This window comes from Achromobacter sp. NPDC008082, from assembly GCF_042957345.1.
Taxonomy (GTDB): Bacteria; Pseudomonadota; Gammaproteobacteria; order Burkholderiales; family Burkholderiaceae_B; genus Achromobacter; species Achromobacter kerstersii_A.
Map to the genome: position 1 here is coordinate 453854 of NZ_JBIBIB010000006.1, position 56547 is coordinate 510400.

Consider the following 56547-nt stretch of genomic DNA (forward strand, 5'->3'; position numbering starts at 1 on the left):
ACACCGCGGTTGATTGCGCCCTGCGTGCCGAATGACAAGCTGTTGCCCACATCCAGCAGGCGGCCCGCGCGCACGGTGAACGCGCCCTCGCCCACGTCGGGCGCGTCGGCGAACAGCACGCGCGGGCGCAGCAGGCCCGTGGTCGCCGCGTACTTGCCCAAGCCGGACAAGCTCACATACGACGAGGCGAGTTCGACGCGAGTTTGCGCATCGGCCTCGGGCGCCAGCGAGAATGCGCCCGCATACAGGCGCAGGCTTTGCGGCGTTGCGACACGGACGTCGCCATCGAAAGACATCAGTCCGTTGGACAGCAGCCCCAGGTGATCAAAGCCGCCGCCGGCCAGCAGGCGCGCCGTGTCCAACCGGGTTTGGCCGTAGCGCAGGCCATCGTCCGCCTCGCCCGGTTTCAAGTCGGCGTTCAGGCCCGCGTTCAGATCCTTGCTGCCGCCGCCCGCCAGCACCAGTTCGCGCGGCACCTGCACATCCACGCTTGCGACGCCATCGCCCGCGATGCGGTAGAGCGGCGTTTCCAGCGCAACATCCAAGGTGCCGCCAGACGCGTTCGCGCCGCCCGCCCGCGCAATGAACGTGCCGTCCAGATGCAGGCCGTTGTACGAGCTCAGCGAAATGCGGCCGCCATCGCGGTTCAATTGCACCGGCCCCACGCCATTCACATCCACGACCGCGCTGGCGCCCGACGCATCCAGCACCGCGCCCGGCCGGACAATCACATACGCATCGGCCGACGTTGCCGTGGCGCGGTCGTGATTGATCTCGCCGCCGATCACGATGACGCCGCCCGCATCCGCCACGCCATAGCGTCGGCCTTGCGAGTCGACGCCCGTCTCCGCGCGGCCCGCCACATCCAGCACGGCGGCTTCGCCGATCCAGATTGACCGGTTGTGCACGTCGCCGGCGGCCGTGTCGAACGACTCGGCCACATCCAGGCTGCCGGTGCGCAGTTGGCGGATATCAATCTTGCCGCCTGCCGCCGTCAGCGCGCCCGACACGGTGATTTGCCCCGCGCCCAGCAATTGAATGGTCTGGCCCGGGTCCACGTTCACCTGCGCGCCCCGGCCGATGTTCAACTCGGCATCGGTGTCAGCGCCCGCCGCCGCCAGCGTGCGGCCGCTTTGCAGCAGCAGGCTGGCGCCGCGCCGCCGCGTGGCCGTGCCCGCCACGGCGTCGTGCTGATACAGCGGCGGCAACCAGGTGTCCATCACCGCCGATGGGTCGGCGCCGGTGGGCAAGCCCGCCGCGCCCGACACCAGGCGCGAGACCGGCATCAGCACGTCGATGCGCGCATCCTCGGCCACGCTTAAGCCCTTGCGCCCGGTCACCTCGTAGCGCGCATAGCCTTGCTGGAAGAACGGCGCGGCAAGCGTCAGCAATTCCTTGTCCGCCACGGCGGCTTCGGCGCCGGGGCTGACAACGGCATTGCTGCCGGTATTACCGACCACGGCCACCTTGCCCGCCACCACCGTCAGCGTGCCGCCGCCGTCCACCCCGTAGCCGCGCAGTTCCGCGCCCAGGTTCACCATGCCACCCGAGCCGTCGTTTCCGGCCACCGCATCAATCGTGGTGTTGCCGCCCTTGCCGCCCGTCACCTTGTTCTTCTTGCCCAGCACCGCGCCCGAGCTGACGTCAATCACGCTACCGGCCTCCAGCTGGATATCGCCGCTGCTGCGCACCGACACCGAGCCGCCGTTCAGGTACGGCATGCCGGCGGTCTGCTCAGGCGACATCGCCAGGTTCGTCCACATGCCACGGGTGTCCAGCCGGCTGCGGCCGCTCAGCGTCACGTTCGGGTGCTCCGCTGCACCGGCCGCGGCATCCACCGCGCCCGACGGCGAGATCTGGTTCAGCACGTTTCCTAAGCGGATGCTGCCGGCGCGCGCGGTCAGCGTGGCGTCCACCGTCACCTGGTTCGCGAACAAGGTGATGTCACCCGCCGGCCCCACCGTCAGGTCCGACTTCACCGTAATGTCCTGAGCCGCAATCTTGATGGCGCCCAGCTTCGCGCGGTTCAGCTGCGCCGTGTCCAGGTGCAGAATGCCCGTGCGGTCCTCGGGCAACGCCGTATCCAGGTCCAGCCCGGCCGCAATGGCGACCACCTGATCAGACAGCTGAACATGCTGGATCGTCGCATCCGACATGCCCAACGCGTATTGCAACGCCCCCGTGCTCTTGATGTAGTACGGCGTGTACGTGCCGGCAATCAGTTGCGCACCGCGCGCCGCCGCCCGCTGCGATTGCTGATAGCCGTCCAGCCCGGCCTGCGCGGCGGCGGTCTGGCGTTCACCCTGATAGGTCTCGCCCACCAGCTCGCCTTCCAGCACGGCGCTCTGGGTGCCGATCACCAGCCGGCCCGCATCGCGCCCCACGGTGTAGCCGGCCTCGAATCGTTCCTTCGGCGCAATCAGCGGGTTGTAGAAATAATGCGTCTGGCCCCAGCGTTCGTGCGTCGCCTCGTAGCCCTTGTACAAGCCTGTGTACGCCAGATCGCCCGGCGCGCTCGACACTTCGTACAGCCGGCCATCCACACCCCGCAACCACGTCTGCCGGATCTTGCCGTCCTGCACATCCAGCGTGCCGCCCGACATGTTGATCTGCGACCCCGCACGCGTGACGACGTCGCCGCCCGTGAATTCAACGTTGCCGCCCTGCGCCATCCATTCGTTGACGGCATGGCCCTGCGTGCCCAGATACCCGCTCACTTCCAGCAAGCCGCCGGCCGTGTACCAGCGGTCGGTGGCGTAGCCGTTGGTGCCGGCCGGCACCAGGACCAGGTCGCGCGCATCGACCCAGACGTCATTGCTATTGAGCTTGCCGCTGTCGCGGTTGATCGGCGCATCGCGCTGCTCATTGCCCTGCACGTTGATCTTGACGCTGTTGTTCTCCATCGCCACCGGCACGCCCACGGCGCCCGCCACGTCCAGAATCGCGCCTTCACGCAGCAGACTGCGCTTGGCGGCCTGCACGGCGATCTGGCCGCCCGTGGCCAAGGTGATGGAACCGGATGCGAAATCCACCGTGCCAGCGCTTGAGATTTCCACGCGCGACAGTTCGCGGCGGTCGGCGCCCGCCGCCACGATCGGGGTGTTGGCGGCGTTGGCGGTCGTGGGCGCACGCAAGCCGTCGCGCTGGCTGTCCAACGCCAGCGCGCCGCTGCGGTCCAACAGAATGGCCGTTGTGCTGCCCTCGGCCAAGCTGATCTTGCCGCCGTCGCCCAAGGCGTTCAGGTGCACCGTGCCGCGCGTATCGACCGACGTGCTGGACAGCACCACGCCACCTTGCACAACGTCGCCGCCTGTCAGCGTCACGTCGCCCATCGCGGCCTGCATCAGGCCCGTGTTCACCACGCGGCCCGGCGCGCCGCCCGGGGTGACTTCGTTGCCCTTGGTGGTGGAAACGAGATTGCCCGATGTGCCTTGGCCACGCTTGATCACAAAGCTATCGCCCGCGGCCATCAGCGCCTGGCCGGACGGCGTGTTGATGGCGCCCGCGTTGACGGCTTCCTTGCCCAGCAGCAGCACATAGCCGCCGCCCGCGGTCGACGAGGCCGGGGCCGCCGTCTGGATCAACGCGCCCGCTTGCACGTCGATGTTGCCGCGCGCGTCCAGGAAGGTCGGCTGCGTGCCGTTGTCGGCATACAGGCCCTTGTCGCGGAACTGCGCGTCGGTGATCGTGGCGGCGGCGGCCACCAGGTTGCGCGCGTTCACCTGGCTGGTGCCGGTGAAGATCACGCCGTTCTGGTTCACCACCATCACGGTGCCATCGGCCTTGATCGCGCCCTGAATCTGGCTCGGTTTGGCCGCTGCGCCCACCACCCGGTTCAGCACCGCATCGTCCGTGCCCTGCTTGAATTGCAGCGTCGTATTGCGGCCGACGTTGAAGGTGTCCCAGTTCAGAATCGCGCGCGACTGCGTCTGTTCGATGGTGACGACCTGGCGTCCGTTCTCTACGCTGGAGGCCGCGGCCTTCGCGCCTTCCCATTTGGCCAGCTCGCCCTTGGCCACCGACAAGCCGCCTTCGACCAGACCGTCCGGCGCGTCGCCGCCATTATTGGCGGCGGCTGCACGCGCCGCCGCCTGCGCGGCCTGCTGCGCCGCGACGGCCGCCGCCGTGCGGTTCAGGTTATCCAGCGAACGCTGCAATTGTTGACGCGACTGCGCCTGCTGGCGCGCGCTGTTGCCAATGCCGGCCAGGCTGCCATCAGGCATGCGGCCCGTGCGCTGCGCGGTGGATTGCACCGCATTCTTGTCAGAGAACCAGCCCGGGCTGAAGGCGCGCTGCTGGGCCTGCGCGGCCCCGCTGGCGCTGCCCGCAATCAGCAGCGCCGTCATAGCCTGGGATAGCGGCGTCGGACGCCAGTTCGGGCGCACCCGCCCCGCCGCATTGCCCGTGTTTCGCTTGCTGCCCATTCCCGACATCCGTGCCTGCATGATCGCCATCCCTTGTTCCAATCGCGCGTGTTCGTCACCTAGAACAAGACAGACGGATGGAAAAATGCCGACCGGCACCCTGTCACAAATAATTCATCAAGGGGCCGTCTATATGGCGCACTTATGACAGCAACACGACGCCCGCGGGCAGATGTGTCACATGCGCGCCATAGGCGTCGCGAATCAGGCGTTCGGCGTCGGCCACCTGCGCCAACGAAAAGCGCGCCTGCACCAGACGCTTGCCCAGCTGTTCGTTCATCAGCACCAACCGCCCGCGGCGGTAGCGGTTCAGCTCGTCTACCACTTGCGCCAACGGCTGCTGGTTGAACACCAGCCAGCCTTGCCGCCACGCGGTGACGACGTCGGGGTCCACCTGCACGGGCGGCATCACGCGCGCATCGTCGTAGCGCAGTTCGCGGTTGGCCACGACGTCGAACACGCCTTGCGCATGCACCAGCCGCAAGGCGCCCGACAGGCAGCACAGCCGCGCTTGGCCATCGATATAGCGCAAGTTAAAGGTCGCGTCGCGCGCGGTGATGCGGCCCTTGCCGGCCACTACGACGGCGGGCGTGGAACCGCTGCGGATTTCCGCTTCGCCATCGGCCAGCTCAATGACCGCGCCATTCGCATCGCTGCCGACATTGATGCGCGTCAGCGTGTTCATGTCCACGTCCAGCGCATTGCCCAGCGACACGCGCCGCTGTTCGCCGGCGGCCGTGCGATAGTCCGCGCCCAAGGTGTCCACGCCGGGCCACAGGCCCAATGGCGGCTTGAATGCCAGGTAGGCGGCAGCCGCCGCCAACGCGCCGCCCAGAAAGGCGCGCCGGCCCGTCACGACAGGTTTGCGCTTGCGCTCCGCCACCACGTTTTGAATCGCCGGCCCCAGGCCCTGCCACAGCTGTTTCTGCTGGGCAAAGGCGGCGTGATGGCGGGCGTCCGCGCGCAGCCAATCACGAAACGCCTGCGCGTCGTCTTCCGTGGCGCGGCCCGACGTCAACGCCAGCAGCCACGCCCGCGCCTCGCGCGTCGCCGCGTCTTCGTGCTTGTTTCTTCCGGGCATGCTCATCGTCAATGCCATGGTTCTTCGTCCTGATGCAACTCCCGCGCGCAATGTTCCAGCGCGCGCTTGAGTTCTTTGGAGACGATGCGTTCCGACACGCCATAGCGGCGCGCAATCTCCGCGTGCGGCAAGTCGTGCACCCGCGCGGCCAGCACCATCTGCTGCGTGCGTTCGGGCAATTTGCGCAGCGCGCGCCCGAAGGCGTCGATCTGATTGCGGCCCTGCGCAATACGCGCGGGGTCGGCGGTCTCGTCCGTGATGTGGATCAGTTCACTGATCTCTACTCCCGTCAGCAGGCGGGAATCCCGCCGCCGCTGGTCTTCCGCGATGTTCAACGCCACCCGAAACAGGTAGGCCGCGGGCTGCTGGATCGACGAGCTGGCAGGCAGATCATTGACCTTCAAGAACGCCTCCTGCATCGCATCATGCGCCAGGTCTTCCGACCCCAGCCGGCGCTTGAGCTGATTACGAAAATCGTTGTAGCGCTCTAGAAACAACGAACGCAACGACGTGTCGGCCGGCTTATCCCGCATGGACGGCTCCTGGCGCATCGGCGCATTCCGCCGCACTGCGCGGCGTCAGCAACACCGTCAACGGTTGCGGCAAGGTGGCAGGCAACGGGCCGATCACCACACCGCGCAGGGCCGCTTCCAGCCGATTATCCAAACCTGCCTGGCCGGTGGACGCCACCCAGCCCACGCGCGTGACGCGCCATGCCTTGTCAAACCACAGCTGCACCAGCGCCCGGTAACTGCCCGGCTGCGTCGCCGCCGCGGCGCACAAGGCGCGCTTTAACGCGCCCTGCACGACGGCGGCGTAAGGCGTATCGCGCAGGCGCTTGCCCGAACGCGCGGTGGCCGCAGCCGACGCATCAGGCTTTTCCACCAGCGTGAACGAGCGCTCGCTGGCGTAGCGGATGGCCAAGGGCGAATCGGCCAGCAGCTTGCGCAGCGCGTCGCCCGGCGTATAGCGGCCGACCACCGCTGGCGCCTGCCGCCCCGCCGTCAAGGTGCTGTCGACCAGCACGGTCAAGCCGCTGGCCAGGCTGTATTCCACCAGCGCCTGCGCCAGCGGCTGCGCGGCAATCGCAAACTCAATGGGCTTGGCGGGCGGCGCGGCCCAGGCTGACGGCGCCAGCGCCAGCAAGCCCAAGGCCAGACACGCGCGCAGCGCCACGCCGCGCCCCTTGAAGGCGCCGCTCATGAACGTGACCGCAAGGGGGAAGTGCCTGACATGGCCGCAACACAGGACGCCTGGGCGCCCGCCCTAACAAAAGCCGCCATGCTAGAGGCGCTGAATGACGCATTCGTGACACTGTGCGCACACGGCACGCGCGGCCGCCACGCAACGGTCACCTGCGCGCACGTGGCCGTCTCTATACTTTGCAGATTGCGCCGGCTGCGACAGGCCGGGTTGGTTCAAGGAGCGCGCATGCGCACGGTGTTACGGGCGATTGGCTTTGTTTTGTTGGCGCTTGCCGGGCCGCCGTCGTTCGCGGCCGACGCGCAACCCGCCGGCGCATCCGCCGCATCCGGCGCATCCGGCGCACGCAGTGCCCCCGCGCCCGCCGCAGCAGGCGGCGCGTGCATCGACACGGAAGTCAACGGCTACCGCGCGCTGTCCTATGACTGTCTGAACCAGAAGATGGCGCCATCTGCGCCGGTGCGGCCCGCTCCGAGTCTGGAGTCTGAAGCCATCACGCAACGCCCGCCCAATCAGATGGGCCTCCCCACGCCGGCCACCATTGGCAACCGCATGGGCAATACGTTCGGCACGTCGGCGTATCCGCAACGGCCGCAGCCGTAACGAGCCGGCGCGCGGCCGTGCGTCAGGCCAGGCGCGTGATGAAGTAGATCTTCTTCACGAATTGGTCCACTTCCCAGCGGCCCGTATAGCCCTCGGGCATGACGAAGGCCTCGCCCACGGTCAGTTCGTGCACGGTGCCGTCCGGGTCGACCAGCCGCGCCGAACCTTCGATGATGGTGCCAAATTCGATATAGCCCGTGGTGTTTGCCTGGAAGACGCCCGCCGTACTTTCCCACACGCCGGCTTCCGCCTTGCCGGCATGGCCTTCAAAGGCCGTCACCGTCAAAAATGCCGCATCGCCTGAAATCGGGCGGCGGGGCTTGCCCGGCACCGGATTCTTCAGCGGGCCGGTATCGATGCGGACCAGCCGCGATTGATCATGCTTCATGGGGTACCTGTATGTCGTTATCGGTAGGGGTATGGCCGGCAACCCGGCGCATCAATGCGCCGCGACCACCAGCACCTCGGCCATGGCGCGGCTGACGGTGCGCATGCGATGCGGCAGTTCGGAATCGAAGTAAACGGAATCGCCGGTGTCCAGGCGGAACTGTCGCTCGCCCACTTGCACTTCAATCGACCCTTTGATCACCAGCAGGAATTCTTCGCCCGGATGCGGAAACACAGCGGCGGCGTCTGGAAAGTCGCGCGGCGGATGCACCACAAAGGGTTCCATCGCCTTGACCTTGCGGCGCCCGGCCAGCGATTCGTAGCGGTATTCCGCGCCCAACCCGCCCCGTTGCAGGGCTTCGCGATCGGCCACGCGCACCACGCTGACCACTTCGTCCTGCGCCGCGTCGTCCGCCCCCACCAGTTGCGACACGCCCACGCCATAGGCTTCGGCCAGCCGCAACACGGTGGAGATCGACGGCTCGCTCAAGCCCCGCTCAAGTTTCGAGAGGTAGCTCTTGGTCAAGCCCGTACGTTGCGCCAGCTGTTCCAAAGACAGGGATTGCTGGCGGCGCAGGGTGCGTAGGCGGTGCGGCAGGTCGATCATTGGGGCAAGGGTCGAAAAGACGACCGGTAAGCATGCCCGAAACCGGCCCCGCCGTCGAGCCGCCTTATGCCAGCACGTCCGGATGCGCCCGCAGCGCCCGGCGCGCGTAGTACGAAAACCCGACCTGCGAGCGCTTGGGCGTCAAAATCCAGTCGTGCGCCTCGCGGCCCAGCGCCGGCGGAATCGGCTGAATCTTGCCCGCCGACATCGCCAACAGCTGCATGCGCGCCGCGCGTTCGAATTGCAGCGCCAGCACGCAGGCCTCTTCCACTGAGCCAGCCGCAATCAGCATGCCGTGGTGCGACAACAAGATGGCGCGCTTGCTGCCCAGCGCCGCCGAGATGATCTCGCCTTCTTCGTTGCCCACGGGCACGCCCGGCCAATCCTTCAAGAAGGCCACGTCGTCGTACAGCGTGCAATTGTCCATGTGCGAGACCTCAAGCGGCACCTCCAGCATCGACAGCGACGCCACATGCAGCGGATGCGTATGAATGATGCAGTTCACGTCCGGTCGCGCGCGGTAAATCCACGAATGAAAACGGTTGGCCGGGTTGGGCATGCCGCCGCCTTCCTGCACGCGCAGGTCTTCGTCCACCACCAGCAGATTGCTGGCCGTGATCTCGTCAAAGCCCAGCCCCAGCCGCTGCGTGTAATAGCGGCCCGGCTCCGTCGTGCGCGCGGTGATCTGCCCGGCCAGACCCGAGTCGTGACCGCCATCGAACAAGATCCGGCACGTCAGCGCCAGCCGCTCGCGCAGGCTCCATTGCGGCGTCTCGAACTGACGCTGCATTTCGGCTTGCGCCCGCGCGATCAGCTCATCTTTTCCCAGGTGCATCGTATCGTTCATCGTGTCTCCGTCATGCCGTATCCATCAACGGCGTAAATCCCGGCAAGGCGCGCATGCGCGCCAGCCAGGCAGTGATATGTCTTCGCGTCAGTCCATCTTGATATTGGCGCGCTTCACGATCTGGGCCCACTTGGATTTTTCGCCCGACATGAAACGCTGGTATTCGTCGGGCGAACCCGTGTAAAGCTGCGTGCCTTGCGCGGCCAGACGGTCTTTCAGGTCCTGAGACGCCAACGTCTTTTGCAACGCCGCATTCAACGCGGCCAGCACTTCGGGCGGCGTGCCGGCCGGCGCAAAGAACGCGTTCCACGAACTGATCTGCAAACCCGCGTCGCCCACTTCGGGGCTGGCCGGCACCGCCGGCGCGGACGGCAAACGCGTATCCGCCGCCACCGTCAAAGCGCGCAGCTTGCCGGAGGCCACGTGCGGCATGATGATGGGGCTGGCGTCCATCACCACATCCACCTGCTCGCCAATCGCGGCGTTGACCGCTTCGCTGCCGCTCTTGAACGGCACATGCACAATGTCCAGCCCCGCCGTCAGCTTCAGCAACTCAAGCCCCAGATGCGGCGAACTGGCGTTGCCCGCCGAGCCGAAATTCAGCTTGGCCGGATTCTTCTTGGCATAGGCCACAAAGTCGCCAAACGACGCCGCCGGCAAGCCCGCGCGCACGGCCAGCACGAACGGCGACCCCGACACCATGCCCACCGGCGCGAACTTGTCCGCGTCATAGCTCAGCTTGCTGTAGATCAGCGGATTCACGACTTGCGTGCCGACGGTGCCCATGAAGATCGTGTAGCCATCGGGCGCCGCCGACGCCGCCACCTGCGCAGCAATGACACCGCCCGCACCGGGGCGGTTTTCAATCACGACGCCCTGCCCCAGCACATCACCCATGCCCTTGCCCACCTGGCGGGCCACGATATCGGTAATCCCGCCCGCGCCAAACGGCACAACCAAACGGATCGTCCGTTCGGGATATGCCGCGTGCGCGCTGCCTGCCATGCCCACGCCCACTATCCCCGCTGACAACGCCAGCGCAGCTACCTTGCTCAAAACCTTCATGCCATTCCCCTTGATCGCGCCGTGTCGGCTCTGATGACACAAAGTGTCCTATAGAGCATTGATTTTCCGCAAGAGGAATGTGATTGGGGATATCCCTGGTTCCGTTCACTTTTGAAATGCGCGGCGGCGCGAGAAGGCTGCGGCTTGAACGAATTGCGGTCTCGGGCTTTGGCGCGAGACAGGCAATTTCCAGCCAGCCGAGGCTTAGGGTTTTCACATATATGTACATTTACAGTATTCATTAATACTGTATTTGCACATTAATGTGTGACCAGAAGATGAGCGGAACAAGCTCTCGCCACCAGACGAAATGCCTTCACAGAGGGGGAGGAAATGGAAATAACCGCATCCGCACCACGTTCGGCGACCATGTCAAAGAAGGACAGGCGCGTCATCATCGCCGCGTCCTTGGGCACGGTATTCGAGTTTTACGACTTCTTCCTGATCGGTCTGCTTGCAGCCGAGATCGCGCGCGTGTTTTTCTCCGGCGTCAATCCTACGGCCGGCTTCATATTTACGCTGCTTGGCTTCGCCGCGGGCTTCATGCTGCGGCCGTTCGGGGCCATCGTCTTTGGCCGCCTGGGAGACCTGGTCGGACGCAAATACACGTTCCTGGTCACGATCGTCCTGATGGGCGGGTCGACGTTCTTGATCGGTGTCTTGCCTTCCTATGCAACGGCCGGAATGTTTGCCCCAATCGCCTTTGTGCTGATGCGCATGATCCAGGGATTGGCGCTGGGCGGTGAATTCGGCGGCGCCATGATCTATGTGGCCGAGCACGCGCCTGCCCACAAGCGGGCGACGTGGACGGCGTGGGTGATCCTGACTGCGGCCGTCGGGTTTTTGCTGGCGGTGGCCATCATCATCCCTTTGCGCTTGCTCATGGGGCCGGAAGCTTTCATGGCATGGGGCTGGCGCGTTCCCTTTATCGTGTCTGTTTTGTTGTTGGGCATCTCGCTGTGGATACGCCTGAAGCTGGACGAGTCGCCCGAATTCAAGAAGATGAAGGCGGAAGGCCGCGCGTCGAAGTCGCCGCTGACGGAGACTTTTGGCGCCTGGAAGAATGTCCGCCTGATCCTGATTGGCGCGCTGTGCATTCTGCCGGCGCAAGCCGTGCTGTGGTACACCGGCCAGTTCTATTCGCTGTTCTTCCTGATCAAGGTCTTGAAGGTCGAGACGCTGACAGCGAATTTCATGCTGATCATCGCGACATTGCTGACGGCGCCGCTGTATATCGTCTTTGCGAACCTGTCTGACCGGATAGGACGGCGTCCCGTCTACATCGGCGGCTATGTCCTGGCGGCGGTGCTGACCATTCCCATCTTCCAGGGCCTCACGCACTTTGCCAACCCGGCGCTGCAACATGCCCAGGAACAATCCCCGATCGTCGTGGCAACAAATCCGGCGGACTGCTCGGTACAGTTCAATCTGCTTGGCACCAGCAAATTTACGTCGCCGTGCGACGTCGCCACCAATGCCATGACGACGCTTGGGCTGAACCACACCAGCATCGCCAGCCCCGGCATCCGGGTGGCCGAGGTCCGCGTTGGCGACAAGGTGATCGTCTCCTACCAGGGCGACGCGCCCAATGCCGCCGAAGAGAAGAAGCGGTTCGATGCGGAATTGCGTGCGGCGCTCATAGAGAAGCAATATCCGCTCGGCACGGCGAACCCGGCCGACGTCAATGCGCCGGCCATCGTTTTGCTGTTGATGCTCTTGCTCAGCTTCGGCACGATCACCTTCGCCCCCTCCACGACGTCCTTGCTGGAAATGTTTCCCTCGCGCATCCGCTACACCGCGATGTCCTTTCCGTACCACCTGAGCGCGGCTTGGTTCGGCGGCTTTCTCCCGGCGACGGCATTCGCGATTGTTGCCGCCACGGGCAACATCTATGCCGGCCTTTATTACCCGGTCGGCATTGCCATCGCCTGCACCGTGCTCAGCCTGATTTTCGCCCGCGAAACCAAGGGAACGGATATTTCGCGCGGTTAGCCCAAGCCGGCCGATAGAGCCGGCAACCCTGCAAGCATCAATAGAGATAGAGGAAAGGAGCACAACATGAAGGCAGCCGAGTACAGCGCGCGCGTACAGGATCGCCTCGCCGAACTCATCGACGCCTACGGCGCGGCGGATGCAACGGCAAGCGATTTGTTCTGCGACCGGCACGATCCTGGCGCCACCGCCTACCGCATCGTCGGCGCAGATGGCGAGGCCAACGTCATCACCTACGGACGATTGCGCGAGCGATCCGAAAGGCTTGCCAGCGGATTAAGCAAGCGAGGCTACGGCGCGGGCGATCGCATCGCGACGCTGATGGCCAAAGGCGAGGATTACCTTGCGACACTGCTGGCGATATGGCGGCTTGGCGCCGTCTATGTGCCGCTGTTTACGGCCTTCGCCAAGCCTGCCATTGAGATGCGGCTTGCGTGCAGCGGCGCCAAGCTCGTGATATGCGACGACACCCAGCGCGCCAAACTCGAAGGCCTTGCGGGGCAGGCCCTGCCCGCCCTGCGAGTCGCGGTCGCCGGCGCCGCCCCCGCAGGCGAAATGACCCTGGCCGAGATCGAAGCAGGCGGTGATCAATGCTTCGCGGCGCACGTCACGTCGGGCCAAGGCGCGGTCATCGAGGTGTATACGTCGGGCACCACCGGCAAGCCCAAAGGCGTTGTCGTGCCATTGAAAGCGGTGGCGGGGTTTCAAGCCTATGGCGAATTTGGACTGGGTCTGCGTGCCGAAGACACGTTCTGGAACGCGGCAGATCCTGGCTGGGCTTACGGACTTTATTTTGGCGTGATGGTGTCGCTGTCTACGGGCGTGCCGTCAATCATGCACACCGAAAAGTTCTCGCCCGAAGGCACGCTGGCGGTCCTCAAACGCGAAGGCGTCACGAACTTCACGGCGGCCCCAACGGTCTACCGCAGCCTGAAGGCCCATGGCGTGCCTGAAGGATTTGTCTCTCTGCGATGCGCGTCAAGCGCTGGCGAGCCCCTGACGCCGGACGTCAATCAGTGGGCGCCTGCCGGACTGGGAGCGCTGGTTCACGACCACTTCGGGCAAACAGAGGCGGGCATGCTGCTCAACAACCATCATCACCCAGACCTTCAGCAGCCGATCAAGCCCGGCTCCATGGGCCGCGCCTTGCCGGGTTGGCATATGACTGTGATTGATCCCACGACGCATGAAGAGCTGGGGCCGAATCATGCCGGACTGCTGGCCGCACGCCTGTCGCACAGCCCCTTGGCGTGGTTCAGCGGATACGCCAGCTCTCCGGAAAAAGACGGCGACAGGCTGACACCCTGCGGGCGGTGGTATCTGACCGGGGACCTGGCTTTGTACGACGACGACGGCTATTTCCGCTTTTCATCGCGCGACGACGACGTGATCATCATGGCCGGCTACCGGATTGGTCCGTTCGATGTGGAATCGGTGATCGCCGGGCATCCCGCCGTGCGGGACGTTGCCGTCGTGGCCGTTCCTGACGAGATCCGGGGTGAAGTGCTTGAGGCGGTTGTCGTGCTGAACCCGGGATACGATGCCAACCAAGCGCTATCAGAAGAACTCCAGCAAAAGGTACGCACGGAGTACGCCGCGCACGCATACCCGCGGCGGGTTCACTACCGGGACGAGCTGCCGAAGACGCCATCCGGAAAAACCCAACGGTTCGTGTTGCGCCAAGAACTGCGCGACGCCTTGCGGAGCCCCGTATGAACCTGGCGAATTCAACAGGAATTGTGACGGGCGCGGCTTCAGGGCTAGGCCGTGCGACGGCTCAAATGTTGGCGTCCCAGGGAGCGAAGCTGGTCTTGATCGACCTGAACCCGGAAAGACTGGAGGCGGTCAGAGCGGGTCTGCCTGGTGAGCACGTGGCCGCGAAGGCTGATGTTTGCAACCCCGTGGAAGTTGGCGCCGCCATCGAGCAAGGGGTGAGCGCTTTCGGCGAGCTTCGATTCGTGATCAATTGCGCGGGGATTCCCTCCGCGGCAAAGACCGTCTCGCGCGGCGTCGCCCATGATCTGGCGTTGTGGAACAAGATCATCGGCATCAACCTGACCGGTTCATTCAACGTGCTGCGGCTGGCGGTTGAGAGGATGGTCGACAACCGCGCCGACGATCACGGCCAACGCGGAGTCATCGTGAACACAAGTTCCATCGCGGCGTTCGACGGTTTGAAGGGGCAAGCCGCCTACAGCGCAAGCAAGGCGGCGATCGTCGGCATGACTCTCCCGATTGCCCGCGACCTGGCCGAGCATGGCATCCGCTGCATGGCAATCGCGCCAGGCGTGTTTGAAACCGAGCTCACCGCGAACGTACCGCAAAAGGGCATGGCGGCCATGGAGAAAAGCTTTCTATTTCCGAAGCGCACCGGATACCCAGACGAGTTCGCGCGGATGGTGCAATCCATCCTGACCAATCCCTACGTGAACGGCGCCTGCTACCGCCTGGACGGCGGGGCGCGATTTGCGCCGTGACCCAAGAACACAGCCATACCGATAGAAAACAAGGTGAAGTAATGGAACAAGTTGGATCGAAGCACGAAGGACGACCGCTCACCCGCCTGTGCACGGTGGACGCCGGCATCGCCTGGATCACGCTCAACCGGCCAGAGAAAGCCAATGCCGTCAGCTCCGAACTACTCGGCGATGTAATCGCTGCATTGGATGCGGCGGAAGCCTCGGCGGACGTGCGGGCGGTCATCTTCTGCGGGTCGGGCCGACATTTCTGCGCCGGTGCCGACCTTGTGGAACTGCTCGAAGGCGGCAAGACCGCCGTGCGGCGCCTGCTGGATAAATTCCGTGAGGTGTGCCGGCGATTCGAATCGTCACCCCTGCCCGTGATCGGCATGGCGCACGGCGCCGTGCGCGCCGGCGGACTGGAACTGCTGTTGTGCTGCGATGCGGTGATCGCTGCGGATGACGCCACCATCGGCGACGCCCACGTCCTGCGCGAGCTTTTACCCGGCGGAGGCAGCAGCGTCAGGTTGCCCCGTGTCATCGGCCATCAGCGGGCCAAATGGATGATCCTGTCGGGCGGGACCATCAGCGCCAAACAGGCTATGGATTGGGGTATCTTGCACGCCGTTGCGCCGGCGCATGCGTTGCGGCAAAGCGCCATTCATCTGGCCGACGAAATGACGGTTGCGCATCGACAGACGATTCAGCGGGCCAAATCCCTGTTGGTCGCCGCTCACACGCTACCCATGGCGCAGGCGCTGGAAAACGAGATCACGACGCTAGAGGCGCACTCCGCCACGCAGGCCATGCAAGGCGGCCTGGCTCAGTTTGTCGGCCGCCGGTAGCTTGTTGTTGGCGATTGCTCAGCGCCGCTCAACGGCTCTTACGCAAAAGTCCGCGATCTCTCTGACGCGCGCCAGCCGCTGACGCTCGGTAGCATCGTTGTTGCGCGCCAGCGGGCCGACCAGCGCTTCGAACAATGACCCGACGATGCAGGCGGAGGATACCTCCGGGTTCTGCGTGACGAAGTCGCCGTTGCGCATACCGCGTTCGATGATCGTTTCAAAGACGCGCATCAGCTTGCTGCGGTATTTCAGCCGTTCGACCTCGATGGCCGAATCCACCGGCTCGGCGACCAGTGCATAGCCCAACTGCTTGGCGCGGATGGCCCGGCTGCCGAAAGCGTAGGCGCATTCCCGCAACAGCGTTGCCGGCCCGTCGTTTCCCATGGCGATCCCGGCGACGACATTGACCTCGTGCTGCGACACGTGAGACACCACTTCCACCAGCAGGCTTTCCCGCGAGCTGAAATACCGGTATAGCGTGGCGGGGGACATGCCGGCGTGCTCTGCGATCGCATTGACCTGCGTGTCACGGAACCCCACTTGGGCCACCAGATCGATCGCCGCCGCCAGAAAGCGCGCCCGTTTGTCATGCAACGGCAAACTGTAATGTGACCGGCCGGCGCGAGTCACACTGCGTGCGGCGTCGCCATCGCCGGCATTCGCATCCATGCCATCCGTTTTGGACAAATACCAGTTCTCGGCAAAGTGCCGCGCCTTGCCGAGATCTTCCGTCTTGGAGCTGACGCGCTCGCTCTTGCCGTCGAACGTGCCTTGGCATTGCCAGAATCTGCTGTTCGGCCTGCGATAAATGCTGACTCGCCCGCCCACTGCAGAATGCTTCTCTTCCGCCATGACTGCGTTATCCGATTGTGTGAAAAAAAAGGAGGTGATGAATATAGTTTTTACACAACGCAATCGTACTTGAGTTCACCGCATCTGTTTCCCTTGGGTTCCCGAGCCGAACTCCCCGTGGCGGACCAGGGGTCTGCCCCGCGCGATAGGCAAGCAGGCTCAACATACGCCCTGATCGCGGTACTCGCCCGGTGCGCCCAGCACGGCGCAGAACTTGTGGTCTTCGCCGGAATAGGCGTGCTTGGCGTGGAGGGTCAGCGTGGCGCCGGCCAACCCGGCCCGCTTCGGATTGCAAGACCAGAAGCCGCTGGAGATTTCGTTGTACAACGCCCTGGCGACAAGGCGCGGCGGTTGCCCGGGCGGCTTCTGTCCGGATGCCGGAGTGGCCAGCCACTCGATCCAGACACGGCAGCTCACATGCTCGAAGCCCACGTTCTCGAAGATCACCCGGTAGGAGCCCTGCCCCTCGCGGGAATGCCAACTTCCGCCAGTCAGCGTCCCCAGGAGCTCCGCTTGATCCGCGTCGGTCTCCGCGACGCAGGGAGCCGCCACCAGAAACGAGAGGCTTAGCAACGCGGCTGCAAGAATTTTCATGGTTCGGATGGTCTGTCCAGAAGGGGCGTGCAAGGAGTGATGAACGGCGCGGCGGCGGTGTATTCGCCCCGGCATTTGATATCCATCCGAACGCCGGTAAGGCCAAGCATGTCTTGAACAGGGATGATATCCAACATGGGTCAGCACAGGCCGTTAGAATATTCAGACCCACGGTTTGCGGGCCAACGATGGCTCTACAGTTCTACGCGAACATAGGTCCGAAAAATGGCACGACATACGCTCCATCCACCGGCGGCTGAGGCCCACCAGCCTGCACCGGCTCATCTGGCGGAAATGCTTGACAGTCTTAGCGACGGATTCATGTCGATAGACAAGTCTTGGCGCTTCACGTATCTCAACAATACCGCCGAGCGATATTTGCAGCAGGAGCGGCAAAACCTCCTCGGACGCGAAATCTGGCAGTGTTACCCGGACTTGGTGAACTCCGGCTATTACCGAATCTACCGGCACACAGCAGCGACAGGACGTCCCGGCTGCCACACTGGCTACTACGCCCCGCTTCGGACGTGGTTTGAAGCCCGCTCATTTCGCCATGACGAGGGTATTACGGTGCTTTTTCGCGACGTCACGCGCGAACACGAGCACGCCGCCCAACTGGAGTATGAAGCGAGCCACGATTATCTGACGGGCTTGGCGAATCGGCGCAGTTGCATGGAAGCGCTGTCTCGCGCAGTCGCGGGCGCCGCATTGCCCAGCCCGCCGAATGACGTCTCTGTCGCGGTGCTGTTTATCGACCTGGATCATCTGAAGGAAGTCAACGACGCGTTCGGCCATGCCGCCGGTGACGACCTGCTGCGCAATTTTTCGGCAAGGCTGAAGGCAAGTCTTGGGCCTGCCTTTTTTGCCGCCCGCGTTGGCGGCGACGAGTTTGTTCTGCTATTGCGCAACACCACAAAAAGCGCTGCGCAAGCGTGCGCATCTGCGGTGCTCAATGCGCTTGCGATGCCGTTTGAAATTGGCGGCCGCGCAATCTCGCTGTCCGCCAGCATTGGTATCGCGCTAATGGGAAAAGACCCTGAAACCGCCGAAACGTTGCTGAGTCAGGCCGATACGGCCATGTACGCAGCCAAGTCGGCGGGCGGGCTTCAAGTGCGCACGTATGACGTGATACTGGACCGGGGCGTGCGCAACCGGGTCGCGTTGCGCTCCGATCTGCGTGCAGCATTTGCGCAGAACCAGTTTGAGCTTCATTTCCAGCCGCAGATATCACTTGCGGACGCCTCGCTGATCGGCGCCGAGGCGCTTCTTCGCTGGCGTCATCCCGACCGCGGCTTGCTGACACCTGACGCGTTCTTGGCTTTGCTGCTTGACTCCCCCTATGAAGGCGCGCTGGTCGAATGGCTGCTCAATGCGGTTTGCCTGCACATCGCCGCATGGCAACGGATGGGCGTCGCCGTACCGCGAATCAGCCTGAATCTATCGGCCCGGCAGCTTCTGGATAGGGGGCTCGCAGATCGAGTTCACTCTGCCGTCAGCAAACACGGCATCTCCGCCGCCATGCTCGATGTGGAAATCACGGAAGACTGCCTGGTCAGCGATATCGAAATGGCGACGTCAGTGCTCGCCTCGCTGAAGCAAGCCGGACTTTCCACGTCGCTTGACGACTTCGGCGCGGGCTACTCAAGTTTGAGCTATCTGGTCCGGCTGCCCGTAGACACGCTCAAGATCGACAAGTCCTTTGTCCGCGGGCTGGCGTCGTCAGAAAAGGCCTCGGCGGTTATTCGAGGCATTGTTGGTCTTGCTCGTTCACTGGGCATGAAAACGATCGCCGAAGGGGTCGAGCACCAATATCAGGCCGACGAACTCAAGGACGCTGGCTGCGACGCCATCCAGGGTTATCTGGTCAGCCGTCCGTTGAGCTCAGCGGCTTTCGAAGCGTTTGTGCAACGCGAGTTTTTTCCATGACGCTGACGGCCAGGAAGATCGCCGACGGCGTTTCAAGCAAATGAATATCAGGCGTGACTGGAACCGAACGGCCGCGAAGGGCCGCGAAGGGCCGGCAGCGGCCGGCTTATTCGCCTAAGCGCGTTCATTGCTTTTCGTGGCTTGGGGTGGTTTATCGCGGCATGCGCGCAGTGCTTCTGCTGCGCGCTTAGCCGTTCAACAGACGCCCGCCGTCAAGGACGATTTCAGAGCCGACCGTCCAGCGCGATTCGTCGGATGCCAGATACAGCACCGCTTTGGCCACCTCGTCAGAGGTACCGAAGCGACCCAGTGGGATGGTTGCCGCGATCTCTTTGTTGAGCTGCTCGCGATACGCTTCCGGAATACCGAGCTTGTCGTAAAGCGGAGTCTCGACGGGGCCAGGGCTCACTGCGTTGACCCGGATGCCACGGCCCAGCAACTCGGTTGAGAGCGTCTTCGACATGTTCAGCAATGCGGCCTTCGTTGCCGCATACACGGACGAGCGATCGGCGCCTGCGTGCGCGCTTACGGACGTCGTCAACACGACGGAAGCGGGATTGGCGAAGACGGGCAGCAGCGCCTGCATCAGGAAGTACGGCCCTTTGACGTTGATGTCGAAAGAACGGTCGAACATCTCTTCCGTCCATTCCTCAATGGGCCGCCAGACGGATACGCCGGCATTGAGGAAGGCCACGTCGAGTTGGCCGTAGCGTTCCTTGATGACTTGCGCCAGCTCCTTTTGGGCCGCAACGCTGGCCGAGTCGGCACGCAGCACCGGCACTTCCGGGCCCAATTCGGCCTGGGCCCTTGCAATCGAATCCGCGTTGACACCCGTGACGATCACGCGAGCGCCCTCCGCCAGGAACTGCTTCGCCGTTTCCAGCCCGATGCCACTGGTGCCGCCAGTGATGAGAGTACGTTTACCTTGCAAGCGCGACATTTGAATTCTCCGGTCAATGACGACCACTTCGGCCGACAGGGAGAAATATGCACTCATGCTCCACAATAGATAAGACTGCCTATCTGCATATAATTCATGCAAATCAGGCATGAATTGAGTTGGAGAGGTGGAGAGGTGGACCGATTTCTTTTGATGACATGCTTTGCGCGTGCGGTAGAAACGGGGAGCTTTTCGGCGGCGGGGCGGGATCTAGGGCTGGGGCAACCCAATGTGAGCCGCTACGTCGCGGCTCTGGAAGATCATTTGCAGACGCGATTGCTCCACCGGTCTACGCGGAAGCTGTCCTTGACGCCCGAGGGCGAACGCTACTATGCCGACATCCGGCGCATCCTGGATGCGGTGGATGAATCCGAATCGTCCTTCAAGAATAACGTCGACCCATCGGGTCTCTTGCGCGTAGCCTGTCCCACAGCTCTTGCGCACGCGTTTGTGCTGCCGCATGTGCCGGCCTTTTTAGCGCGCTATCCGCAATTGAACTTGGATCTCCAGCTCAACGATCGATACGTAGACCTGGTCAATGAAGGCACCGAACTCGCCATTCGCATAGGACAGCTGGAGGACAGCACCCTGCGCGCCCGGCCGCTTGGATGGTACGACCGGGTCTTCGTCGCCAGCAAAGACTACCTGGCTAAACGCGGCGTTCCGCAAACCCCGGAAGATCTGCGCGACCACGATTGCATCGTCTACACCTTGCTGTCGTCCGGGGCGACCTGGCGATTCCGGGACGCGGACATCCCGATTGCCGGCAGGCTCAAGATCAACTCCCCCGACGCTGTAAGTGCGGCAGCCGCGGCAGGCCTGGGTGTGGCGCAAGGACCTGCGTGGCTATTTGAGGGCGGGCTGAACAGCGGAAGATTGCAGCTCATTCTCACGAACCATGCGGCTCCCCCTGTCCCCGTGCAGATGGTGTATGTCGCCAATAGGCTGCTTCCCACGCGGGCGATCGCGTTCATGGATTTTATGGCTGACGTGTTTTCAAAGATTCCAGCCTTGAACGGCGGCACCCCGGTGCCGGCGCGATAACAGGAGACGACGACGCGTAACCTATCACGGCTGTGCTCAAACCCGTGTGCGCCAAGCCACGACGTCACCAGGTAAGACATCGCATCCGGTGCCCCCCCCACATTCAGGGCCGGCCCCGCATAGTCGCGCTTGAAGGTGCGATTGCTGCGCCCAGTGAAGCAGTGTCTTTCGCGAAAGCCGGTTGCTCGCGCCTGCCCGCCGACGCAACATGGAAGCTCATTTCCAATCAAGGAGACGTCATGGCGGCTTCCTATACCGCAGCAACAATCCGAATGGCCGCTCCTGGCGGCCCCGAAATGCTCAAGACCGGGCAGGTTCAGTTCGATGGACTCGCACCCAACGAGGCGTGGGTCGTGCACGAGGCCATAGGTGTCAACTTCCTCGACGTGATGCAGCGCTCTGGCTCGGTGGTCATTCCAACGCCTTCCGGCCTTGGTCTGGAAGCGGCTGGCCGCGTGGCGGCCGTGGGTAGTGCGGTGTCGGAAGGATCGGTCGGCGATCGCGTCGCGTACGCGCTAGGCCCTATTGGCGCATACGCGACGGCACGGCCCTACCCGGCAGAGCGGCTGGTCCGCTTACCCGATTCAATATCCTGTGAATCGGCAGCGGCCATTACCTTCAAAGGCATCACGGCGCAGTACTTGCTAAAGAGTACTTTTCCCGTAGGGCCCGGGACGACCGTGTTGCTGTATGGCGTTGCCGGCGCCCTAGGGCAATTGATGGTTCCTTGGGCGAAGCATCTAGGCGCAACCGTCATAGGTGTGGTGTCCAAGAGAACCAGCATCATCGTCGCCCAATCCCGCGGCTGCGATGAGGTGCTTGTGTGGGGCGAATGTGATGTACCGGCCGAGGTACACCGGATCACAAATGGACGTAAGGCGGATGTCGTATACGACGGCGTCGGCAAGGCGACTTTTTCGGCCTCCCTCGACAGTCTTCGCGCGCGGGGCATGATGGTGTCGATTGGCGCATCTAGTGGCGCTCCTGACCCGGTGGCGGTGGGTACGCTCAATGCAAAGGGGTCGCTGTTCCTGACCCGGCCGTCCCTTGCGGCCCACGCGACCGATGTCCAGGAGTATCGCGCGCGGGTTCAAGACGTGTATGCCGCTTTCAATGACGGCATTATCTCCGCCGACATTTGGAAGGCGTTTGCACTGGAAGAGGCCGTTCAAGCTCACGCAGCGCTAGAGAACGGCAGTTCAAAGGGACCGGTGATACTGAAGCCTTGATGGAATGCCGCGGCACCTTGAACCGGCATCGGGCGGCGGCGTTCCCTCTTGATGTGCCGGGCATGGCCATCCTTCTGTCTTCAGGGCCCAGGCTCGCCAAAACAGCGGTTCCAGCGCTAACCGGCGCGCTCGATGGCATCGGTCTTCGGACATCGCTTGGTGCCTTGTAATAGGCAGGGCTCCCCCTTAAGTGGGGTTCTTGAACGCCCGCAGCCAGGGCGCCCCATTGGAAAAATGTTGCGTCAGCCAGAGGGCGAACGCCTGAACGCGCGCCGGGGCGTAGCGCACCGAAGGCCTGACAAGGAACACTCCTCCGTCAGCATCGAAAGACCAATCGGGCAAGACCGGCACCAGCGCCCCCTCGGCAAAGTCTCGCGCCATAAGCCATTCACCGCCTCCAAGAATCCCTACGCCCTGCCGGGCCGCCTCCAGAAGGGCAAGGCTGTCATTAGCAAGAAGTGAACCTTGTGCAAGGACCGTCTCTTCGACGTTTCCACGCTTCAGCTTCCAGCTTGGGAACGACGCAAACGCGGGCAAGCAGATGCAGTTGTGATTCGTAAGATCTCGGGGCTCCCGAGGCTCCCCGCAACGCTTCAGGTAGTCAGGTGAGGCGCCAAGCACCCGGCGATGTCCGCATAGTTTCTTCGCAACAAGCCGGCTGTCACGCAGAGCGCCGACGCGCACCGCCGCATCAAAGCCTTCGGCCACTAAGTCGATATACCGCTCGCCGTAGTCGACCTCAATCTGGAGAGCGGGATGGAGCCGCATGAATTCGGGAAGAAGGGGGGCCAGCCATTGGCGTCCCAGCGCTGACGGAAACGCAAGCTTAAGGCGTCCCCGCAACTCCACCGCATCCGCACTGGCCTCGATCTCGGCCTCGACGAGGGCATCACTCGCCAGGCGCACCTGCTCGGCCAGCCGCTCCCCCGCCGGGGTCAGTTTCACCTGACGTGTGGTTCGTTCGACTAATCGGACCCCCAGCCGGGCCTCTAGGGCGGTAATCCGGCGGGAAACTATGGTCGGATGGCGTAGCAGGCTTCGGCCTGCTGCGACAAATGAGCCGCCGCGTGCGACGGCAAGCAACGCCGCCAGCTCGTCCATCCTGGTGCTGTCCAAATCCGAACCCAGTGGTGTCACACTCAAGATTTCGCTCCTTGCATGATCTACACGCCATTTGTGAGACATGCTCGCCGCGCCGGTAAAGGCGTCAAGATTTGTATCACGCCGAGCGACAGTGAAGGTCCATCAGTGGAGGCTCCCTCGTGCGAGAGCTAGGCCATTCGCATTCGGCTCGCTAAGATTACAGGCCACCGCTACTTCATGAATTGAACTCTCGTGTATGAACAAGCTTGACGACCTGGGTTCGCGCATCTGCATTCTAGGGCCCAGCAATAGTGGGAAATCCACGCTTGCCCAGGCCATTGCGCGCAAGCGCGGACTGCTGGCCGTCCACCTCGATCAACTTTTCCATCTGCCAAACACCGACTGGAAGCCTCGTTCAAACGACGCGTTCCTTCACCTGCACGAACAGGCGATACAGCGGGAAAATTGGGTCATGGAGGGGAACTACACAAGCTGCATCCGCCAACGGCTCGATCGCGCCACGGGCGTGATTCTGCTCGACGTATCGACAGCCACCAGCCTGTTCCGATACTTTCGCCGGACCTTATTCGAACGCGACCGGCGCGGCGCGCTGGAAGGAAGCCTGGACTCCTTGAAATGGCAAATGATCCACCACATAACAGTGGTCACCCCGGCCAACCGACGGCGTTATGCGGAGATGTACGAGAGAATTGCGCTGCCCAAATTGAAACTGGCCACGAGGGCCGAACTCAGAAATTTTTATCGAGCAGAGCAACTCGGCGTCTAGCTGGACCCAGCGGGCGCCCTCATCCTGGATCGGTTTCGCGAGTTCCGCGGGATGGTTGGTTACGCGAGCCTTAGCCGCGTAGCCGCGCCGGCAGATGGCCCATGAGCCAGTCGATGAAGACGCGCAAGCGCTGCGTCACATGGCGATTGTGCGGATACACCACATGGAAAGGATACGGTTGCGGCCGCCACGGTGTCAGGATTTCAACGAGCGCGCCGGTCTTGAGTGCGGGGCCGGCTGCGTAGGTAAAGGTCTGGACAATACCCAGGCCGGCAAGGGCCGCGGCCAAATGCGCGTTGCTTTCGTTGACGCCGACGCGATGCTCCACTTTGATTTCCAGCTTTTCGCCGTCACGTTCGAAGCGAAAGGGAAACGCGCGTCCGGTTTGGGACGATAGGTAGCTCACCAACTTGTGACCGTTCTTGAGCTCATCAGGATAGGCCGGCGTGCCAAATTGTTTGAGGTATCGCGGCGTGGCGCACGTGACGAGATCGGCGGTGCCGATGTGCCGCGCCACCAACGACGAGTCGTCAAGGGGGCCTCCACGGATCACGCAATCCACGTTGTTGCTGATCAGGTCGACGGCGCGATCGGACACGCCCAAGTCGATGCGAATGTCGGGATAGCGCGCCAGAAAATCCGGCAATGCGGGGACTAAGACATCGCGCGCGGTCGATCCGCCGACATCGATGCGCAGGTGTCCTTTGGGCCGGCCTGGGGCCGCGTTGAATGCGCTGTCGATATCTTCAAGGTCGCGCACGATGCGCAGCGTCTTCTCGTAATACTCGCGGCCTTCGGGCGTAACCGTGACGCGCCGGGTCGTGCGCTGCAACAGGCGCACGCCCAGGTGCGCCTCCAGGTCTTGCACCACCTTGCTCAGCGTCGCGTTGGGCATGTCCAGCGAGTCTGCCGCGCGCGTGAAACTGCCAGCTTCCACCACGCGGGCAAAGCCGCGAATGGCAGTCAATTGATCCATGCCGGGTTCCTCGCCATCGATTTATTATCCATAAATATGGATAGTCTTTTTAATTCTACATACTTTATCGCTAATCTTTCCGGACATAAAGTGGCTCCATCGCAGTCAGCAATCACGCTTCACACGGAATGGTTCCGGTGAAAGGTCTGACTGAAACCCCCTTTATTCAGGACTTGGAGCTCATCATGAATCAGCAACTCAACGGCAAGATCGCACTCGTTACCGGCGGAACCACAGGCATCGGTCTTGCGACCGCCCAGGAATTGGCGGCGCAAGGCGCGCGCGTCTTCATCACCGGCCGCCGCCAGGCTGAACTCGATACCGCCGTGGCCAGCATTGGTAGCGCAGCCACCGGCATTCGCGCCGATGCCTCGGTGCTAGGCGACCTTGATCGCGTCTACGCACAGATCGCTGAAAGCGCCGGCAAGCTCGACATTCTGTTTGCCAATGCCGGCGGCGGCGACATGCTGCCGCTAGGCGCAATCACCGAAGAGCATTTCGATCGCATTTTCGGCACCAATGTGCGTGGCACGCTGTTTACCGTACAAAAGGCCTTGCCGCTCCTGGTCGATGGCGCCTCGGTGATTCTGACGGCGTCAACGGTGTCGATCCAGGGCACTGCGAACTTCAGCGTCTATAGCGCCAGCAAAGCGGCGGTGCGCAACTTCGCGCGCTCTTGGGCGCTGGACCTGAAAGAGCGTGGCATCCGCGTCAATGTGGTCAGCCCGGGGCCGATCCGCACGCCTGGGCTGGGCGGGCTCGTGACCGACGAGGCGCGTCAGGGGCTGTTTGATTATCTGGCTGCGCAGGTGCCGCTGGGCCGCCTGGGCGAACCGCAGGAAATTGGCAAGGCGGTGGCGTTTCTTGCCTCGGATGCCGCCAGCTTCGTCAATGGCGCCGAGCTCTTTGTTGACGGCGGCATGGCGCAGGTCTGACCCGCTGGGGCGCTTGCCAAGGTTGCGCCGCAGCGGTTGGCGTCTGGCGTATCGCTGTCTACACTCACGATATCGCTGATGCGGTCCCAGGCACCGCGCCCCATCCCCCCTACCCCGACCCAATGACCTTGACTCCCCCATCGAAAGAACAGCGCCCGTCTGCGCGGCGCATCCTCGCAGAGGTTGCCCCGCTCAGCCATGCTCAACGCTACAAACGCATGCTGGAACTTGGTCGTGCATCCATCACGGATGCACATCTTGCCGAAGATTTGCAGTCACTGGCGCAATCGGATCTCCATTACGAAAGGTTGTTGGCGCTGATGTCGGCCAGTGGCTCGCATGCGGCGGACCTGATCGCGACGATGCTGGCCGATCCATCGCCCATGCTGGCCTCGCGCGCCGCCCGGCTGGCCGCGCGTGTCGTACCCGAAGGCATGCTGATCCGGTTGATGCCGGATCTGACGCAGCCGTGCCGCCGGAATCTCGCCTGCCAGCTTTGGCGATCAGGACGCGGACAGGTGAACGATGCCGTTTATCCGAAGCTTGAAGGCGCAGCGCGCCGTCATCTGCTGTCGTGGACGACAGATGCATTCATCGCCAGCAAGCTGGACGCGCAGCAAATTGCCGCGCTTGAAGCGCCGCAGTGGGCAACGTTGGCTCAACGCATGCCTGGATTCGTGCGCGACAGCCTGGTGCATGCGCTGGAGCAGGCCGGCAACCCGTCTTACGCATTGCGTATCGCTATCAGCGCCTCGCTCTATCGCATGCTGCGCAGCGACCCGGCGGCAGGCTTGAGTCTATTGCGCGCCGCCATCACCCGAGTCCCACTCCACGATTTGCCGCTGGCGCGATACGCCTCATTCTTCCCCGAGGACATTGCGGCCCTGATTGCGGACCAGGGAGGCAACCAGCGCGTGCCGCTCACGACGCAAACCCTGCGGCGGCTGGACGCGCCCGTGCTTTGCAATTTGTTGTCCGCCAACGCGCTTCCGAACCTGCGCGCCGCCTTCCACGAACTGCATGCAAGCCAGCGCGACGCCCTCTACCACCATGGCGGCGAAGCCTGGCGCGAGAACAGCGGCGCATTGCCGTTTGCATTCGTGCGCGAGCTATCTCTCGCGGCCCGGCAGTCTGAAGCGCGCCATGCGTTCTCGCTGCGGCTCCTTGCCGCCGAGCCGATGGTTCGCCTGCCCTACCTGTCTTGCCTGCCGTTTCAGGAGGCGCTGGCCCTGGCTCAACCATTCCTGTCGCAGCCTGATGGCGAATTGCGCGCGCAGGCCGTGGCGGCAATCGTTGGGACGGGCCGGTACGAGGCATCGAGCCTGCCCGCCATTCTGGACTTCTGCCGGGCGCGTGAAAACGAGCAGGACCCCGTGCGCCTTGCGATGTTGACGGCCCTGGCGGCGCTGCCGCCGTCGCGTTGGCAGGCCGAGCATCTGGACGCGTTTGCCGCGGTCATCGATGCCGCGTTGCGTGCGCGGGACTGCTCGCACCAGACCATGCTGGCCGCCACGCAATGGTTGATGGCCATCATCACCACGCATGCGGCCTTTGTTGTCGACACGCTGCCCCGGCTTGTCGAGCGTATGGGCAGCATGGGGAATCTTCGCTTTGGGTATTGGGAATCCCGCATCAGCGATGGCGAATTGCTCAGCATCGCCCCCCGACTGATGGGGTTGCTTGATACATGGGTACGGCGAGATCGCGCCCCGGTTGCGCTGCAACTGATACTTGGCTTCGGATGCCGTGCGAAGGCCGTCGACGGGTTCGTCGACCTGTGCACCGAGCTGACCCGGGACAAGCGAGGCAATGTGGCGCGTTCGGGGCTGGAGGCGCTGGTGCGGCTCGGGCTTGGAAAGCGCGTTGCAGAATTAGTGCCTCGTCTGGTTCAGGAAGATCCTAGCTGGATTCAGGTTCCCGCCGTTTCCCTGCATTTGCATCTGCACCGGCAAGACCTGCTGACGCCCTTTCTGAGCGCGCGCGTCTACAAGGGGCGGTTTCCAAGCGGCAAGGCGGCGTTTCTTCCTGCCTATGACAATGGGTTCTTCCGATGGACGGCCGCCCAGCAGCAAGGCTATGCCGGCGAACTGCTCAAGATCCTCACCAGCACTCAGCGCAACGCCTGGGAGCTCTATGGTTCAGTCCAGCGATACGCGGCCATGCCATCGGTCGACCTGACGCCGCTTGTCACGCTTGCGCGCCTGGACGCGCCTGACCAGGGGCTGCGCGACAAGACGCTCGAAGCGCTTGGGCGTGCCGATGCCGGACGCGGCGTGGCAGAGTTGGTGCAAGCACTGGATGACGGCCGGGCCCGCGTCGCCATCTATGCCTTGCGCCGATCCTTGATGAACCTGGGCCCCGCCCAGGTGCTGGACCTGCTTGGCCGCGCGCCACGCGGCAAGGTCACCGTGGCGAAAGAGATCATCCGGCTCGCTGGCGATCTGCGCACGGATGGCGCTTTTGCATTCCTGACCCAAATCGAAGATGAACCCAAGCTGCATCAGGATGTGGCGATAGCCTTGCTGCGGGCGTACTGGAACTTCCTTGATCGCCCTGACGTCTGGCAGCGATTCCACGCCGCTGCTCGCAGCGAGCGGCCAGCGCTGGCGCGCGCCACCATCCGTATCCCGCCGATGGGTCTTTCGCCGGATAGCCAGCGCGCGTTGAGCCAACACCTGGCATTGCTGCTGGGGCATTCCGATGCGCAAATCCGCAAGGAAACACTGCAAAGACTGATCGCGATGCCCCCGGGGCAAGGCGATCCTGCGCTGTACGACGCGCTGGCCGCGCAGCTTGATGATGTAGACGTTTCGCTTGTGGAACTCGCGGCGAACGCGATGCTGGGCATTTACGCAAGAACCTTGCCGCAGGAACTGGCAAGCCGTTTCGCGGGCATAACCCAGGCGCGTTCATTGGCGGCCGTTATCGCCGCGTACCGGCGGCAGTTGCAGCGTGGCCAGTTGGAATTGGCCGCGTCGGCGGACAGGCTGGTCAAGGCGTTGCTGGCCCGGCGGTGGCATCCGGGGCTGGCGCTACGGCTCGCGTTCTCGATCTTGAGTCCAGAGGCCGCGCTTGCGCTCGCGCAGCAATTCGCTTCCTCGAAATTGCTGCATCCTGGTGTCGTGGGAGATGTCCTGGGTTCACTTGCGGACACGGTGGCGGGTGCGCGAGTAGATCAACTGACCCACGTTGAAACCCTGCTGGGCGCCGAGTCTGAGGCCAGTATGCGGCGCATCGGCCTGGGCTTGCTACGCGAAACGTCGGCCCGGCATGGGTGGACAGAAGCGATGCGCCAGCGGCTACGTTTTTATCGGAACGACAAGGATGGCTGGGTGTCCGACGCAGCCGACCTGATCACTTACCCGGATGAGTCGTCCGGTCGTTGACCGGGTGGGCATTCAGGTAAATAGGGAAAATTCAGGAAAATTCGAATGGCCGAAAATAATTACGATGCATTTGCGGCTGCTTATCAAGCGGACAATGAAAACAACGCTTGGAATGCCTATTACGAGCGGCCAGCCATTCTATCGATGGTGGGCGACGTCAACGGCCGCCGCGTGCTGGATGCGGGCTGCGGCGGCGGAGCGCATGCCGCAGCGCTCCTGGATCAAGGGGCCATACTGACGGGTATCGATTCCAGCGCAGCCTTATTGCAGATTGCGCAAGATCGTCTTAGCGGGCGCGCGCGCTTGTTATTAGCGGACCTCAACGACGTGTTGCCCTTTGAAGATGGCGCTTTCGATCTGATTCTTTCGTCGCTGGTCATGCATTATTTGCCCGACTGGACGCTGCCCCTATCGGAGTTCAACCGTCTGTTATCCGACGGCGGCCGTCTGGTGTTTTCCACGCACCACCATTCATGGACCACCCCTCTCCTGGCCACGACAATTACTTCGAGACTTACCCCTTCAATGAAACCTGGGAGCGCGACGGCAGGGATATCGAAATGCGCTTCTGGCACCGGCCTCTCCACGCCATGTTTGACGCCCTGAAGTCGGCGGGATTTCAGATCGAGGTACTGAGCGAACCGCAGCCCGATCCGCGCGCCCGGTCTCTCTTCCCCGAGGCATACCTCCGCCTGACAACCCAGCCACGATTCCTTTTTTTCTCAGCCGTGGCAGAAAAGCAGCCTATGAAGGGCTGACATTCGCCTTTAGGTCAGCACGTAGCCAGCCCAGACTGGCGGGGCGGCAAGCGCCCGATGCGCCTGGCCCCTCATGGCGTACGAACCAGCAATACGGGAATGGAAGAGGCGCGCAGCACGGCTTCGGCGCTGCTGCCCAGCATTGCGCGCTTCACGCCTCGGCGTCCGTGGGTGCCCATCACAATCAGGTCGGCAGGCCAGTCCTGGGCGGCCGTGATAATCCGTTCTTCTACCGACAAGCCCAGATCATCGTAAAGCACCGTTTCCACCGGCAATTCTGCCGCGGTGGCGCGCGTGCGCGCTTCGTCCAGAACCTTCTCGCCTGCCTGTCGTAAGTTTTCGATGAGCTCGCCCGTGTAGTACCCGGCATAGGGGTTGGTGGCAAGAAAGACAGACAGGTCATCCAGCACATGGATGATGCGCAGCGTCGCGTTCGACCCCTTTGCGATCTTGATGGCTTCGTCCAGGGCCCGATTAGATGCGTGGCTGCTATCAACCGCGACAATGATGCGTGTGTACATGATCTCGTCCTTGCTAGGGGTGCGGCATCGCCCCATACCTTGAGTCCTATCGTGCGCTATCGCGATCGGAGCGTGTTGACCATTGTCAATCCGAAAACGGGGACGAAGATCTTCCCTGCGCCATGCCGCCGGGTTGCAATGAAGTTGACCGGCGTCAATGGAATCCATCACCGCAGTGCCATGATGGAGTTCATACCGCAAACGGCCTTCTCGCGAAGGCCCCCCCTGCACTCAGGAGGCATCGTGAAAAACGTTCTGATTCCCGTAGACGGCTCGGCCAACGCGTTACGCGCCGTGGGCTACATGATTGACCACGTCCGTGAAAATGGCCCTTGCACCCTGCATCTGCTCAATGTGCAGCCCCCTATCGTGTCCGGCACGGTGCTGGGGTTCGTTTCCAAGGACATGATTCAGGAGTACTACCTGGACGAGGCCAAGATGGCGCTGGCCGACGCCAAGGCGGCGTTGGACAAGGCGGGGGTGATGTATCAAGAGGCGCTTCGCGTTGGCCATATCGCCGAATCGATCAAGGCGTATGCGACTGAGCATCAATGTGACCACATCATCATGGGCTCACGCGGCCTGGGTGCGGCGGGAAGCCTGCTGCTGGGATCGGTGGCGTTGAAAGTGCTGCACACCATCCATATCCCGGTCGTCCTGATCAACTAGGCCAACGCGCATGTCGCTGCGCTCCCCCCCGCGTCGCGCCGTACTGGCGGGGTTGACTGCGGGTGCAATGGTCGCGGCGGCCCTCGCCGGCAACGTGCGAGCCGGGGCGCATGTGTCGGTCGAAGACGTCGAGCGCGCCTTCCGCGTCTGCGCACGTGCTCGGCGGCGCCCATGCAAACCCTGTTGGCGCAGCAAACCCAGGCGCTGGCCCATGCTCGGGCGGAAGGTATCGATTCAGACGAGATTGTGAACTGGCGGTGGCCGGCAGCTGGCGGGCGGACCTGATTGTCTCCGGTGCGCTCCCGTCGTTGCGCACCTCTTAATGCCGGCCGCAATCGCTTGCTTGACCAAAATCAAGTTCTGCGGCCCTTGGGGGATCACTATAGGGATAAGGATTTCACAGGACAGGGTACGCCTCTGCCCTTCCGGAGAACAGCCATGCTTGCGCACGAACTCATGACCCCCGACCCCTTTTGCGTGACGGCCCGAACGCCTGTCTCGCAGATCATGCATGCGATGCTCGACCGCGATATCAGCGCCGTGATGGTGACCGGCGACAATGGCGGACTGATTGGGGTCGTCACTGAAGGCGATCTCATCCGGCGCCAGGACAGCGTGCATCAGAAGAAACTGGACCACTGGCTGGCCTTGCTTGCCGAGGGCGAGGCATTGAATCTGGAGTTTCTGCACAGCTTGCAGCTCAGCGAGCAAACCGCGTCCGCAGTGATGAGCCGACCCGCCATCACGGTGGAAGAAACCGCCGATCTGGCCACGATTGCGGATGTGTTGCTCAAGCGCGGCATCAAGCGCGTTCCCGTCACTCGGGCGGGAAAACTGGTCGGCGTAGTGAGCCGGCGCGACATTCTGCGAGCGCTGCTGGCTCAAGAGACGTGATGCCGCCATCGCGGCAAGGGGACACACCATGGCACGCATCGGCATCTTCTTCTATTCCCGTACGGGAACCGGGCGTACCGTTGCGGAACGCCTGGCGTCCGTCAGCGGCTGGCCCAGTTACGAAATCCGCGATGCCTCGCCGCGTGTTGGATTGCGGGGAGACCTGCGCTGCGTCGTCGATACCCTGTTCAAGCGCAGCCCCGCCTTTCGCTATGACGGGCCGGGGCTGGACCAGTTCAATCATGTGGTGCTGATCGCCCCCGTGTGGCTGCGCGCGCTGGCCGCACCAATGCGCGCGTTCTTGAAAGCGCATGGCCGCATGATCCGGGCCTATTCGGTGATCTTCGTGATGTCGGGTTATGGCGGGTTTCGCGCGGTGGACGATATGGCGGCCATTACCGGCTTCAAGCCGCGCTCCATTCTGCTGTTGAAACAGTACGACGTGCTTGCCGAAGAGTGCGATGCGTCCCTGTGCCGGTTCAGAGAACAAACGCTGGCCGCCGATGGCCCTGGCGGATGGAACGACCCCTTGCTGCCGTCCATTGACTGACGCTGCGTTTCGCCAACGGGTGCGGCCCCGGTAAACGCACTAGTGCTTTTGGCGCAGCCGCGCCGCGCCTATGGCTTCACCCGGCAATGTGTGCTGCAATGAATTTCTCCGAACCCGGCCGGCTCGCATCCATCGCACACACTGCAATGACGCCCTCGCCTAGCGCGCCTCCGCTCCTCGATATCATCCAATCCGCAACCGAACCGATCATCACGATCGATGAGCATCAACGCATTGTGATGTTCAACCCGGCGGCCGAGCGCGTGTTTCTGTGCCACGCGGACCAGGCCATTGGCGCCAGCCTCGATATCTTGATACCGGTGCGCTTTCGCACGGTGCATGCCAAGCACGTCAGCCGCTTTAAAGATACGGGCATGTCCGACCGGAAAATGGGCTTGGGCGCGCCGCTGTGGGGGCTGCGGTCCAACGGTGAAGAGTTTCCGATGGAAGCGTCTATCTCGCAGACGAAAACGGAATCGGGTGTATTCCTGTCGATCTTTCTGCGGGACATTACCGAGCGGCAGCGTGTGGACCAAGCGCTGCGCGCATCCAGGGACGAACTGACCCGGCTGTCCAACGCCTTGCTGCATGTGCGTGAGCAGGAAAAGAAACACATCGCCCGCGAGCTGCACGACGATCTTGGCCAGAGCCTGACGGCCTTTACCATGGAGCTGTCTCAGCTGGAATCCAAGCTAGATCCCGACGACACCGGCGCGCGGGAACGGGTCCGCGCGATGCGCCAAGTGATCAAGGCCACCTTTGCGTCACTGCGGCGCATTGCCTCTGACCTGCGGCCCGTCATGCTCGATGACCTGGGCCTGGCCGCGGCCGTGGAATGGCTGGTGGCGAATTTTGTGTCGCGCTATGGCATCGACACGCAGGCAGACATCCACATCGGCCCGGCCGAGCCCTCCAAACGGGTCGCCACGACCCTGTTTCGCGTGGTGCAAGAAGCGCTGACCAATATCGCCAAGCATGCCCAGGCGACGCAGGTGCAACTGCACCTGCGCTGTGACGACACGCAGTGCACGCTGACCGTGCAGGACAACGGCGTGGGCGCCGCGCCTGAAAGCCTGACCAAGAAGCTGCCGCTGTCGCTTGGCCTGCAAGGCATCCGCGAGCGGGTCCGGCTGCTTAACGGTGAAGTGACGATCACCACCCGTAAACAGGGCGGGTTTCGCCTGGATGCGAAGATGCCGGCGCAGCACCCGGAATCGCCATGGGAGGCATCATGATCACGGTCATGCTGGCCGACGACCACACCTTGCTGCGCGAAGGGCTTCGGCGTCTGCTTGAGCAGGCGGGCGACATCTCGGTGCAAGGAGAGGCCGGAAACGGGGCCGAAGCGCTGACGCTGCTGGGACAGCGGGCGTGGGATCTGCTGGTGCTGGATATGTCCATGCCCGGCCGCAACGGCGTGGACCTTATCCGTCAGATCAAAAGCGGCCATCCCGACGTGCCGATTCTGGTGCTGACCATGCACGGCGAGCAGCAATACGCGATCCAGGCCATCAAAGCCGGCGCGTCAGGCTTTCTGACCAAAGACAGCGCCGCCGAAGAACTGGTTCAAGCGGTGCGTAAGGTGGCGGGCGGCGGCCGCTATCTGAGCCCATCGCTGGCGGAAAGCATCGCCTTTGAGCGGCAAGACAAAACCGATGCCCTTCCCCACCTGCTGTTGTCAGATCGCGAGCTATCGGTGTTCCACCATCTTGCCTCCGGCCTGAACAATTCAGATATCGCCCGGCGCTTGTTCCTGAGCGTCAAGACGGTAAGCACGTACAAAAGCCGCATCTTGGTGAAAATGAATCTGCGCAATCAGACGGACCTGGTGCGCTATGCCATCCGGCACCGGCTGATCAACGAGCAAGATCTGCCGGACCTCTAAGCGGACCCTGTAGGAATTTTCCTACGCGTGTAAGGCTCCACTGCCACCAACTGGCGGCCGGCGCTGATAGCCCGCATCTTTCTAGCATCCGATACTGCTGACTAGCCTGCGCCATTGCGCAGCGCGCCGTTCCTCAGCAGAGCATCGCTCCTGATCGTCCGACTTCGCGAGATGCCGCCATGGACAATATCGTTGCTTATCCCCGCCCCTCTGCGTGGCTCGCCGCCATGCCCGAACATTGCGAGCGCTGCGTGACGGCGCATTTATGCCATCCCGCATCCGAAGGGTACGCAGGGCCCGCGCCCACAAGCGAGCGCAGCCAGAAGCGGGTGCATCGCGGAGAACCCATCTATCGGGCGGGTGATCCCTTGTTGAATCTGTATCAGCTGCGTTCCGGCTCAGCTAAGGTGCGCGTCACGAATCTGTCCGGGCTGGAGCAGATCACGGCATTTCCAGTGGCTGGCGCCTTGATGGGATTGGACGGCATCGAAACGGGCATCCACACCTGCGACGCCATTGCGCTGGAAGATTCCTTGGTCTGCCTCCTGCCGTACGCGGAACTGATGGGAAACTGCCGTAATGACTATGGCGCGGCCCTGCAATTCAATCGGCTGATTGCCCATGATTCAAATCAGTATTGCCGCCTGTTGCTGACCCTGGGTTGCATGAGCACCGATGAGCGGGTGGCCGGCTTTCTGATCGGCCTATCCGAGCAGATGGCCGCCAACGGCTATTCGCCGCTGGCGTTCACGCTGAAGATGACGCGCGAGGACATTGCCAACCATTTGGGCATGAAGGTTGAAACGGTTTGCCGCGTGCTCGCGCGTCTGCAAGTGGCGGCCATGGTCAAGGTGAGCCGGCGGCAACTGGAAATACGCAACGTCGAGGGGCTGCGACAGATGAGCTGCCAATAAGCGGTCCCAACAATAAGCGGTCCCATCCATCCCACGCACCATCCGTCAGCCGCACCACCCGCCGCGCTACCGCACGCTCTCCAGCAACGCCTGCGCCTCCTGCTTGCGGCCAGCGTCGGCCACGTCGCGGCCAGGCCGTGGCGGCGCTTTCAGGGCCTTCTCCAGGTAAGGAATGGCCTCGGGCTTTCGATTCCGATAGATCAGGTAGTCGGCATAAAAATAGTTGGCGTCGATGCCATCGGGGTTTATCGCCAATGCCTGCTGCAACAAGGCTTCGGCTTTTTTGTTGTCGCCAAATCCCACCGGCCAGCCGGGCACCTTGTAGTACAGAACGCCCAGGCTGTTCAGGGCGGACCCGCCCAGCGCCTTGCTATCGATCTGGATGGCCGTTTCGTATTCCGCCTTGGCCTGCTTGGCCAAACCCAACGCGCCCAGCCCGCCTTTGGCGCCCGCCCACGAGCTCAGGATGATGCCCTCCCAGATGTGCGGTTCCGCCTTGGCGGCAAAGCGCGCCGTCAGCGCATGCGCCTGCTGCGACAGCGCCTCGAAACGGGTTTCGCGCTGGTTGGCCGGCGTTTGGTATTGGATCACCGCCCAGTCATTCTGAAGGGCACGTATGCCCTGATCCAGATCGTCGGGCGCCGATGCGGCCACGGCTGACAGGGACATTGCCGCGCCCGCCAGCATGGCGGCGGCGGCTTTGAACAAGGGAAGTCTGTTGATCATGAAGAGGCTCCTGAAGGAAATTTCAAAGACATCAGCGCGCGGCGATGCTTGGCAAACGCGCCATCCAGACATTCGGGACACAAGCCGTTCAAGCGCGCGGCAATCGCCTCGACGCCACCGGCAAAACCCTGGCGCGATTCGCGTTGCAGCATGCGCGACACGCGCACCGCAATCGCTTCCGGCGAATCGCTGGCCGAACCCGTTGCGTGGTTGAACGCCTCGACCTGCGGGGAATTGAAGGGCGTGTCAATCGCCCGCGGCGCGTAGTACTGCACCCGGACGGTAGAGTCCGCCAGTTCGCGGCGCAGCGACTCGGTGTAGATCCGAAGCGCGGCCTTGCTTGCGCCGTACACAGCGAATCCGGGTACGCCCAGGCTGCCCAGCGTCGAACCGATATTCAGCACCTGAGCGCGCGGATGGCTACGCAGCAGCGGCAGCATTCCCGCTGTCAGCATCATGGGCGCCACAACATTCGTTTCCATCACGCGGCGGGCGTCGTCGCTGTGCACGTCCTGTGCAGGCCCGAACGCGGCAACGGCCGCGTTATTGATCAGCACATTCGCGCCTCGGGCCGCAGCGGCGTCGATGATGGCGGCGCGGCCATGATCCGTCGTCACGTCCACCACCAGCGCATCCACGCGATTGCGGTCTTGCGCGCCCGCGCTGAGCGATTGCGCCAGAGACAGCAGCGGGCCGTCGGTGCGTCCGATCAGCAGCAACCGCGCGCCTTCGGCAAACAGCTGCCGAGCAATCGCGCTGCCCAGGCCGCCCGCGGCCCCGGTCAACACGATGGAGGCATCGCGCGGGCTCATGCGGCCTCCGCTTGCGTCTGCACACGGGGCAAGGCGCGGAAAATTGCGCCGTACAGGTTGTAGAACATATTGGCGGCGTGGATGACGGCCGCCTGGTCGCCCGCATCGTCCAGCCGATTCATCAGCAGGGCGAAGTGCGCGGTGTGTTCCTGGTCCAGCGTGCCATGCGAACGCAGATAGCTGAAGGCGGACGCCGGCAGCGCCAGCTTCTGCTGAATCTGGTCGGCCGCGTTCAACGCCAGCGCGACGCTGGTGCCTTCCAGCACGTGGACCATCCCGAAGAAGCCCACCGGATTCTTGCGCGCGATCATGTCGTAGGCATAGGCCACCATCACCTCGGTCTGCGGGCCTGGCCGGCCCAGCCGCACCTCGTCGGCGTCCTGCCCAAGCGCCCGCAGATCGTTCAGAATCCAGTCGTCGTGCCCGGTTTCCTCTTCGATGTATTCGTCAATGGGCGCCAGCATCCACTTCAACCGTGCCGGCATGCGGGCGCGGCAGGCGTGCAGCAGCGGCACGGTATGGCTGACGTGGTGATAGGCCTCGCGCAGGAATGCAATGTAGGCGGGCAATGCGATGGTGCCGTGCAAGCAGTCCTGAATGATCGGCGTCGTCACCAGCGATTCCCGGCTTGCGCGGGTCCCGATCAGCAGTTTGTCGAAAAAGGTCATGACGGTTTATCCCAGAGGTTGTGCGGATGTCCGCGAAAACAGATCAGCGTGCAGGTCGGAAACGGCGGCGCGGCGCGGACGGCCATTGGCGGTCGCCATGCCGCTTGCCGCGCTGAACTCGGCGCGCGCGCGCATCCATGGGCCGATCCGCGCGTAGTCAGGCAGGCTGTGATTGGCCGTGTCGATACCGGCGCGGATGGCGTCGTCACTCACATCGCCCAACGGCCAGATCACCGCGCCCAGTTCGGGCTGGCCCTCGCCCAAGACGACGGCCTGGCCGATAGCCGCCTGATTCGCCAAGCGCAGCTCGATCCATTCGGGCGACACGTTGCGCCCAAAGCCCGTGATCAGCAGATTCTTCTTGCGCCCGTGGATGTGCAGGAACCCGGCTTCGTCCAGCCGCCCCAGATCGCCGGTGGGCAGCCATTGCCGGGGCGCGGCATGCTCGCCCAGATAGCCCAGCGCATGGGCGCCGGCCACCTCGATCTCACCGTCGGCCGTCACGCGCAAGCGCGCATGCGGCAAGGGGTAGCCCGCCGACCCCGGGCAATCCAGGCCGGGAAGATTCAAGGTTTGCACCGAGCAGGCTTCGGACAGCCCGTAGCCTTCGTAAGCAGGCAGCCCTTGCGCACGGGCGCTTGCCAGCAGGTCCACGCCCACCGCCGCGCCGCCCACCGCCATCAGGCGCAGTTCGGGCGGCGCGCTGGCGCCCGTGGCCCGCAGAAAGCCGGTGTACGCGCGCAGCATCTGCGGCAGAACGATGACGCTTTGCGCGGCAGCGCCCGTCAGCGCGGCATGAAAAACAGCGGGATCAAAGCGTGATGAGCCCTGTAGCCCGGTCTCGATCAACGGACGCGTCACCATCGCCGCCCCTTCCATCAAAGGCGAATAGACGCCCGCAATGTTCTCCAGCAAGACGGGCAGCGGCAGCGCGGTAAGGTGACGGCGTATGCCTAGCGGCCGCGTGGCCGCCGCAAGGCTTGCCGCCACCGCCAGCATGTCGGCCGCGCCCAGGCACACGCCCTTGGGGCTGCCCGTCGAGCCAGACGTGAACGTGATCTTCGCCGTGCTGCGGGGCAAGGACGCCGCAGGGTTGGGCCGCCGGAACAGCGCCAGCCGGTCGGGCAAGGTCTCGGCCAATGCGAAGCCGAACGCTTGCAGCATCGGTTGAATCGACGACGGACCCACCACGGTATTCGCGCCTGCCGCGTCCAACGTTTCGCGCCACTGGCTGGGAGTAAAGAACAGGGGCAACGGCACATGCACAACGCCCGCCTGCAAGCACGCCAGGTCATGAATGATCCAGTCGGCGCCGTTGTCCATCAGCGACGCGGTCACGTGCGCGCGATGCGCCGCAAGCAGCTCGGCGCGCACTTGCACCCGGGCAAGCAGCGCTTCGTAATCCAATGATTCCCTGGGGGTCTGTAGCGCAAGGCGTCCAGCGCGGCTTGGGTCTCGCAATAGCGAAAGGAAGTCGGAAGCGTTCATGCCTCTTGCTCCGGAAAGTGTTCAAGAATGGTGTGCAGGCGTCCTGCAAAAACATGAGGCGCATGGGCGTAGTAGTCGCCCCAGTCCCTGCGTTCCTGCTCGTTCAGATGATCCGGGGTCGCCGCCGAAATCGCCTGATGGGCTAATCCCATTCGGGCGAACAGATGATGCAACTCGCTGGTCAGCGTGCTGACCGCCCAGTCAAAACCCTGCTGGTGCAGGTGGCGGGCAAGCAGCGGCACCAGCACTCGGCCGCCCCCAGGCCTGGCCGCCGCGAACTGGCCGGCCTCGACAATCAGCCGGCGCGCCACCGGCGCGTTCTGATCGCGCAGATACTGTTCGATCGGCGCGGCCAGGTAGCGCTCAAGAAACAAGGGGTGGTCCGCGCCCCGATAGCCCGCCGCCGCCAGGATTTCCCCGTTTTCCTGCACGCTTACCAAGGTGGGCAACCACTCTTTCAGCGTTGCGCCAAAACGTTGCTGATAGCGTTGCTGGATGTAGGACTCCACGCGTGCGCGTATCGGGTCGTCAACGGGATGGATATGCAGCGTGCGGGGCGTGGCCCCTGGCTTTGCAGCAATCGCTCGCTGCGTGGACGAAGATGAAAACTTGGTTTGCGGCATACTGGCATCCAGTCGATGTAGCGTCGGTTTATCGACACCTGGCGCGCAGCTTAGGCAGCCAACCTTAATGAGAAATTAACCGTCCCCCGGTGGTAATCTCAGCCGTGCACGGCGTAAAGGCGTGAGGGCGTGAAGGCGTGAGGGCGTGAAGGCGATAAATGAGAATCCTCATCATTGAAGACGACCCGCTGATCGGTGATGGCCTGAAATCCGGCCTGCGGCTGCTGGGCTATGCGGTCGACTGGTTTACAAACAGCCGCGAAGGCGACCACGCCATGGGGGTCGTGCACTACGACGCCGTGGTGCTGGACCTGGGGTTGCCGGGCGAAGACGGCGTATCGCTGCTCAGCCGGTGGCGCCGCGCGGGACACACCTTGCCCGTCGTCATCCTGACCGCGCGCGAAGCCGTGGAAAGCCGCATCGCGGGGCTGGACGCCGGCGCGGACGACTACCTGATCAAACCCATCACGCTGGACGAACTTGCCGCACGCTTGCGGGCGGTGACGCGGCGCGTGGCGGGCAAGCCCGAACCCGTCTGGCGCCACGGCCATCTGGACTACCACCCGGCCCTGCACGAAGTGCACTGGAAGGGCCAAAAGGTGGATCTGACTACGCGGGAAGCGCTGCTGCTTGAACTATTTCTGACCCATCCAAACCGCGTTCTTACCCGCGACTTCATCCGCGACAAGCTCTACGACTGGGACTCCGAACTGGAAAGCAATGCGCTCGAGGTCTTCGTGCACCATCTGCGCAAGAAAATTCATCCCAAAATTGTGCGCACCGTAAGGGGCTCGGGCTATGCGCTGGGCCAAGTGGACGCCGAGTCATGACATTGCAGCGCAGGCTGATTATCGCGGTGCTGCTGGCCGCCCCCATCGCGTGGCTGTTTACCATCGCCGGCACATACTGGCGCGCCTCGCACGAAATCAACGAGCTCTACGACACCGACATGCTGCGGCTGGCGCAGCAAACGCTTGGCATCTCGGCGTTGATTCCGCCCGCTGCCTCTTTGCTGCCCATGCCCGCGCAGACGCCCGCGTCAACGGATTCTGGCGATGCCGGACTGGGCGATCTCTCTGTCGCCATCTGGCGCGGCTCTGATGCCCCGCTGGTGCTTGACCCCGAAGCCTTGCAATTTCCGCGTGAAGGAGATCGGACGGGGTTCTTTGAAGCCGTCGTCAACGGCGAGCCGTGGCGGCTTGTCTACCTGAACGATCCCGACGGCCAGACGCGCGTCGCGGTGGGACAGCGCATTGGCGAACGCAACGATCTGGTGGTGGCCTACATCGCGGGCCAGATTCTGCCCTGGCTGGTGGGGTTGCCGGTGCTGATTGCGTTGCTGATCTTCGCCGTGCGCCGGGCGATGCGGCCGGTGCGTGAGCTATCGATGCAGCTGGAGCAACGCAGCCCCGATGACGCCACCCCTTTGCCTAGCGCCGACGTGCCGGGCGAATTGAAGGGCCTGCTCAATGCCATGAACGGCTTGCTCGCGCGCGTGAGCACGCTGATCGAACAAGAGCGGCGGCTGACGGCGGATGCCGCACACGAGCTGCGCACGCCGTTGGCGGCCGTGCGCGCCCAATGGGACGTGGTGCAACGCACCGCCGACCCCACTGAACGATTGCAGGCGCAGACGCGCGTCACGCGCGGGATGGAAAGGCTGGATCGGCTGGTGTCGCAATTGCTGACCATGGCCCGCCTGGACAGCGCCAACCACGCCGACTTCGGCGGCTCCGTAAATTGGCGCGCCGTCGCGGAACAGGCGGTGGGAGACTGCCTGTGGATCGCGGACCGGCGCGACGTGGACATCACCGTGGAATGGCCGGACGCGGACGTGCTGCCGCTGCCGATCGCCGGCGATGAAGATGCGCTGACCATCCTGCTGAAAAACATTCTGGACAACGCCATTCGCTATGGCCCGCGCCATTCGCTGGTACGGCTGACGTTCTCGCCCACACGCATCACCATCGATGACCAGGGCTCGGGCATTGCGCCCGACGTCCTGCCGCGGCTGGGCGGCCGCTTTGTGCGCGCCCCGGGCAATGAGGAAGCCGGCAGCGGGCTGGGCGTATCGATCGCCCGCCGCATCGCCCATCACCATGGCATGAGCATCCACTTCGCGATGCGCGATGCAAGCAGCGACCTGGGGCCGGGGCTGCAAGTCACGTTGCGGCGGGGCGAGTAGGCGCTAAGCCCGTTTCAGAGCCTTATTGCTGATACTGCGAAACGCGGGCCAGCGGTTCAGTACGGGCTGGCGGTCGGACGCACGACGATCTCGCTCACGTCCACGTCGGCCGGCTGCTCCACGGCGTAGGCGATGGCGCGGGCGATGGCGTCGGGTGTGATGGCGATGCGGCGGAATTCCTGCATGGCCACGCGGGCGGTGTCGTCCGAGATCGTGTCAGCCAGCTCGGATTCCACAACGCCCGGGCAGATCACCGTGACGCGGATCTTGTCCGTCTCTTGGCGCAGCCCGTCAGAAATGGCGCGCACCGCAAATTTGGTGGCGCAATACACGGCGGCGGTGGGCGACACCGCCAAGCCGCCAATCGACGAGATATTGATGATTTGCCCGTGGCCTTGCTGTTCCATCGTCGGCAATACCGCCGCGATGCCGTGCAGCACGCCGCGGACGTTGACATCGATCATCTGGTTCCACTCGTTGATCTTCAGCGCATTCAGCGGCGAAAGCGGCATCACGCCCGCATTGTTGACCAGCACATCGATGCGGCCGAAAGTCTCCAGCGCAAAGCGTGCGAATGCGGCCACGTCATCGGCCGAGGTCACGTCCAGGGCGCGGTAACGAACGATGCCGCCGGCCTCCTCCAGGGACTTCGCCAGTTCGGCCAGCCGATCGGTGCGGCGTGCGCCGATCACCAGCCGATGCCCTTGCGCCGCCAGCAGGCGGACGGCGCCCTCGCCGATGCCGCTGCTGGCGCCGGTAATCAGGATGACCTTGGATGCGGTGGAATGGTTTGCCATCTTGCATACTCCTATTGTCAATCGGTAGAAGAATGGTAGAGAACCCGCGCCCCAAGGCGAATACACGGACCGATGCCGTTATTGCCTATTCCTATTAAATCTATTTATGCGCGGAGTCAGGCGGCGCTAGAATGACGGCCAACGCGACAACAGGAGCACGCGGTGTCCAACGCCCCCCTACCCGCTTCCATCAAGATGGTTCGTCTACTGGAAAAACTGGCGCCCAACGAGGGCTACACCCAGTCGGCGCTGGACAGCGTGCGGCTGATGCGATCTGACCGTCCGCTTGGGCGCACGCCCGTGTTCTATGAGCCGAGCATCGTGATTGTTTGCCAGGGCCGCAAGCTGGGGTTTTTGGGCGACGAGGTCTACGTCTACGACGCCCAGCATTACCTGGTGCTGTCCGTCCCGCTGCCGTTCTCAACCGAGACACAGGCCTCGCCCGAAGCGCCCATGCTGGGGGTATCGATCCGTCTGGATCTGCTGGAACTCAGCGACCTGATCACGCAGATCGGCGCGACCGGCCGCCATCCCGATGCGCCGCCCGCCGGCATCGCTTCCACGCCTTTGGCCGGCCATCTTGCTGGCGCCACGGTACGGTTGCTGGAAGTGTTGACGGACCCGCTGGACGCGTTGGTGCTGGGGCCGGGCATCGTGCGGGAAATCTGCTATCGGGTGCTGACCGGCGAGCAAGGCGGGGCGATGCGTGCGGCGCTGGCGCATCATGGCCGCTTCGGACGCGTCGCGCGCGCGCTCAAGCGGATTCACGCTGACTACGCCACGCCACTCAACGTCGCGGGGCTGGCCGAGGAAGCGGGCATGAGCGTGCCGGCGTTTCACGCCAACTTCCGCACGGTGACGCAGACATCGCCCATTCAGTACATCAAGTCGACCCGGCTGCATCAGGCGCGCCTGATGATGATTCGTGACGGCGTGACCGCAGCCGCGGCCGCAGCACGCGTCGGCTACGAAAGCGCGTCCCAGTTCAGCCGCGAGTTCAAGCGCCTATTTGGGCGCACGCCGGCCAACGAGGTACGTGACATGCGCGAATCCTTCACGCTGTCGCCCGCGGTGCGTTTCGGAGCCTAGCCCCGCCACGCCGTCCGCATCAAAGCGGCGCGGCCAAAGTGGTTGATAATGCCTGTCCTCGCAACGAAGACAGGGAGACCCTGCAAGATGAGTCTGAACACACCCCGCCTATGGGAGCGACTGCGGCGTCCGGTCGCCGCAATGATCTTGGGCTTGCTGCCCTTCTGGCTGTTCCTGGGTACGTCCCAGACAACCACCGTGAATGGCAAGCTGGTGCAGGACTCCAGCTTCAACGTGCTGGGCTTGATTCTGGCCATTGCGGGGCTGGTCATGGCCGTGAAGATGCTGAAGCGGGATGGCGCATACGGTGAGATGCCGCGCTGGTGGCCGCGCACCGTGCTGGCGGTGTTGGCGGGCCTGCTCTGCGTCTTTCAGATTGGGCAAACCGCAGGCTTCTATCACGTCAATGTCGGCCAATCGATTGCACAGTGGCAAGCCAAGCTTCTTGGCCCCTCTGAACCGCGCGCGCAGGCGCTGGCGGCTGAGCTCGATCAAGCGATGCAGGCCCGCACCCAGCAGCGCGCTGCAAGCGTGGACCAAGTCTTGCTGCGCGATGACATCGCCACGTCGCTGGCGCGCATCCACGCTAACGGCACGCTCTTCAATCTGTATGCCGAAGCGTGCAACAACCCTGGCAAGCGCTTCGTGCTGGACGCGACGCCCGCGCTGCTGACCGACGACGACAAGACCTTTGTCAACAAGGCCCAGCAGCTGGCGGCGCGCAACGCGACGGAGCGTTTTGATTGCGATAGCCCGCAGGTGCGCGACTTCATGTCGAATTGGCTGGCCGACGATGTGCTGCGCGACCGCGCCAACCTGGCCCTGCAAACCACCGCCTACCAAGAACGTTTCGGCGACAAGCCTGCGCCGGCCGGCAAGGATTCCCTGGTCACCACGGGCCTGGGCATATGGCTGGGCGATACGGTCAGCCAAGTGCAGACGGCGCTAGGCACCACAAGCGCGCCGGTGGCCGCCGCCAGCTCGGGCTATTACAAACTGGATCTTCCCGAGCGCGGCATCGAACTGCTGTTCAGCCCCGTCGGCGAAGTCGCCTCCATTACCGTGCGCGCCCCGTTCAAGGGCAGCATCGTCGGCCTGAAAATCGGTGATAGCCGCCGCACGGTCAACCGCCTGCTGGGCGATGGATGGATCGACGTGCGCCTGCCTTACGACAACGCCGACGCGGGCTACAACATTCAGCTGCGCAAACTGACGCCTGGCACGCAGGTGCAATGGCTGGACCGGCGCGCGGGTAACGACGTGGCGGTGGTGCAGCTGTCGGGCGCGAACTACGCCAGCACGGTTGACGAGATCCGGCTGATCACGCCGCGCCGGCCGGGGTAGCGCGGGCGCATATTCCAGACACGGGAACGGGGCCGATCTGCCCCCCGTTCCCATGCTGCAACGCGTATTGACCTCTTCTTGTATGCATGACCCAATAATCGCCACAACCCCAATCGCGTGGAGGTGGTCATGATGCAGGCGCAAACCAAACGGGTCATGGAAGTCGTGGCGGCCGCAGAGGACGGAACAACCTACCGCATCGACCGGTACTGCCGCTCCCAGCCCGACCAGGTGGCCGATCCCCATTACTTCTGCTGCCTGCAAGATGGGCAGCTGGTGTCCTGGCGCGGCGATGGCAACTATGAGCTGCCCGACGGCACCATCGTGACGACGGTAGCCACACGCTTGTGTGGATAGGCTGCAAACCCTAAGCCGGCGCCCGCTTTGCGATGGCGGACGGTTGAATCAGTTTGATCCCGCGCGCCGCCTGATAGCCGTGGATTTCCTTCACATCCAGCTTGCGCATGAATTCAATGGTGCCGGCATCGATGATCTGGCCCGGCACCATGATGGGAAAGCCGGGCGGATACGGGATCACAAAGTTCGCTGACACCAGCTCCGGGCCGTTCGCCAGGCGCTCGTCCAGTTTGGGGCTGGCCAAGGGCAGGTACTCGCACTCGTCCTCGTTGTAGGCCGCGAAGAACGCGGTGCGCATATTGCCTTCTGACGTGGTGCTGGCGGGATTGTCGCGGTAGCCATCGTGAAAGCTGCTGAAGTTGGGCAGGCTGGGCACGTCTTCCATCAGGCTCTTGACCTTGGCGGCGAACCCCATACGCCCTTGCTCGCCTTCGGACTTGAGCCGGGCCTCGATATCTTGGGATATTTCCAGCAGCACCTTGATCAACGCGGCCACGTCGCTGCGCGTGTTGTTGATATTGCTTTGCAGCAGGGCGCTATTGCGCGAGGTCTTGTTCAGCTGGATGTTGTACTTGGAGGCCAGCAGATTCTTGAACGTAGTGCCGTCGAATCCCGCCGTGCCGCACACAAGCGTCAACCGGGTCGGGTCCAGGCAGAATTCGTCTTCTTTCAGCGCCTTCACCGCGGTCAGCCAGGTCATCCCCGGTTGCAGGTAGTCGGTAAAGCCCGAGCCGCGAAACGCCTCCGGGATCATCTTGTCGGCCCCCAGCACGCTGAAGTACTTCGAGATCAGCGGATGCTTGGCCACTTCGCGGCGTATGGCCAACGCCACTTCAATTGCGCGCATGACCAGCTCGTAGCCTTCAAGCTCCATCTGACGCCGCGCGACATCCAGCGAAGCGATGATCTGCGCGTTCGGCGAGGTCGATGCGTGGATGAAGACGGCTTCGTGAAACGCCGAGAGGTGATGGTCGTAGTCTTCATCGCGCACGGCCACAATCGACCCTTGCCGCAGGCTCGACATGGACTTGTGCACGGAGTCCGTTTCATAGACACGGATGCGCATCGTCTGCGGGTTTGGCACCAATTGCCGTTCCATCACGCGGGGGTCTTTCGGGTCCAGGTCTACGCCCAGTTCCTTGACCTGGGCGTTCCATTCCTCCATGGCGGCGGGGTCGTCACGCCATTGCTCAAGCGCCGCCGCCGCGCCCATGGCCGTTCGGGGACGCAGGAACGGAGACCACCGGGCAAAGCCGAACCAGGCTTCATCCCAAAGAAAAATCAGGTCTGGCTTGATGGCCAGGCATTCCGCCATCACGCGGCGCGTGTTGTAGATATGGCCATCGAACGTGCAGTTGGTCAGGGTAACCATCGACACCTTGTCGAGCCGCCCTTCCGCTTTCAGATCCAGCAGCGCCCGCTTGATGGTGGCCAGCGGCACCGCGCCGTACATCGAGTATTCCGTCATCGGAAACGCTTCGACGTAGAGCGGCTGCGCGCCGGACAGCACCATGCCGTAATGGTGAGACTTATGGCAATTGCGGTCGACGATGACGATGTCGCCCGGCTTGGTCACCGCCTGGTAAACCATCTTATTCGACGTGGACGTGCCGTTGGTCACGAAAAACACGTGGTCCGCACCGACTGCGCGCGCGAACTTTTCTTGTGCAAGCTTGATGTTGCCCGTGGGCTCCAGCATGCTGTCCAGCCCGCCGGTGGTGGCGGAGGTCTCCGCCAGGAACAGGTTCAAGCCATAGAACTCGCCGAAGTCGCGTATCCAATTCGACTTGATGATGGACTTGCCCCGCGCAATCGGCAGCGCATGAAACGTGCTGATCGGCCGCGAGGCATAGTGCTTGAGGTTATCGAAATGCGGCGTCGACTGCCGGTCGCGCACGCCTTCCAGGATGTTGAGGTGCACCTCCATCGGCTCCTCGGCTTCGTAGAACACGCGGCGTATCACGGATGCTGCCGGGTCGCCCGCCAGTTGTTCGACGTTGCGGTCGGTCAGTAGATAGACATCCAGTTCCGGACGGATGTTGGCGATGAAACGGGCGAGCTTCAGGCCGGCATCTTGGGACTCGCCCGCAGTGGGTTCCATGTGCTGATACACCGTCAGGAAGTCGCGCAGCACCGGGGTGTCGTGCTTGGAGCCAAAAGGCACGCCGTCATAGATGACAACCGCCTCGATCTTGCCGTTAAGAATGGTCGCCAGCACCGCGTCTTCGAAGGTGCCGACCAGCACGGGTTCATACACCAGGCCATCCTCGGGCCGGCGCAGCTGGCGGATCTCTTGGCATATGGCCGCCGAGCGCGCAGGAGACATCGCGTTCACGAACAGGGTTTCGAAATACGGCCGCCGCTGCGCGCCCGCGCCCAGGCCGGGCGGCAAGCGGTCAGGGACATCGGTGGACGTTTCGTCGGCCACTTCCCATTCGCTGCTGTCGTAGCGATAGCTGCCGGAAAGCAACGCGCCGCTCATACGCAATACCAGCCGCGCCGTGCCTAGCGCGTCGCCTTCGGCAAGCCGCTCATCCAGCGCATGCAGCAGGTGCGCGCCGGGATAGGCGAAGTAACTTTCCAGCGCGCGCAGTTCCGCCAAGGCCTCCTGCACGGGCGCGCCCTGTGAGTGGCGCTTGCCCAGCCGCTCTTCAGCGGCCCAGGCCTGCGCCTTGGCATTCATGTCGCGCCATCGGTCAGACCGGGCGGCGGAATTCGAAAACAGATGGTCCAGGTGCTGCGGAGAATTCGTGTGACGGGTCATGGTGCTCTCCTTAAGCGAGAATCATGATGATGACCATGCCCCATATGGTCAGCAGCGTATTGCCGACGGCATACGTGACCGTGTACCCCAAACCCGGCACCTGGCTCTTGGCGGCTTCACACACCATGCCTAGCGCCGCGGTCGTGGTGCGAGAGCCCGCGCAAATCCCGAGGATCAGCGCCGGATGGAATTTGAAAACGAACTTGGCAAGCAACATGCCCAGGACGAGCGGAACGGCGGTTGCGAAAATGCCCCACAGGAACAGGCTGATCCCCAGCTTCTGCAAGCCGGCCACAAAGCCTGGCCCCGCCGATATCCCCACCACGGCAATAAAGACGTTCAGGCCCACGGAATTCATGAACCAGAGCGTGGGTTCGGGGATGCGTCCGAAGGTGGGCCGGATGGCGCGGAACCAGCCGAACACAATGCCGGCGATCAACGCGCCGCCTGCCGTCGAAATGGTGATGGGTATGCCGCTGACATTGATCACCACCGCGCCGACCAGCGCGCCCGCCGTGATGGCCAGCGACATGAACGCGACGTCGGTCACGGTGGTGGGCCGGTCCACATAGCCGATTTCCTTGGCGGTGGCGTTGATGTCCTGCGTGCGCCCCACCACGGTGATGACGTCGCCACGGAACAGCTGCGTCTTCGGCAGCACCGGAATCACGGTCTCGGTTGGGCCACGGCGTATGCGCTTCAGAAACACGCCACGCGCACCGGGCCAGCGCGCCAGCTCTTCCAGCCGCTTGCCGTCCACCTTCTTGTTCGAGATATAGATATCGACGCCTTCGGTCTTGATATCCAGCAGCTCGGCGTCTTGCACTTCGCGGCCGCTGGGGCCAAGCCGGGCAATCAGCTGATCGCGCTTGCCGCCGATGGCGACGATATCGCCGGCCACGATCAGCGTGGTCCGATCGGCTTCGATGATCTTGCCGTCGCGGCGGATGCGCTCAACAAAGGCCCGTACGCCATCGTGCGTACCCGCCTCGATGTCACCCACCGCGCGGCCGATGAAGGGGCTTTCGGGCGCGACCGAATACGCGCGCACCTCGAAGTCATGCCACTGCGTTTCGCCTTCCGCGGCGCCGCCTGCGCCCAGCATCTGCTCGTATTCCTTGCAGGCCGCCACGAGATCAATGCCCAGCAGCTTGGGGCCGATCTGCGCCAGGATGATGGCCGAGCCCACCGTGCCGAAGATATACGTCACGGCGTAGGCAATGGGCATGGCATCCAGCAGCGCCTGCGATTCTTCCGGCGACTTGCCCAGGCGGTTAATGGCGTCGGTCGCCAGCCCCATCGACGCCGAAATGGTCTGGGACCCGGCGAACAACCCGGCGGCCGAACCCAGGTCATATCCCGCAATGACGGCGGCGACGGCAGCCGCGCCTAGCGAGAACAGCGCCATGATCACGGCAAAGATCGCTTGGGGCAGGCCATCTTTGGCGATACCGCGCACAAACTGCGGCCCCACGCCATAGCCCACCGCAAACAGGAACATCAGGAAAAAGACCGACTTTACGTTCGGCGAGATCTTCACGCCCAGAATGCCGATAACGATCGCAACCAACAACGTTGCGGTCACCGCCCCCAGGCTGAACCCCTTGAAGCTCTTTCCCCCGATCCAGTAACCGATTCCGAGCGCCAGGAAGATCGCGATTTCGGGATAGGCCTTAAGCGTAGCGACGAACCAATCCATGGTGTTCTCCTTATGCGACGGAATCTAGCCGCTGAGAATTTTTCGGGCCATACCCAATCTGCGGTACGTTTCCCTATGACGGCTTGGCCCATGACGGGCTGGCCCATGACGGGCTGGCCCATGTCGGTCTGCCCCATGTCGGTCTGCCCCATAACGGGCTGCCCTATGACTGCGTGGCCCTGACTACCCTTCCGTTACTCGGAAGGAACATCGGCAACGCTGAACGTGCCGCCCAGCGCCAAATGCAGGTTCACGCGCTGTACCAGCCGTTCCGCGCGCACATGCATCAAATCGCTTTTCACGCGCAACATATCGCGCTTGCGCTGCAAGACGTCGAAGGTGTCGAACTGGCCGATCTGGCGTTGCACTTGCGCCAGCTCCAGCGCGCGCGTGCTCTCGGCATACTGGCGTTGAATCGCGCGCTCGCGCAGCGCCAGTTGCTGCTCGCCCGTCAGTCCATTTTCGACTTCGCCCATGGCCGTGAGGATGGCGCGTGCATAGGACGCCAGCGCTTCGCGCTGCTGCTCGGTGCGCAACTCCAGCGTGATCTGGCGGCGGCCGGCATCAAACAACGGCCAGATCAACGATGCGCCCACGGGGTATACCCAGCTCTGCATGCTGGTGGCCAGGCCCGAGTAATCCTTCGTGAAACGGCCCGCCCCCGCAAAGATGGAAATGGCGGGCAGGCGCGCGGCCTTGGCTTCTTCGGCGCCGAAGTACGCGGACACCATGCGCTCGCGCGCGGCAATCAGGTCAGGCCTGCGGTCCAGCAAGTCCAAGGGCAGCCCGGGCGCAAGCGGCGGCGGGGTGTCGGGGATGGCTTCGTTCGCTTGCGCGGCCCCTTCGGGGTAGCGGCCCAGCAATAGCTCCAGCGCACGCAACGCCTGCATGCGCGCCTGTTCGCGTTGCGCCACAACATCTGCGGCGGCTTCGCGCTGCTGCGCCCAATAAGCCACGTCCAGCTCGCTGACCTTGCCGATGCGGCGGCGGTATTGCACCAGCTCAAGCTGTTCGCCGGTTGTGCTTTCAAGCTCTTGCGCCAGCGCCAGTTGGCCGGTGGCCTCTAACGCGGCAAGCCAGCTCTTGGCGGTCAATGCGCCAAGGGACTGGCGCGCGTACGCGTAATCGGCTTCGGTAGACCGGTATCCGGCCTCGCCCGCGCGCTGCTCTGCGCGCGCCCTGCCCCATAAATCGATTTCCCAGTTGATCAGAATGGCGTAGCCATTGGCGGAAAACGCGCTGCCGGGGGTCGGGTCTGTCGCGGTGCGCGCACCGAAGCCCACGGTGGGCAGCAGGGCTGCGCCCGCCAGCCTGGCTTGCTGCGCCGCCTGCTGCACCCGGCTGGCCGCCACACGCAGATCCAGGTTATTGGCCAGCGCTTCATCGATCAGCGCTTGCAAGGTTCCATGTTCGGGAAACCCCGCCCACGCCGGATCAAACGCCGCCACCCTGGCGCTGGCGACCCAGTGCTCAGGCACCGCCTTGCCCTCCATGGCCTGCGCGGCCATCGCCTCGTTGGTGGGCGCGTCCAGGTTGGCGCAGCCCGCACTCAGGGCGGCCGCGCACAGGGCGGTGAGAAGCTTGGGAACGATCATGCGTCTTGGATGCATGTCGGCCCCATCAATGCAGCTTCAGAACCAGATAGTCCAGCTTGGACTGCACACGGAAGATGACCTTGCGCACCATATGCAGCGCGCCCAGGCTGTCCGTGTAGATCGCGGCGTTACCGCGGGCGCCCATCGCCAGCGTCATCTCCTGCGGCGTTTCAAGATCAATGCGCACCGCAAACTGCATGGGCGCCGCGGCTTGCGCGCCTTCGCTGGTGGTGCCGGGCAGCACGCCGGATGCCTGGAATTGGCCTTGCGACGTGGCCCACACAATGGAATCCACCGTGCCCTTGAAGACGTGGCCCGGCACCGTGCGCAGCGACACTTCGACTTCATTGCCGGGCGCGACTTTGGTCAGCTGATTCTGGTCGAAGAACGCCACCACCTGTTGCGTGGTCTCCACAAACGACATGATGGGACGCAGCGGTATCGCGGCCGCGTACGACCCCACGCGCGCCTGCAAATTAATGGCGTAGCCATCGGCGGGCGCATACAGCGTGGTCTGCGCCAGCTCCCACTTTGCCGTATCCAGCTCGGCCTTGACCTGCGCCACCGCCGCCTGATCCCCGTCCACCATCGCTTCCTGATTCAGTTTGATCTTGCGCTCGGTCTCGCGCGCGGCCTCCCAATTGCCCACCCGCACTTTCAGTTCGCTTTGAAAACTTTGCACGTCGTACTGGCTGCCCGCGCCGCGCGCGGCCAAGGCGGTGCTTTGGCGCAGCCGCATCCGGGCAAGGTCGACTTGCGCCAGCGCCGCCGCCGTCAGGGATTGCGCGGCGGCAAGGTCGCGGTCCAGCGTCTGCTGCGTGGCCTGCGCATCAATCAGCTTGGCCTCCAGCTGCCTGACTTTCAATTGATAGGGCTCGGCATCCAGGCGCAACAGCACGTCGCCCTTCTTGATCAGCCGGTTGCCTTCCACCGCAATCTCCACAACGCGCCCCGTCACGCGCGGAATGATCTCGACCACGTAGTTGACGACGCGCAGCTCGTTGGACGACGGCGTCACCACGTTGATGATCAGCACCAGCGCCGCCACGCCAGCGGCGCCGATGGCCACCACGGCCACTTGCGATTGGATGTTCCAGGGCAGCCACTTCAGCTTGATGAAGATCAGCCAAATCAACAGCCCGTACACCATCAAGATGAGTTCAAGCATGCCGGCACCCCGCTGTGGTCAACCCAAGGTTTCGGGACCGGACCCGTCTTCCTCATGCTTGTCGCGGCCATAGGCGAGCCGGTATCCAACGGGTCTGGTGTGCGCCCACAACCACGCAAAGGGCCACAGCATGCCGCCAAACACCAGCGATAACAGGCACAGCGACTTGATGGCGTCGGCTTGAGGGTGATGACGTTTTTCGGCAATCACTTCCGGCAGAACATGCAGCTTCCAGAAGATCCAGATGGCCAGGACAGGGACAAGCACAAGCACGACCCAGACGAGCACATCCGCGATGGCGTCCTCCAGGTGTCCCGACACAGCGTGCCCCGTCATGGGAAAGCACAGCAGCGCAACGGTTGCTACGGCCACGAACCGGCGCCGCGATTTGGCAAGAAACATGTGAAGCCCCTTGCAAGAGAACGTGACCTGCATTTTCGCCAGTGACGCAGCCCTTAGTCCATGCTAATTTCGGCAGAATATCGTCAGCTCTCTTGCGTGGAGGCGTAGATGAAATTGCAGCACTTCGAGTCATTTGATTCGTACGCGGCCGCGCTCTTCCACGCCGATGTACGGGTATTCCTATTGGGGTCCAGAGACGGGGGCTGGCGCACCGGCCATCTGGATGTGGATGGCATCGACGTGCAGCGCGGCGTCACGAAGGTGCCCAACCTGTGCGAAGCGGTGGGCTGGGCCACGCACCTGACATTGCTGCTGCCAGAACGCGCACCGACGCACGCCTGGTTGAACGGCGCGCCCTTCACCCAAGACTCCCTGGGGGTGCTGGCGCCGGGAAAAGGCTTTGTCTTTCGCGCCTCCGGCCCCAATGACTGGGTCAGCATTGCGCTGCCGCTGGCCTTGCCGCTATTCACGGCTGACAGCGTCGCGGCGCAGACGCTGCGGCGTTGGACTAGCGCAGCCGGCACGGTAAAGACAGACTACCTGCAAGTGGCTGCGCTGCGTGAAGCGGCCCTCTTGTCGATGTCGTCCACCTGCCCGCCTGCGATTGGCCGGCGTCTGATCGAGCAGCGCTTATGCGATCTGATCGCCGCGCGCACCCCGCACGACAAGACCAAAGGCCGGCCCGGCCTGTCGTTGCCGCTGCTGTGCGAACTGGCGCTGTCGATTTTTCGGAACGACCCGCAGCAGGCGGTGCATGTCGACGAATTGTGCCGGCGCATGAAGATCAGCGAACGCAGCTTGCGCGATGTGTTCCAGCTGTGTTTTGGCATGAGCCCGGGCCATTACCTGTGCCTGCGCAAACTCCATGACGTCTATCTGGATTTGGCGGACAGCGCGAACCGGCAGACCGTTTCCGATTGCTTTTTCCAGCATGGCTATCCGTACTCCACGTATGCGGCCGCACGCTATCACGCGCTATTTCTTGAAACCCCGTCCGAAACGCGGCGCAGGCTCAATGCCCATTCAACTTCGCATTCACCTTCGCATTCGCCTTTGCCCCCTGCCTGACGATTTTTCGCCGGAATCATCATGGACGCGTGGCGGGCCGCCGCCTCACAATCTCAACGTACGCGAAGCGCTACGCAAGTAATTCGTGCGACTCAAGGAGGCAAGTCATGGCCAAGAAAAGAGCAGCGGAAGACGGCGTGAAAGCAGCCCAGCCCCTGACGGGCAAGGCCTACGAAAAAGAACTCGCGCGCCTGCATGTCGAACTGGTCAAGCTTCAGCAGTGGGTGGTGCACAGCGGCGCCAAGGTCTGCATTCTGTTTGAAGGGCGCGATGGCGCGGGCAAGGGCGGCACCATCAAAGCGATTACCGAGCGCGTCAGCCCGCGCATTTTTCGCGTCATCGCCCTGCCCTCACCCACCGAGCGCGAGAAGACGCAGATGTATGTGCAGCGCTACCTGCCGCATCTGCCCGCGGCCGGTGAAGTCGTGATCTTCGACCGCAGCTGGTACAACCGCGCAGGCGTCGAACGCGTGATGGGCTTTTGCACGAAGGAACAAGCCAAGGTGTTCCTGAAGGCCGTGCCGCTGGTGGAGCGGGCGATCATCGATTCCGGCATCATCCTGCTCAAGTACTGGCTGGAAGTCAGCGAGGAAGAACAAACCCGCCGGCTCCAGGCCCGTATCCACGACGAGCGCAAGATATGGAAGCTGTCCAAACTGGACCTGGATTCGTACAGCCGCTGGTATGACTATTCGCGGGCGCGAGACGATATGTTCGCCGCCAGCGATACGGACCTTGCGCCGTGGCACGTGGCCGACTCCAACAACAAGAAGCGCGTGCGTCTGAACATCATCAGCCACATCCTTCAGAGCATTCCGTACAAGGCGCTGCCCCGCCCCGAGATCAAACTGCCCAAGCGGCAAAAGGCGCAAGGGTATCAAGAGCCGGATCGGCCGATTCGATACGTTCCGCAGAAGTTCTGAAACCTAGCGGCCCACATGGGCGCTGGCGGCGCCACGCGCGTTCAAGCGCCTTGACGCGCGCCCATCATCGAACGCGACAGCCGGCTGGCCGCGGCAAGAATGGCGTCTTTGTGGCCCAGCAGCACTTGCTCGGTCAAGCGCGAGATCGGGCCAGAGATGCACATTGCGCCCAACAAGGTCCAGTTCATGCCGTAGACGGGCGCCGAGATGCTTGAGACTTCGGCATCGCGCTCGCCCAGCGACATCATGTAGCCGGCGCGCCGCACGGATTCATAGGGTTCGCCGGCCTCGCCGGAGAAGGCCAGCAGCACGCGGCCCGGGCTGCCCAGCGTGAGCGGCAGCGACGCGCCCACGCGCACATGGTGGCGGATGGACTTGGGGCCTTCGACACGCGCCATACAGATGCGCTGGTTGCCCTCGCGCACATAAAACGTGGCGCTTTCGCCCGTGGCCGCCGAGAGCTCGCGCAGCACCGGCTGCACCACTTCCTGCACGTTGAACGTGGCCTGATAACAGGCGCCCAGCCAGCCCGCCGCGCGCGCCAGCCGCCAGGTGCCATCGGCGCGTTGCGCCAGGTAATCGTCCATGGCCAGCGTGCGCGCCAGCCGCAGCACCGTCGAACGATGGCAGCCGGTGCGCCGGCTCAGTTCCGCCAGCGTCAGGTGCGAGTCTTCAACGCCGAACGCTTCCAGGATGCGCATGGCGCGGCGCACGGCGATAACGCCTTCTTCGCCGTCGTCGCCCGCCTTCGCGGCTTCCGAATTTCCAGTCTCTTGATCGTTCATGGTATGCAACATGTTTCGCTAGACGAACCTGGATTGTATTGTGCGGAACACGATCCGACAATGCACCTACCAAAACAACAATCGGAGACAAACCATGAAAGTCGTCGTACGCGCGCTCTCAGGACTCGCCCTCGTCTGCGCAACCGGGCTCAGCCTGGCCCAGGGCTACCCCAACAAACCCATCCGCCTGGTCGTTCCGTTTCCCCCCGGCGGCGGCACCGACGTGCTAGCCCGCGAAGCCGCCGTGAAGGTCGCCAGCAACACCGGCTGGAACATCGTGACCGAGAACCGCCCCGGGTCGGGCGGCAACATCGGCGTAGACACGGTGGCCAAGTCCGACCCCGATGGGTATTCGCTGGTGCTGGGGCAAACCAGCAACCTGGCGATCAACCCTACGCTGTACGCCAAGCTGCCCTATGACCCCGAGAAAGACCTGACCGCGATTGGGCTCATTGCCGACGCGCCGCTGGTGATCGTGGTGCCGGCAGGGTCGCCGTTGAAGTCGTTGGACGACATGATTGCGGCCGCCAAGGCGAAGCCGGGAATCCTGAATTACGCCAGCTCGGGCAACGGCACCGTGTCGCATCTGGCGGCCGTG

Annotated in this window: 52 protein-coding genes (2 of these 52 only partly in view); 26 read left to right on the forward strand and 26 right to left on the reverse strand. The window is 63.4% G+C overall.

Annotated elements, in window-relative coordinates; translation table 11 throughout:
- The 4 genes from ACFZAI_RS25650 to ACFZAI_RS25665 form a co-directional block, all read right to left on the reverse strand.
- Nucleotides 1-4424, reverse strand: the 5' end (the start) of a protein-coding gene (locus ACFZAI_RS25650; RefSeq protein ID WP_391569573.1) for a filamentous haemagglutinin family protein. The gene continues 8257 nt to the left of window position 1, outside the view; only the first 4424 of its 12681 coding nucleotides appear in the window; its start codon is at nt 4422-4424; the stop codon falls past the left edge of the window.
- A 142-nt stretch (nt 4425-4566) separates the two neighbouring features.
- Entirely contained in the window at nt 4567-5523 is a 957-nt protein-coding gene (locus tag ACFZAI_RS25655) for a FecR family protein (RefSeq protein ID WP_391569574.1), read from the reverse strand.
- Nucleotides 5514-6038: an RNA polymerase sigma factor gene (locus ACFZAI_RS25660; protein WP_391569575.1), complete on the reverse strand. Its 525-nt coding sequence runs from the start codon at nt 6036-6038 to the stop codon at nt 5514-5516. Before ACFZAI_RS25660 ends, ACFZAI_RS25655 begins: the two co-directional genes overlap by 10 nt.
- Nucleotides 6028-6708, reverse strand: coding sequence for an STN domain-containing protein (locus ACFZAI_RS25665; RefSeq protein ID WP_391569576.1), 681 nt, complete (start codon nt 6706-6708; stop codon nt 6028-6030). Before ACFZAI_RS25665 ends, ACFZAI_RS25660 begins: the two co-directional genes overlap by 11 nt.
- 228 nt (nt 6709-6936) lie before the next feature.
- Between ACFZAI_RS25665 and ACFZAI_RS25670 the strand changes: the two genes are divergently transcribed.
- Nucleotides 6937-7311, forward strand: coding sequence for a hypothetical protein (locus tag ACFZAI_RS25670; protein ID WP_391569577.1), 375 nt, complete (start codon nt 6937-6939; stop codon nt 7309-7311).
- Between the two features lie 22 nt (nt 7312-7333).
- On the opposite strand, the gene ACFZAI_RS25675 is transcribed toward ACFZAI_RS25670, so the two are convergent.
- The 4 genes from ACFZAI_RS25675 to ACFZAI_RS25690 all read right to left on the reverse strand — a co-directional run bounded on the left by ACFZAI_RS25675 (nt 7334) and on the right by ACFZAI_RS25690 (nt 10217).
- Nucleotides 7334-7699: a cupin domain-containing protein gene (locus ACFZAI_RS25675; protein ID WP_391569578.1), complete on the reverse strand. Its 366-nt coding sequence runs from the start codon at nt 7697-7699 to the stop codon at nt 7334-7336.
- Between the two features lie 51 nt (nt 7700-7750).
- Nucleotides 7751-8305 (reverse strand): helix-turn-helix domain-containing protein, encoded by a 555-nt coding sequence (locus tag ACFZAI_RS25680; protein ID WP_391569579.1) that lies wholly within the window; start codon nt 8303-8305, stop codon nt 7751-7753.
- 64 nt (nt 8306-8369) lie between these two features.
- Nucleotides 8370-9152, reverse strand: a complete 783-nt coding sequence (locus ACFZAI_RS25685) for an aldolase (RefSeq protein WP_054427877.1) — start codon at nt 9150-9152, stop codon at nt 8370-8372.
- An 87-nt stretch (nt 9153-9239) separates the two neighbouring features.
- Nucleotides 9240-10217 (reverse strand): Bug family tripartite tricarboxylate transporter substrate binding protein, encoded by a 978-nt coding sequence (locus ACFZAI_RS25690; RefSeq protein ID WP_391569581.1) that lies wholly within the window; start codon nt 10215-10217, stop codon nt 9240-9242.
- Between the two features lie 333 nt (nt 10218-10550).
- On the opposite strand from ACFZAI_RS25690, the gene ACFZAI_RS25695 reads away from it, so the two are divergent.
- The 4 genes from ACFZAI_RS25695 to ACFZAI_RS25710 all read left to right on the forward strand — a co-directional run bounded on the left by ACFZAI_RS25695 (nt 10551) and on the right by ACFZAI_RS25710 (nt 15513).
- On the forward strand, nt 10551-12209 hold the full coding sequence (locus tag ACFZAI_RS25695; protein WP_391569582.1) for an MFS transporter: 1659 nt from the start codon (nt 10551-10553) through the stop codon (nt 12207-12209).
- 66 nt (nt 12210-12275) lie between these two features.
- The gene (locus ACFZAI_RS25700) at nt 12276-13925 is read left to right on the forward strand and encodes an AMP-binding protein (protein WP_391569583.1); all 1650 of its coding nucleotides are present in this window, start codon (nt 12276-12278) and stop codon (nt 13923-13925) included.
- Nucleotides 13922-14686, forward strand: a complete 765-nt coding sequence (locus tag ACFZAI_RS25705) for an SDR family NAD(P)-dependent oxidoreductase (RefSeq protein WP_391569584.1) — start codon at nt 13922-13924, stop codon at nt 14684-14686. Before ACFZAI_RS25700 ends, ACFZAI_RS25705 begins: the two co-directional genes overlap by 4 nt.
- A 41-nt stretch (nt 14687-14727) precedes the next feature.
- Entirely contained in the window at nt 14728-15513 is a 786-nt protein-coding gene (locus ACFZAI_RS25710) for an enoyl-CoA hydratase/isomerase family protein (protein WP_391569585.1), read from the forward strand.
- Nucleotides 15514-15531: 18 nt separating this feature from the next.
- Here ACFZAI_RS25710 and ACFZAI_RS25715 read toward each other — a convergent pair whose 3' ends face one another.
- Both ACFZAI_RS25715 and ACFZAI_RS25720 read right to left on the reverse strand, forming a co-directional pair.
- Nucleotides 15532-16365 (reverse strand): TetR/AcrR family transcriptional regulator, encoded by an 834-nt coding sequence (locus ACFZAI_RS25715; RefSeq protein WP_391569586.1) that lies wholly within the window; start codon nt 16363-16365, stop codon nt 15532-15534.
- A 159-nt stretch (nt 16366-16524) separates the two neighbouring features.
- Nucleotides 16525-16959, reverse strand: coding sequence for a hypothetical protein (locus tag ACFZAI_RS25720; protein WP_391569588.1), 435 nt, complete (start codon nt 16957-16959; stop codon nt 16525-16527).
- Between the two features lie 294 nt (nt 16960-17253).
- On the opposite strand from ACFZAI_RS25720, the gene ACFZAI_RS25725 reads away from it, so the two are divergent.
- The gene (locus ACFZAI_RS25725) at nt 17254-18885 is read left to right on the forward strand and encodes an EAL domain-containing protein (RefSeq protein WP_391569589.1); all 1632 of its coding nucleotides are present in this window, start codon (nt 17254-17256) and stop codon (nt 18883-18885) included.
- Between the two features lie 187 nt (nt 18886-19072).
- Here ACFZAI_RS25725 and ACFZAI_RS25730 read toward each other — a convergent pair whose 3' ends face one another.
- A complete protein-coding gene (locus ACFZAI_RS25730) occupies nt 19073-19825 on the reverse strand; it encodes an SDR family oxidoreductase (protein ID WP_391569723.1) in 753 nt (250 codons plus the stop codon).
- A 135-nt stretch (nt 19826-19960) separates the two neighbouring features.
- Here ACFZAI_RS25730 and ACFZAI_RS25735 point away from each other — a divergent pair, with 135 nt between their 5' ends.
- Nucleotides 19961-20869, forward strand: a complete 909-nt coding sequence (locus tag ACFZAI_RS25735; protein WP_391569590.1) for a LysR family transcriptional regulator — start codon at nt 19961-19963, stop codon at nt 20867-20869.
- A 239-nt stretch (nt 20870-21108) separates the two neighbouring features.
- The gene (locus ACFZAI_RS25740) at nt 21109-22098 is read left to right on the forward strand and encodes a quinone oxidoreductase family protein (protein WP_391569591.1); all 990 of its coding nucleotides are present in this window, start codon (nt 21109-21111) and stop codon (nt 22096-22098) included.
- 186 nt (nt 22099-22284) lie between these two features.
- Here the strand turns inward: ACFZAI_RS25740 and ACFZAI_RS25745 are convergent, their stop codons facing one another.
- Entirely contained in the window at nt 22285-23283 is a 999-nt protein-coding gene (locus ACFZAI_RS25745; RefSeq protein ID WP_391569592.1) for a LysR family transcriptional regulator, read from the reverse strand.
- Nucleotides 23284-23437: 154 nt separating this feature from the next.
- Here ACFZAI_RS25745 and ACFZAI_RS25750 point away from each other — a divergent pair, with 154 nt between their 5' ends.
- The gene (locus ACFZAI_RS25750) at nt 23438-23968 is read left to right on the forward strand and encodes an AAA family ATPase (protein ID WP_391569593.1); all 531 of its coding nucleotides are present in this window, start codon (nt 23438-23440) and stop codon (nt 23966-23968) included.
- A gap of 70 nt (nt 23969-24038) precedes the next feature.
- Here the strand turns inward: ACFZAI_RS25750 and ACFZAI_RS25755 are convergent, their stop codons facing one another.
- Nucleotides 24039-24944, reverse strand: a complete 906-nt coding sequence (locus ACFZAI_RS25755) for a LysR family transcriptional regulator (protein WP_391569594.1) — start codon at nt 24942-24944, stop codon at nt 24039-24041.
- A gap of 185 nt (nt 24945-25129) precedes the next feature.
- Between ACFZAI_RS25755 and ACFZAI_RS25760 the strand changes: the two genes are divergently transcribed.
- From ACFZAI_RS25760 to ACFZAI_RS25770, 3 genes are all read left to right on the forward strand, one after another.
- The gene (locus tag ACFZAI_RS25760) at nt 25130-25879 is read left to right on the forward strand and encodes an SDR family NAD(P)-dependent oxidoreductase (protein WP_391569595.1); all 750 of its coding nucleotides are present in this window, start codon (nt 25130-25132) and stop codon (nt 25877-25879) included.
- Nucleotides 25880-26097: 218 nt separating this feature from the next.
- Nucleotides 26098-29265, forward strand: coding sequence for a hypothetical protein (locus ACFZAI_RS25765; RefSeq protein ID WP_391569596.1), 3168 nt, complete (start codon nt 26098-26100; stop codon nt 29263-29265).
- A gap of 45 nt (nt 29266-29310) precedes the next feature.
- Complete coding sequence (locus ACFZAI_RS25770) at nt 29311-29871, forward strand: class I SAM-dependent methyltransferase (protein WP_391569597.1); 561 nt, start codon at nt 29311-29313, stop codon at nt 29869-29871.
- Nucleotides 29872-30094: 223 nt separating this feature from the next.
- Here ACFZAI_RS25770 and ACFZAI_RS25775 read toward each other — a convergent pair whose 3' ends face one another.
- Nucleotides 30095-30544 (reverse strand): universal stress protein, encoded by a 450-nt coding sequence (locus ACFZAI_RS25775; RefSeq protein ID WP_391569598.1) that lies wholly within the window; start codon nt 30542-30544, stop codon nt 30095-30097.
- 243 nt (nt 30545-30787) lie between these two features.
- Here ACFZAI_RS25775 and ACFZAI_RS25780 point away from each other — a divergent pair, with 243 nt between their 5' ends.
- The 6 genes from ACFZAI_RS25780 (at nt 30788) to ACFZAI_RS25805 (ending at nt 35456) form a co-directional block, all read left to right on the forward strand.
- Nucleotides 30788-31213, forward strand: a complete 426-nt coding sequence (locus tag ACFZAI_RS25780) for a universal stress protein (RefSeq protein WP_391569600.1) — start codon at nt 30788-30790, stop codon at nt 31211-31213.
- A 438-nt stretch (nt 31214-31651) separates the two neighbouring features.
- Nucleotides 31652-32107 (forward strand): CBS domain-containing protein, encoded by a 456-nt coding sequence (locus ACFZAI_RS25785; RefSeq protein ID WP_391569602.1) that lies wholly within the window; start codon nt 31652-31654, stop codon nt 32105-32107.
- A 28-nt stretch (nt 32108-32135) separates the two neighbouring features.
- Nucleotides 32136-32657, forward strand: a complete 522-nt coding sequence (locus ACFZAI_RS25790) for a hypothetical protein (protein WP_391569603.1) — start codon at nt 32136-32138, stop codon at nt 32655-32657.
- Between the two features lie 146 nt (nt 32658-32803).
- Nucleotides 32804-33892, forward strand: a complete 1089-nt coding sequence (locus ACFZAI_RS25795; RefSeq protein WP_391569604.1) for a histidine kinase — start codon at nt 32804-32806, stop codon at nt 33890-33892.
- A complete protein-coding gene (locus ACFZAI_RS25800; protein ID WP_391569724.1) occupies nt 33889-34542 on the forward strand; it encodes a response regulator in 654 nt (217 codons plus the stop codon). The genes ACFZAI_RS25795 and ACFZAI_RS25800 overlap by 4 nt, the downstream gene beginning before the upstream one ends.
- 179 nt (nt 34543-34721) lie before the next feature.
- Nucleotides 34722-35456: a helix-turn-helix domain-containing protein gene (locus tag ACFZAI_RS25805; RefSeq protein ID WP_391569605.1), complete on the forward strand. Its 735-nt coding sequence runs from the start codon at nt 34722-34724 to the stop codon at nt 35454-35456.
- A 66-nt stretch (nt 35457-35522) separates the two neighbouring features.
- Here ACFZAI_RS25805 and ACFZAI_RS25810 read toward each other — a convergent pair whose 3' ends face one another.
- Genes ACFZAI_RS25810 through ACFZAI_RS25830 form a run of 5 tightly spaced genes read right to left on the reverse strand, consistent with a single transcriptional unit; the run spans nt 35523 to nt 39773 of the window.
- On the reverse strand, nt 35523-36182 hold the full coding sequence (locus ACFZAI_RS25810; protein ID WP_391569606.1) for a tetratricopeptide repeat protein: 660 nt from the start codon (nt 36180-36182) through the stop codon (nt 35523-35525).
- Nucleotides 36179-36994: an SDR family oxidoreductase gene (locus tag ACFZAI_RS25815; protein WP_391569607.1), complete on the reverse strand. Its 816-nt coding sequence runs from the start codon at nt 36992-36994 to the stop codon at nt 36179-36181. Before ACFZAI_RS25815 ends, ACFZAI_RS25810 begins: the two co-directional genes overlap by 4 nt.
- Complete coding sequence (locus ACFZAI_RS25820) at nt 36991-37662, reverse strand: TenA family transcriptional regulator (protein ID WP_391569608.1); 672 nt, start codon at nt 37660-37662, stop codon at nt 36991-36993. Before ACFZAI_RS25820 ends, ACFZAI_RS25815 begins: the two co-directional genes overlap by 4 nt.
- Nucleotides 37663-37668: 6 nt before the next feature.
- A complete protein-coding gene (locus ACFZAI_RS25825) occupies nt 37669-39150 on the reverse strand; it encodes an AMP-binding protein (RefSeq protein WP_391569609.1) in 1482 nt (493 codons plus the stop codon).
- Complete coding sequence (locus tag ACFZAI_RS25830; RefSeq protein WP_391569610.1) at nt 39147-39773, reverse strand: thermostable hemolysin; 627 nt, start codon at nt 39771-39773, stop codon at nt 39147-39149. The genes ACFZAI_RS25825 and ACFZAI_RS25830 overlap by 4 nt, the downstream gene beginning before the upstream one ends.
- 158 nt (nt 39774-39931) lie before the next feature.
- On the opposite strand from ACFZAI_RS25830, the gene ACFZAI_RS25835 reads away from it, so the two are divergent.
- Both ACFZAI_RS25835 and ACFZAI_RS25840 read left to right on the forward strand, forming a co-directional pair.
- Complete coding sequence (locus ACFZAI_RS25835) at nt 39932-40603, forward strand: response regulator (protein ID WP_391569611.1); 672 nt, start codon at nt 39932-39934, stop codon at nt 40601-40603.
- Nucleotides 40600-41958 (forward strand): ATP-binding protein, encoded by a 1359-nt coding sequence (locus ACFZAI_RS25840; protein WP_391569612.1) that lies wholly within the window; start codon nt 40600-40602, stop codon nt 41956-41958. The genes ACFZAI_RS25835 and ACFZAI_RS25840 overlap by 4 nt, the downstream gene beginning before the upstream one ends.
- A 56-nt stretch (nt 41959-42014) precedes the next feature.
- On the opposite strand, the gene ACFZAI_RS25845 is transcribed toward ACFZAI_RS25840, so the two are convergent.
- A complete protein-coding gene (locus ACFZAI_RS25845) occupies nt 42015-42755 on the reverse strand; it encodes an SDR family oxidoreductase (RefSeq protein ID WP_391569613.1) in 741 nt (246 codons plus the stop codon).
- A gap of 195 nt (nt 42756-42950) precedes the next feature.
- Here ACFZAI_RS25845 and ACFZAI_RS25850 point away from each other — a divergent pair, with 195 nt between their 5' ends.
- The 3 genes from ACFZAI_RS25850 to ACFZAI_RS25860 all read left to right on the forward strand — a co-directional run bounded on the left by ACFZAI_RS25850 (nt 42951) and on the right by ACFZAI_RS25860 (nt 45545).
- Nucleotides 42951-43844 (forward strand): AraC family transcriptional regulator N-terminal domain-containing protein, encoded by an 894-nt coding sequence (locus tag ACFZAI_RS25850; RefSeq protein ID WP_391569725.1) that lies wholly within the window; start codon nt 42951-42953, stop codon nt 43842-43844.
- Between the two features lie 87 nt (nt 43845-43931).
- Nucleotides 43932-45188, forward strand: coding sequence for a hypothetical protein (locus tag ACFZAI_RS25855; RefSeq protein WP_391569614.1), 1257 nt, complete (start codon nt 43932-43934; stop codon nt 45186-45188).
- Between the two features lie 129 nt (nt 45189-45317).
- Nucleotides 45318-45545: a hypothetical protein gene (locus ACFZAI_RS25860; RefSeq protein ID WP_391569615.1), complete on the forward strand. Its 228-nt coding sequence runs from the start codon at nt 45318-45320 to the stop codon at nt 45543-45545.
- Between the two features lie 10 nt (nt 45546-45555).
- Here ACFZAI_RS25860 and ACFZAI_RS25865 read toward each other — a convergent pair whose 3' ends face one another.
- From ACFZAI_RS25865 to ACFZAI_RS25885, 5 genes are all read right to left on the reverse strand, one after another.
- Nucleotides 45556-48309, reverse strand: a complete 2754-nt coding sequence (locus ACFZAI_RS25865) for a decarboxylase (RefSeq protein ID WP_391569616.1) — start codon at nt 48307-48309, stop codon at nt 45556-45558.
- A gap of 10 nt (nt 48310-48319) precedes the next feature.
- Nucleotides 48320-50008, reverse strand: coding sequence for an aspartate-alanine antiporter (aspT, locus tag ACFZAI_RS25870; RefSeq protein ID WP_391569617.1), 1689 nt, complete (start codon nt 50006-50008; stop codon nt 48320-48322).
- Between the two features lie 194 nt (nt 50009-50202).
- Nucleotides 50203-51618 (reverse strand): TolC family protein, encoded by a 1416-nt coding sequence (locus ACFZAI_RS25875; protein ID WP_391569618.1) that lies wholly within the window; start codon nt 51616-51618, stop codon nt 50203-50205.
- A gap of 10 nt (nt 51619-51628) precedes the next feature.
- Entirely contained in the window at nt 51629-52771 is a 1143-nt protein-coding gene (locus tag ACFZAI_RS25880; RefSeq protein ID WP_391569620.1) for an HlyD family secretion protein, read from the reverse strand.
- Nucleotides 52772-52789: 18 nt separating this feature from the next.
- On the reverse strand, nt 52790-53143 hold the full coding sequence (locus ACFZAI_RS25885; protein WP_391569621.1) for a DUF3302 domain-containing protein: 354 nt from the start codon (nt 53141-53143) through the stop codon (nt 52790-52792).
- A gap of 138 nt (nt 53144-53281) precedes the next feature.
- Here ACFZAI_RS25885 and ACFZAI_RS25890 point away from each other — a divergent pair, with 138 nt between their 5' ends.
- On the forward strand, nt 53282-54241 hold the full coding sequence (locus ACFZAI_RS25890) for a helix-turn-helix domain-containing protein (protein ID WP_391569622.1): 960 nt from the start codon (nt 53282-53284) through the stop codon (nt 54239-54241).
- 107 nt (nt 54242-54348) lie between these two features.
- Nucleotides 54349-55164, forward strand: coding sequence for a polyphosphate kinase 2 (ppk2, locus tag ACFZAI_RS25895; RefSeq protein WP_391569624.1), 816 nt, complete (start codon nt 54349-54351; stop codon nt 55162-55164).
- 41 nt (nt 55165-55205) lie between these two features.
- Here the strand turns inward: ppk2 and ACFZAI_RS25900 are convergent, their stop codons facing one another.
- Nucleotides 55206-55949, reverse strand: a complete 744-nt coding sequence (locus ACFZAI_RS25900; protein ID WP_391569625.1) for an IclR family transcriptional regulator — start codon at nt 55947-55949, stop codon at nt 55206-55208.
- 94 nt (nt 55950-56043) lie between these two features.
- Between ACFZAI_RS25900 and ACFZAI_RS25905 the strand changes: the two genes are divergently transcribed.
- Nucleotides 56044-56547, forward strand: the 5' portion of a protein-coding gene (locus ACFZAI_RS25905; protein WP_391569626.1) for a Bug family tripartite tricarboxylate transporter substrate binding protein. 465 nt of this gene lie beyond the right edge of the window; only the first 504 of its 969 coding nucleotides appear in the window; the start codon lies at nt 56044-56046; its stop codon lies beyond the right edge, outside the window.

Coding starts and splice junctions, on each gene's coding strand:
- ACFZAI_RS25775 (WP_391569598.1), bottom strand. CDS start 30,544: ATGTACACACGCATCATTGTCGCGGTTGATAGCAGCCACGCATCTAAT.
- ACFZAI_RS25785 (WP_391569602.1), top strand. CDS start 31,652: ATGCTTGCGCACGAACTCATGACCCCCGACCCCTTTTGCGTGACGGCC.
- ACFZAI_RS25720 (WP_391569588.1), bottom strand. CDS start 16,959: ATGAAAATTCTTGCAGCCGCGTTGCTAAGCCTCTCGTTTCTGGTGGCG.
- ACFZAI_RS25875 (WP_391569618.1), bottom strand. CDS start 51,618: ATGCATCCAAGACGCATGATCGTTCCCAAGCTTCTCACCGCCCTGTGC.
- ACFZAI_RS25845 (WP_391569613.1), bottom strand. CDS start 42,755: ATGGCAAACCATTCCACCGCATCCAAGGTCATCCTGATTACCGGCGCC.
- ACFZAI_RS25810 (WP_391569606.1), bottom strand. CDS start 36,182: ATGATCAACAGACTTCCCTTGTTCAAAGCCGCCGCCGCCATGCTGGCG.
- ppk2 (WP_391569624.1), top strand. CDS start 54,349: ATGGCCAAGAAAAGAGCAGCGGAAGACGGCGTGAAAGCAGCCCAGCCC.
- ACFZAI_RS25835 (WP_391569611.1), top strand. CDS start 39,932: ATGAGAATCCTCATCATTGAAGACGACCCGCTGATCGGTGATGGCCTG.
- ACFZAI_RS25695 (WP_391569582.1), top strand. CDS start 10,551: ATGGAAATAACCGCATCCGCACCACGTTCGGCGACCATGTCAAAGAAG.
- ACFZAI_RS25705 (WP_391569584.1), top strand. CDS start 13,922: ATGAACCTGGCGAATTCAACAGGAATTGTGACGGGCGCGGCTTCAGGG.
- ACFZAI_RS25685 (WP_054427877.1), bottom strand. CDS start 9,152: ATGAACGATACGATGCACCTGGGAAAAGATGAGCTGATCGCGCGGGCG.
- ACFZAI_RS25860 (WP_391569615.1), top strand. CDS start 45,318: ATGATGCAGGCGCAAACCAAACGGGTCATGGAAGTCGTGGCGGCCGCA.
- ACFZAI_RS25790 (WP_391569603.1), top strand. CDS start 32,136: ATGGCACGCATCGGCATCTTCTTCTATTCCCGTACGGGAACCGGGCGT.
- ACFZAI_RS25900 (WP_391569625.1), bottom strand. CDS start 55,949: ATGAACGATCAAGAGACTGGAAATTCGGAAGCCGCGAAGGCGGGCGAC.
- ACFZAI_RS25800 (WP_391569724.1), top strand. CDS start 33,889: ATGATCACGGTCATGCTGGCCGACGACCACACCTTGCTGCGCGAAGGG.
- ACFZAI_RS25865 (WP_391569616.1), bottom strand. CDS start 48,309: ATGACCCGTCACACGAATTCTCCGCAGCACCTGGACCATCTGTTTTCG.
- ACFZAI_RS25760 (WP_391569595.1), top strand. CDS start 25,130: ATGAATCAGCAACTCAACGGCAAGATCGCACTCGTTACCGGCGGAACC.
- ACFZAI_RS25830 (WP_391569610.1), bottom strand. CDS start 39,773: ATGCCGCAAACCAAGTTTTCATCTTCGTCCACGCAGCGAGCGATTGCT.
- ACFZAI_RS25715 (WP_391569586.1), bottom strand. CDS start 16,365: ATGGCGGAAGAGAAGCATTCTGCAGTGGGCGGGCGAGTCAGCATTTAT.
- ACFZAI_RS25820 (WP_391569608.1), bottom strand. CDS start 37,662: ATGACCTTTTTCGACAAACTGCTGATCGGGACCCGCGCAAGCCGGGAA.
- ACFZAI_RS25890 (WP_391569622.1), top strand. CDS start 53,282: ATGAAATTGCAGCACTTCGAGTCATTTGATTCGTACGCGGCCGCGCTC.
- ACFZAI_RS25665 (WP_391569576.1), bottom strand. CDS start 6,708: ATGAGCGGCGCCTTCAAGGGGCGCGGCGTGGCGCTGCGCGCGTGTCTG.
- ACFZAI_RS25680 (WP_391569579.1), bottom strand. CDS start 8,305: ATGATCGACCTGCCGCACCGCCTACGCACCCTGCGCCGCCAGCAATCC.
- ACFZAI_RS25700 (WP_391569583.1), top strand. CDS start 12,276: ATGAAGGCAGCCGAGTACAGCGCGCGCGTACAGGATCGCCTCGCCGAA.
- ACFZAI_RS25660 (WP_391569575.1), bottom strand. CDS start 6,038: ATGCGGGATAAGCCGGCCGACACGTCGTTGCGTTCGTTGTTTCTAGAG.
- ACFZAI_RS25670 (WP_391569577.1), top strand. CDS start 6,937: ATGCGCACGGTGTTACGGGCGATTGGCTTTGTTTTGTTGGCGCTTGCC.
- ACFZAI_RS25750 (WP_391569593.1), top strand. CDS start 23,438: ATGAACAAGCTTGACGACCTGGGTTCGCGCATCTGCATTCTAGGGCCC.
- ACFZAI_RS25730 (WP_391569723.1), bottom strand. CDS start 19,825: ATGTCGCGCTTGCAAGGTAAACGTACTCTCATCACTGGCGGCACCAGT.
- ACFZAI_RS25675 (WP_391569578.1), bottom strand. CDS start 7,699: ATGAAGCATGATCAATCGCGGCTGGTCCGCATCGATACCGGCCCGCTG.
- ACFZAI_RS25755 (WP_391569594.1), bottom strand. CDS start 24,944: ATGGATCAATTGACTGCCATTCGCGGCTTTGCCCGCGTGGTGGAAGCT.
- ACFZAI_RS25880 (WP_391569620.1), bottom strand. CDS start 52,771: ATGCTTGAACTCATCTTGATGGTGTACGGGCTGTTGATTTGGCTGATC.
- ACFZAI_RS25825 (WP_391569609.1), bottom strand. CDS start 39,150: ATGAACGCTTCCGACTTCCTTTCGCTATTGCGAGACCCAAGCCGCGCT.
- ACFZAI_RS25795 (WP_391569604.1), top strand. CDS start 32,804: ATGACGCCCTCGCCTAGCGCGCCTCCGCTCCTCGATATCATCCAATCC.
- ACFZAI_RS25770 (WP_391569597.1), top strand. CDS start 29,311: ATGGCCGAAAATAATTACGATGCATTTGCGGCTGCTTATCAAGCGGAC.
- ACFZAI_RS25850 (WP_391569725.1), top strand. CDS start 42,951: ATGGTTCGTCTACTGGAAAAACTGGCGCCCAACGAGGGCTACACCCAG.
- ACFZAI_RS25725 (WP_391569589.1), top strand. CDS start 17,254: ATGCTTGACAGTCTTAGCGACGGATTCATGTCGATAGACAAGTCTTGG.
- ACFZAI_RS25740 (WP_391569591.1), top strand. CDS start 21,109: ATGGCGGCTTCCTATACCGCAGCAACAATCCGAATGGCCGCTCCTGGC.
- ACFZAI_RS25710 (WP_391569585.1), top strand. CDS start 14,728: ATGGAACAAGTTGGATCGAAGCACGAAGGACGACCGCTCACCCGCCTG.
- ACFZAI_RS25855 (WP_391569614.1), top strand. CDS start 43,932: ATGAGTCTGAACACACCCCGCCTATGGGAGCGACTGCGGCGTCCGGTC.
- ACFZAI_RS25765 (WP_391569596.1), top strand. CDS start 26,098: ATGCTGGAACTTGGTCGTGCATCCATCACGGATGCACATCTTGCCGAA.
- ACFZAI_RS25745 (WP_391569592.1), bottom strand. CDS start 23,283: ATGTCTCACAAATGGCGTGTAGATCATGCAAGGAGCGAAATCTTGAGT.
- aspT (WP_391569617.1), bottom strand. CDS start 50,008: ATGGATTGGTTCGTCGCTACGCTTAAGGCCTATCCCGAAATCGCGATC.
- ACFZAI_RS25840 (WP_391569612.1), top strand. CDS start 40,600: ATGACATTGCAGCGCAGGCTGATTATCGCGGTGCTGCTGGCCGCCCCC.
- ACFZAI_RS25815 (WP_391569607.1), bottom strand. CDS start 36,994: ATGAGCCCGCGCGATGCCTCCATCGTGTTGACCGGGGCCGCGGGCGGC.
- ACFZAI_RS25690 (WP_391569581.1), bottom strand. CDS start 10,217: ATGAAGGTTTTGAGCAAGGTAGCTGCGCTGGCGTTGTCAGCGGGGATA.
- ACFZAI_RS25655 (WP_391569574.1), bottom strand. CDS start 5,523: ATGGCATTGACGATGAGCATGCCCGGAAGAAACAAGCACGAAGACGCG.
- ACFZAI_RS25805 (WP_391569605.1), top strand. CDS start 34,722: ATGGACAATATCGTTGCTTATCCCCGCCCCTCTGCGTGGCTCGCCGCC.